The organism is Nonomuraea sp. NPDC003560 (genome assembly GCF_042878785.1).
GTDB lineage: Bacteria > Actinomycetota > Actinomycetes > Streptosporangiales > Streptosporangiaceae > Nonomuraea.
The window spans coordinates 225,590-282,611 of sequence record NZ_JBIAOF010000008.1; the positions used below are offsets into that span (position 1 = coordinate 225,590).

Consider the following 57,022-nt stretch of genomic DNA (forward strand, 5'->3'; position numbering starts at 1 on the left):
TCCCCGCGGCCGACGTACGAGCCCCGCTCACCAGGTCCCGCCACGTCCGCGCGGCGGTGCTCTTCGGCAGCCGCACCGCCGCCACGCCGAGGTCGTCGAGCTTGCGGGTCACGCGGGTGCCGCTCAGCGTCGGGGCCGGCTGCTCCCCCAGGGTCTGGCTGATCAGCGGGATCTCGTCCGTGTCGGCGTCGCCGTACTTCCACGCCAGAAGCCGGGTCACGTCGAAGAGCCGGTCGTCGAGCAGGCCCTCGCTGACCAGCGGGAACGCGTCGGAGGGGATCACGTAGAGGTGTCCGTCGCGAAATTGCGCCGAGAAGCGGACCCGCCGGCCGGGGGCGCTCTCCACCCGGTGGCCCCGGCCGCTGACCGTCACCTTGTCCCCGGTCAGGAGCGTCACGCTACCGGCCACGACCGGGCCGGTTCCTGCCGGGGCCGCGGCAAGGGACGGCTCCTGAGCCGTGACGGCTCCCAAGGAACCGGCCAGTACGGCGGCCACTAATCCTGTTCGCAAAGTTGTGAATGCCACACCCCTACTTGGACGAACCGTCGTGAAGCGTTATGAGCCACGTCGCCAACCGGCCGGCATTGAGGGATCGATCCACCTGTGCGACATTTGCGGCAGGCTCTCAGTGAGCAGCGCGGAGGCGGCGATGGTCCGGTCGTGGCGCGCCGCCGCACTTGTCCTGCGGCCGGACGGGGTGAGGGGCCTATGAGCCACGTTCTCGAAAAGCGGTACCGCCGTCTTCTGCGCGCCTATCGGGAGACGCTGTCTCTGCTGGCGGGCGGGTTCACCGTGCGCGCCCGGGCCAGCCGGGCGGCCGGCGTGCCGGGGTGGGCCGACGGTCTGCATCTCGGCGCGCTGGCCGTGGCGGTCGTCACCGTCGCGCAGCTGCCCGTCCTGCCCCACCTCGTCTTCAAGGTGTGGACCGGGGTCGGGGTCGTCCTGGTGGTGGCGCTCGTGCGGGGATGGACGCGGGTCGCGGCTCCTCTCGCGGCGATCGCCGCGCTCCTGACGAGCTGGCCCATCGTCCTGGGATGGTTGCACGGCCCGGTGGTCGACGTCGGCCCGCTGTACGGCGACCTCGGGCCGGTCGCGCCCTACTGGGTGGTCGCGGCCGCGTCGGCGGCGCTCGCCGTCCGGCGGACCGGGGCGGGCCGCGCGTCGGGGCAGGCCCGGTGGTGGGGCGCGACGATGCCCGTCCGGTCGCCGTGGTGGCTGGTCGTCCCGCCGGTCTGCTGGGCGTTGCAGCTCGCGCAGGCGCCGGCGGACGAGACGGTCTGGGGCGTCGTACGGGCCGGCGTCGAGGTGGTGGCCCTGCTGCTGGTGCTGGCCGCCACTCTGGCCGCCCGGGACGGCCGCTGGGCGCTGGCCGCCGCCGTCTACCTGGTTCCCGGCCTGGTCCACCTGGCCGAGAACCTGCCGGTGACCCGGGTGAGCGGTTTCCTGTACTGGAGCGTGCTCACCGTTCTCGTGGCGGCCTCCTTGGCGGCGGCCCGGCGGGTGCGCGTCAGGGCGTGACCTGGAGGTCAGGAGGTGGTGACGAGGAAGCGGTGGAGGCCGCGGCCCACCCAGCGGTCGCGATGGTCCGGCGGCTCGGCCGCGGACAGCGCCGGGAAACGCCGCAGGAGCAGCGGCAGCGCGATGCGGGCCTCCATGCGCGACAGCGGCGCCCCCAGGCAGAAGTGCGGCCCGGCGCCGAAGCTGAGCGGCTGGACGTCCGGACGGTCCGGGTCGAAGCGGGCCGGATCGGGGAAGCGGCGCGGGTCCCGGTTGCCGGCGGCGAGCATGAGGACGACCTTCGTCCCGCCCGGCACCGGGACGCCGGAGACGTCGGTCGCCGTCTCGGCCCACCGGCTGGTCGCCTGGACGGGCGCCTCGAACCGCAGGACCTCCTCCACGTACGCGGTGGCGAACCCCGGCTCCGCGCGCAGCCGCGCGGCCTGGCCCGGATGCTCGAACGCCAGCCGCAGCCCGTGCCCGAGCAGGAAGCTCGTCGTCTCGAACCCGGCGGTCAGCAGCAGCATGAGGTTGCCCACCAGCTCGTCGTGGCTGAGCCGGGTGCCGTCGTCGTGGGCGCGGACGAGCGCGGTCAGCATGTCGTCGGCGGGGTGGCGGCGGCGGTCGTCGATCAGCTCGCCGAAGTAGCCGGCCAGTTCGTCCATGGCCTTGTCGGCGATGGACAGCCTGGCGACGTTGGTGATGCCCTCCAGGGCGATCGTCAGGTCCGAGGCGACCTGGCGGAACCACTTCTGGTCCTCCTCGGCCACGCCGATGAGCGCGCTGATGACGGCGATCGGCAGCCGTGAGGCGAACTCGGCGACGTAGTCGACGGGCGTGCCGCCGGCGCCGAGGTCGGCCAGCCGGTCCAGCAGCCGGTGGACCATCCGCTCGACCGACTCCTGCATCCCGGCCACCCGGGCGGGCGTGAAGCCGCTGCTGACCAGGCGCCGGGTCTGGGTGTGGCCGGGCGGGTTGCGGTACAGCATGGAGTCGGTGTAGCCGCGCAATGAGGAGTGCGAGCGCCAGGCGGGATAGATGTGGTCGTACCCGGCGGCGTCCTGGACGCGGAGGCGGTTGTCGCGCAGCGCGCGGTTGATCTCGGCGTACCCGACGGCGACGGTGAGACCGGGGCGTACCGGGACGACCGGGCCGTGGGCGCGCAGCAGCTCGTACAGCGGGTAGGGGTCGCGGCGGCCCTCGGGGGCGACCAGGGCGGCGACGATCTCGGCGGGGGTCACGGGCGTGCCACCAGCCGGACGATCCGCAGCGCGCCCGCCGGATGCACCGAGGCGACCTCCAGGCCGCACCGCGCGGCCAGGGCCCGCAGGTCGGCGACGGCGCGCTCGCGGCCGCCGTAGTAGACGAGCATGCGCAGGTCCATCCCGGTACGCGGCGACTCGCCGTCGGGGCCGAAGTCCTCCACCACGAAGACCGAGCCGCCCGGCCCGGCCGCCTCGGCGCAGCGGCCCAGGATGACGGCGGCGTCGTCGTCGCTCCAGTCGTGCAGGATCCACGACAGCAGGTAGCCGTCGGCGCCCGGCGGCAGCGGGTCGAAGAAGCTGCCCGCCACGGCCTCGCCGCGGCCGGACAGCCCGGCGGCCGCCAGCGCCGCGGCGGCGGCCCGCGCGGTGGCGGGCTGGTCGACGACCGTGCCGCGCAGCCCGGGATAGGCGGTGAGCAGCGCGATGAGCAGGGATCCGGCGCCGCCGCCGACGTCGACGATCCGGCCGAGACTCCCCCAGTCGTAGCCGGCCACGATGGCGGGGGCCCGGCCGGGGACCTCGGCGGCCATGCGCGCGTCGAACGCGGCGGCGCGGGCCGGGTCGGCGGCCAGGTCCGCCCAGAACGAGCGGCCGAACTGGCGGGGGAAGGCGGCCTCGCCGGTGCGCACGCTGTGCAGCAGGTGGGCGAAGGCCAGCTCGGCCCGGCCTTCCCAGCTCTCGATGTCCAGCATGGCGCGCATCCCGGCCGGATGGTCGTCGCGCAGCTCCTCGCCGATGGCGGTCAGCGTGTACCTGCCGTCGTCGTCGCGGCCGAGCACTCCCCTGGCGGCCAGGTAGCGCATGAGCCGCTCCAGCACGCCGGGGTCGGCGCCCACGGCGGGGGCGAGTTCGGCGCCGGTGGCCGGCGCCTTGGCGAGCCGGTCGGCGATCCTCAGCGTCGCGGCCACCCGGATCGCCATCGGGGTTCCGAGGTGGGCCAGCGCCCACAGGCGATGCTCCGTCACGCGGTCATCGTCACATCGGGGCGCGCGCACGGGCACCTTCCAGAATGCCGCCCGCGCCCGCGCCGGCGGAACAGCGCACATCGCGAGATGGCCGCCGCGCGCGCGGGTGCCACGCTGAGGATGCACCCGTGCTGCCTGCCCAGGGAGATGTCCGATGCCCGATGCCGCGCCGAAGACCCGCCCGCTCACGGGCAGCGAGTACGTCGAGAGCCTGCGTGACGATCGTGAGATCTACCTCTACGGTGACCGCGTCAAGGACGTCACCGAGCATCCGGCGTTCCACAACCCGGTGCGGATGACCGCCAGGCTCTACGACGCCCTCCACGCCGACGGCACCCGTGAGCTGCTGACCTGCCCCACCGACAGCGGCGGCGAGGGCTACACGCACCGCTTCTTCACCACCCCGCGCACGGTCGAGGACCTGGTCGCCGACCAGCGGGCCATCGCGACGTGGGCCAGGATGAGCTACGGCTGGATGGGCCGCAGCCCCGACTACAAGGCCTCCTTCCTCGGCACGCTGGGCGCCAACGCCGGCTTCTACGCGCCCTTCGACGGCAACGCCCGCCGCTGGTACCGCGAGTCGCAGGAGAAGGTGCTGTTCTGGAACCACGCGATCGTGCACCCGCCGGTCGACCGCAACCGCCCGCCGGACGAGGTCAACGACGTCTACGTGCACGTCGAGCGGGAGACCGACGCGGGGCTCGTGGTGAGCGGCGCCAAGGTGGTGGCGACCGGCTCGGCGCTGACGCACTACAACTTCATCGCCCACTACGGCCTGCCGGTCAAGAAGCGCGAGTTCGCGCTGGTGGCCACCGTGCCGATGGACGCGCAGGGCCTGAAGCTGATCTGCCGCCCGTCCTACGGCATGAACGCGGCGCTGACCGGCGGCCCGTTCGACTACCCGCTCTCCTCCCGGCTGGACGAGAACGACAGCATCCTCGTCCTGGACAAGGTGCTCATCCCCTGGGAGAACGTGTTCATCTACGGCGACCTCGGCAAGGCGCAGCTGTTCACCGGCCAGTCGGGCTTCACCGAGCGGTTCACCTTCCACGGCTGCACCCGGCTGGCGGTGAAGCTGGAGTTCATCGCCGGGCTGCTGGTCAGGGCGCTGGAGATCACCGGCACCAAGGACTTCCGCGGCGTGCAGACCCGGATCGGCGAGGTGCTGGCCTGGCGCAACCTGTTCTGGGCGCTGTCGGACGCCGCCGCCCGCAACCCGGTGGAGTGGCGCAACGGCGCGCTGCTGCCCAACCCGCAGTACGGCCTGGCCTACCGCTGGTTCATGCAGATCGGCTACCCGCGGATCAAGGAGATCGTCCTTCAGGACGTGGCCAGCGGGCTCATCTACGTCAACTCCGGCGCGGCCGACTTCAAGAACCCCGACATCCGCCCATACCTGGACAAATACCTGCGCGGCTCGGACGGCACCGACGCCGAGGGCCGCGTCAAGGTGATGAAGCTGCTGTGGGACGCGATCGGCTCGGAGTTCGGCGGCCGCCACGAGCTCTACGAGCGCAACTACGGCGGCAACCACGAGAACACCCGGGTCGAGCTGCTGTTCTCGCAGATGGCCGGCGGCCAGCTGGACGAGTACGCGGCCTTCGTCGACCGCTGCCTCGGCGAGTACGACCTGGACGGCTGGACGGTGCCCGACCTGTCCTCCTTCGAGGAGCTGCGGCGCACCGGCACCGGCTGACCCGCTCGACCCACCCCTGACAAGAGAAGGGCGAACCCACCCATGCGTCCATTCCGCATCGACATCCCCGAGGCCGACCTGGCCGACCTGCACCGCAGGATCGACGCCACCCGCTGGCCGGACGAGCTGCCCGGCACCGGCTGGGAGCGCGGCGTGCCGCTGGGCTACCTCAGAGAGCTGGCCGACCACTGGCGGCACGGCTTCGACTGGCGGGCGGCCGAGGCCGAGCTGAACCGGCACCCGCAGTTCGTGACCGAGATCGACGGCGCCGACGTGCACTTCCTGCACGTGCGCTCGCCGGAGCCGCAGGCCGTGCCGCTGCTGCTGACGCACGGCTGGCCGGGCTCGGTCGCCGAGTTCCTGGACGTGATCGGGCCGCTCACCGACCCGCGCGCGCACGGCGGCGACCCGGCCGACGCCTTCCACCTGGTCATCCCGTCGATCCCGGGGTTCGGGTTCTCGGGGCACACCAGGGAGGCGGGCTGGCACCCGTACCGGGTGGCGCTGGCGTGGGCCGAGCTGATGCGCCGGCTGGGCTACGACCGCTACCTGGCGCAGGGCGGCGACGCGGGCGCGGTGATCTCGCTGGAGCTGGCCAGGCTGGCCCCCGAGCACGTGATCGGCGCGCACGTCAACATGCTGATGGCCTTCCCCTCGGGCGATCCGGCCGAGCTGGCCGGCCTGACGCCCGCCGAGCAGGGGCGGCTGGCCGGGCTGGCGCGGTTCGACGAGGAGCTGTCGGGCTACATGAAGCTGCAGTCCACCCGCCCGCAGACGCTGGCGTACGCGCTCACCGACTCGCCCGTGGGGCAGCTCGCCTGGATCGTGGAGAAGTTCCACGACTGGACGGACTCCGACAAGTCGCCCGAGGACGCCGTGGACCGGGACCGGATGCTGGCCAACGTGTCGATCTACTGGCTGACCGCGACGGCCGGGTCGTCGGCGCGCTTCTACTACGAGGGCGCGGCGGGCCTGAAGATGGCCGCCGAGGGGCACCGGCCGCCGCCCATCACCGTGCCCGTGGGCGTGGCGGTCTTCCCCAGGGACATCTTCGTGCCGGTGCGCCGGCTGGCCGACCGGGACATCCCGACGATCAGCCACTGGACCGAGTTCGAGCGGGGCGGCCACTTCGCCGCCATGGAGCAGCCGGAGCTGCTGGTGGGCGACGTGCGCGCGTTCGCCCGCTCCCTGAGGTAGCCGTACGGACGAAAGGGACGCCGGCGGGGATCCGCCGGCGTCCCTTTCGTCGTTCGGACGGGGTCAGGACTTGAGCAGCGGCACCTGCGGGCGCTGCTCGGGGGCGGCGGCCGGCGCGGGGCCGCCGCCGCTCTGGCACAGGACCCGCAGCATGAGCGCGGGCCGCATGAGCGTCTGCGGCGGGTCCACGAGCCCGGCCACCCGCATGAACGCGGCCGTGACCGCGCCGTCGCGGGCCGCCGCGGCGTGCAGGCGCGCCATGTAGGCGTTGCCGATGCGCACCTTGGCGGTACGCCGCCCCTCCACCCCGGGGAAGGCGAGGTCGGCGCCGGCGGAGATGTCCCACGGGACGTCGATGACCCGCGAGATGTCCCGGAAGAAGGCCCGCCAGGGCGGCACCGCGCCCGCCTGGAGGTGCTCGCGCAGGATCATCGCCTCCATGGCGGCGACGGTCATGCCCTGGCCGTAGACGGGGTTGAAGCTGCACACGCCGTCGCCCAGCACCAGCAGGCCGTCGGGGAAGGCGGGCAGACGCTCGTAGCGGCGCCGCACGCTGGCCGGGAAGGTGAAGGTGACGCCCTCGTCGAGCGGTTCGGCGTCGCGGACGGCGTCGTAGACGTCGGGCACGGGCAGGGACTTGGCGAAGGCGAGGAAGCCCTCCAGGTCGGCCGGCGGGTGGTCGCCCAGGATGCCGGTGAGGGAGAGCATGCTCATGTCGCCGGGCAGCTTGGGGAAGAACGCGCCGCGCGGGTTCGCCGGCGAGGCGACGGGGTTGATCGACAGGTCCTCGCCGTACGGGTCGCGGCGCAGGCGGAAGTGGCGGGTGGTGTAGGCCAGGCCGATCTTGACGCGGTCCTCGTCCGGCCGGGGGAAGCCGAGCTCCTGGAGCCAGGCGGGGGTGCGCGAGCCGCGGCCCGTCGCGTCCACCAGCAGGTCGCAGGCCAGGTGCTCCTCGACGCCGTCCGTCCCGCGGACGCGGACGCCGGTGACCCGGTCGCGGGCCGGGGTCGCGGTCGGCCCGAGGATGTCGGTGCGCTCCAGGAAGCGCACGTTGGGCAGGGCCGAGACGCGGTTCCTGACCTGCTCCTCCAGGACGGGCCTGGTGGCCGAGACGCTGATCAGGCCGGTGGGGGCCGGGCGCAGCCGGCGGCCGTTGAAGTACCAGCGCAGGCTGGTGGCCAGGTCTCCGGCGGGCACCCCGTCGTCGATCATCTGCTGGGTGAGGCCGGGGAACAGCTCGTCCAGGATCTGCTGGCCGCGGGCCAGCAGGGCGTGGGCGTGGCAGCCGTGCGGCACGCCCCGGCGCGGGCCCGCCGCGCCGGTCAGCGTGTCCCGGTCCACCAGCAGGACCTCGGCGCAGTGCTCGGCGAGCACGCGCGCGGCCAGCAGCCCCGCCATGCCTCCGCCGAGCACCACCGCGCGCTGTGCGACGTGAGCGGCCATCTCAGTCACGCGGGCTGTTCTGGTAGGCGGCCAGCTTCCACTGCCCGTCGCGGCGGACGGCCAGCCAGGAGGCGCGGACCGCGCGCTCGGGGGCGACCTCGCTCTCGCCGGCCGCCAGCACGCCGCCCTCGGTGGTCAGCAGGCAGACGTCCTCCGCCAGGAAACGCAGGTCGATGGGCTGCCCGGTGACCTGGGTGCCCTGGTACGGCCCGGCGAAGGCGTGGGTCATGAAGGCGCGGATCTCGGCCTGGCCCTTGCGGTACACGCCGGGCAGGATCATGGAGCCGTCCTCGGTGAAGACGGCGGCGAACGCCTCGGCGTCGTGGGCGGCCCAGGCGGCGATGATCTGCTGCGGCAGGGCGGCGACGGCGAGGGTCTGGTCGGGGGCGGACACGGTGGTCATGGCGATCTCCTTCAGATGTAGAGGGTGTCGGGTTCGAGGCCGCACAGAATCCGCCCGTACAGCTCGGCGTTGGTGTTGGGGTGCATGAGGGCGTGCTGGTTGACGGCGTGCACGTCGCGGGCGATGCGCTGGATGGGCACGTCGCTGTAGATGGAGGAGCCGCCGCTGGCGGTGGCCAGGATGTCGACGGCCTCCTTGGCCAGGCGGCAGACGGCGCCCATGTCGGCGCGGGCGCGTACGCGCTCCTCGATCGTCCACTGGGCGGAGTCGGCGTCCTTGGCGTCCACGGTGGCGGACAGGCGGTGGGCGTGGAACTCGGCCTGGTCGATCTTGAAGGTGGCCTCGGCGACCTGGAGGTGGGTCAGCGGGGCGGCGCTCTGGCTGGCGTACCCGGTGTAGGTGATCTTGCGGTCGGGCAGCCGCTCGAAGAAGACCTCGCGGGCAGCCTTGGCCAGGCCGAGCACGGTTCCGACCGAGGAGGCGGCGGCCACCGGCAGCAGCGGCGAGCGGTAGATCGGGGAGCCGGCGTTGGCGCCGTCGGCGTGCTGTCCCTGGAGGATCGCGCCCAGCGGCATGACCCGCGCGGCCGGGACGAACAGGTCCTGGGCCACGGTGCTGACGCTGCCGGTGCCGCGCAGGCCGGAGGTGTGCCAGTCGTCGATGACGGTCAGGTCGCTCATCGGCACCAGCGCCATGACCGGCTCGGGCTCGCTGTCCGGGCCGACGACGACGGCCACGATCTCCTGCCAGTGGCTGTGGTGGGCGCCGCTGACGAAGCCCCACTTGCCGTTGACCACGATGCCGCCCTCGGCGCGCACGGCCATCGCCGTGGGGCTGAGCGTGCCGCAGATGCGCACGTCGGGGGTGGCGAACACCTCGTCCTGGACGGCCTCGGGGAAGTGGGCGGCCATCCAGGTCGGGATCCAGTAGACCGAGGCCGTCCACGCCGCGGCGCCGTCGGCGCGGCCCAGCTCGGCGGCGACCTCGACCAGGGTGCGCGTGTCCGCCTCGAAACCGCCGTAGCGGCGCGGCGTCCGCAGCCTGAAGACGCCGGCCTCGGCCAGCGCCTCGATCGTCTCCTCGTGCAGCCTGCGGTTCTCCTCCGCCCAGGCCGCGTTCCTGCGCAGGACAGGGCCTGCCTCCGTCGCGCGGCGGACGAGGTCTTCCCGCGCCGGAGCACCTGTCATCAACACCATGTCCTCCCGGGACGTCAGTCGAGACACTGCTCCCTGAACGTCCCATTCGCCGGTTGACGGGCGCATCTTCCGGCGTGCGGGATTGCCGGGCACGCACGGAGATGCGAAGGTCACCGGCGCCGGGCGAGCCTTGAGGGAAAACCCGAGACGAAGGGTTCGCGCAGCATGACAGCCGTCACCCACGCCCCCATGGCTCCGCCCGAGCCCGGGCTCACCCCCGACGAGATCGTCGCCAGGGCCGAGGCCATGGTGCCCGCCCTGGTCGAGCGCCAGGCCGAGACGGAGCGGCGCACCTACTACGCCCCCGACACCCACGAGGCGTTCGCCAGGGCGGGCTTCTACCGCATCCTGGTCCCCCGCCGCTTCGGCGGCTACGAGTTCGGCGTGGAGACCTTCATGCGGGTGTCGATGACGCTCGCGCGGGGCTGCCCGTCCACCGGCTGGATGTACTCCTTCGGCGCGGCGCACACGCTGGCGGTGGCCACGCTGTTCGGCGAGCGGGCCCAGAGCGAGCTGTTCGCCTGCGGGGACTTCGTCTGCCCGGCCACGGTCGCGCCCGGCGGCTCGGCCCGTCCGGACGGCGAGGGCGGGTGGCTCCTCGACGGCACCTGGAGCTACTGCTCGGGAGCCCCGTACGCCACCCACTTCATGGGCCACGTCGTCGTGGACGGGCAGCCGATGTTGTTCGTCGCGCCGCGCGACCAGTGGCGCCGGCTGGACGACTGGGGCGGCCAGCTCGGCCTGAAGGGCAGCGGCTCGCACAGCATCGCCATGCAGGGCGGCCGCGTCCCCGGCCACCTCACGCTGCCGATCCACCTCAGCCAGGCCGTCGTCACCGGCGGCACCCCCGGCCGGGACCTGCACGGCAACCCCGAGTACGGCGGCGGCCCGCTCAGCGTCATGCTGCTCGGCAGCGCGGCCGTCGTGCTCGGCATGGCCCAGGGCGCCCTGGACGCCTACGAGGAGCTGATGCGGACCAGGACGACCATCTTCCCGCCGTTCACCACCCGCGCCGAGGACCCCGACTACCAGTTCTGGTACGGCGAGGCCGCCGGCATGCTCACCGCCGCCGAGGCGGCCATGACGAACGCCGTCCAGCAGTGGAGCCGGACCTGCGCGGCGGGCCCGGAGGCGTTCACCAGGGAGCGGGACGTGCGCCTGGCCACCGTCAGCCGCGAGGTCGCCCGGCTGGCCTGGCGGGCCGTGGAGGGCTGCCTGTTCCCGACGGCCGGTTCCAGCGCGGTCAGGGACGGCCAGCGCATGGAGCGGATCTGGCGGGACATGTCCACCACGCACAGCCACGCCGGGTTCGCGATCTACCTGGCGGCCCTGGCCAACCGGGAGCTGTCCCGCGCCCGGTTCGGCCTGGACTGACCCTCCGGACGGCGAAGGCGGGCCCGGTGAACCGGGCCCGCCTTCTCGTGCGCTCAGTGTCGTGTGCTCGGTCTCGTGCGCTCGGTCTCGTGCGCTCAGTCCACCAGGGCGGGCTCCTGGTCCGGCTGGTGGTGGCCGTCGTGAACCCCGGCGAAGGGCGCCACGCCGCGCAGCCGGACCAGCGCGAGCACGGCCAGCACGGCGCACAGGGCCGCGCTCGCCCAGGCGACCGCGTGCAGCCCGGCGGTGAACGCCTCGCGGGCCGCGCCGAGCAGCGCCGCGCCCTGGTCGGCGGGCAGCTGACCGGCCACGGTGACCGCGCCGGTGATGCCGTCCTGGGCGAGCGCCGGGGTGCCGGCGGGCGGGGCGAACGTGCCCCGGTAGACCGCGGTGCCGAGGCTGCCCAGAGTCGCGACGCCCAGCGCGACGCCGAACTCGCCGCCGGTGGCCACCAGCGAGGCGGCCGAACCGGCCTGCTCCGGCGGGCTGGTGCTCATCGCCACCTGGTTGATCATGCCGCCGACCGGCCCGACGCCGAAGTAGCACACGCCCAGGAAGACGATCAGCGCGGTCACCGCGCCCACGACGACCTGGGTGAGCAGGAGCTGCCCGACGACCGCGATCACCATGCCGCCGCCCAGCAGGTACGCCGGCCGCACCCGGGTGGCCAGCCGCGGGGTGAGGTTGATCGAGACGATGAGCGCGACGGCCGGGCCCAGCAGCCACAGCCCCGCCTCCAGCGGCGACATGCCCTCGACCGTCTGCAGGAACAGCGCGACCTCCATGCCGGTCCCGGTCTGCAGCGCCCCGCACAGCAATCCGATCAGCACCGCGGCGGTGAACGCGCGGTGGCGGAACAGCCGCACGTCCAGCAGCGGGTGGGCCAGCGCGCGCTGGCGATGCACGAACACCGCCCCCACGAGCAGCCCGGCGGCGACCGCGACGGCCGGACCGGCGCCCCAGCCGTCGCGGGCGACCGCCTTGAGCCCGTAGATCAGCGGCAGGATCGCCGCCAGCGACAGCACGACGCTGACCAGGTCGATCCGGCCGCCGGCGGGATCGCGGAACTCCGGCAGCAGCGGGGCCGCGGCCAGCAGCAGGAGCATGACCGGCACGCCCATCAGGAAGACCGACCCCCACCAGAAGCGCTCCAGCAGCGCGCCGCCGACCACCGGGCCGAGCGCGATGCCCAGCATGAACGCCGTGCCCCAGGCGGCCATGGCCAGGCCGAACTGGCGGGGGTCGCGGAACATGACGCCGATCAGCGACAGCGTCGAGGGCAGCAGCGTGGCCCCGGCGACGCCGAGCAGCGCGCGGGCCACGATCAGCATCTCGGGGCTGGTGGAGAAGGCGGCCAGGAGCGACAGCAGGCCGAAGGCCGCGCCTCCGGCCAGCAGCAGCCGCCGGCGGCCGATCCGGTCGCCGAGCGAGCCCATGGTGACCAGGAACCCGGCGGTCATGAAGCCGTAGATGTCGGTGATCCACAGTTGCTGGGTGGCGTCCGCGCCCAGGTCGGCGCTGAGGTGCGGCAAGGCCAGGAACAGCACGCTGATGTCCAGGGCCACGAGCATCGTGGGCAGGAACAGCGCCACCAGCCCGAGCCACTCTTTCCGCCCCGCGCGCGGGGCGCCGTCGTCGGTCACGTCCTCACTCCTTGTTCCCTGGGTTCATGTGGTCAGCTCGATCCGCGTGTGGTCGCCGACCACGAGACGATGGTCGCTGCGGCCGGGAGCGACGGTGGTGTAGCGCCCGATGAGCGAGCCGCGCAGGCCGCTGGCGGCCACGATGGAGGCGCCGTCGAGCACGATGGAGTCGGACAGGCGGGTGGAGCGCACCACGCAGTCGCGTCCGATGGAGGTGCCGGGCCCGATGTGGCTGTCCACGATCAGGGTGTCCGGGCCGATGATCGCCGGTCCCTCGACGACGGAGGCGACCACCCGCGCGCCGGGGCCGAGCACGACGTCGCCGCGTACCAGGCTGGCGGCGTCCACGTGGCCGGCGATGTCGCGGGAGAGCCGGGCCAGCAGCCGCCGGTTGCACTCCAGGACGTCATCGACGCGGCCGGCGTCGCTCCAGTAGCCGCGGTAGAGGCTCGCCCTGACCTCCTGGCCGGACGTCAGCAGCCACTGGACGGCGTCGGTGATCTCCAGCTCGCCCCGCCGTCCGGGGACGATGCGGTCCACCGCCTCGTGGACGGCCGGGGTGAAGAAGTAGACGCCGGTCATGACCAGGTCGCTGCGCGGCTGCTCCGGCTTCTCCACCACCCGCAGCACCGCGCCGGTCTCGTCGGTCTCGACGACGCCGAACGGCCGCGGGTCGGCCACCCGGTGCACCACGATCTGGGCGGCCGGGCGCAACGCGTGGAACTCCTCGGCGATCGGGCCGATGCCGTCGGCCAGGACGCAGTCGCCGAGGTACATGACGAAGTCGTCGCCGCCGAGGAAGGGTCGCGCCAGTTTGACGCAGTGGGCCAGCCCCAGCGGGCGGAGCTGGCGGATGTAGGTGACGCGCGTCCCGAACCGCGAGCCGTCGCCGACGACCTCGGCGATCTGCGCCTCCCTGTCGCCGACCACGAGGCCGATCTCGGTCACGCCGAGCGCGCGCAGGCTCTCCAGCACGTGCTCCAGGACCGGTTTGTTGGCGATCGGGATGAGCTGCTTCGGCATGGAGTGGCTCAAGGGACGCATGCGGGTGCCCGACCCGCCGGACAGCACCAGAGCCTTCATGCTCGCCAGAATCCCAACGACGGGCCCCGCGGGCATCTCTGACAGTGCGGGATGACGGCGAAGCAGGGCTTGTCAGCCGATGCCCTCCACCAGCCCGGCGGCCGAGGACAGGTTGTCGCGCAGCCGCTGACCGGCCCGTTCGTCGACCGTGTCGGCCAGTTCGTGCACCCGCGACAGCGCCCGCTCGGCCGCGCTGGCGTCGCCGAGGGCGACCAGCACCTCGCTCAGCATCGTGAGCGTCTGCGCCTCGAACAGCGGCGCGCGCATCTGGCGGAACAGCGTGACCGCCTTGCGCAGGCGGCCGATCGCGTCGCCGGGCTCGTTCGCGGTGACGGCCAGCTCGCCCAGCCCGGCCAGGGCGTGCGCCTCGGCCAGGCGGTGGCGGGCGGTCTCGGCCACGGCCAGCGCCCGGCGCAGCAGGTCGCCGGCCTCGCGCAGGCGTCCCCTGCGCAGGTGGGCGATGCCGAGGCCGTGCAGGGCGAAGGACTCGCCGACGGTGTCGCCGATCTCCTCCACCAGCGTGAGCGCCTCCTCGAACGCGCCGGCCGCCAGCGCGAACTCCTCGGCCTGCAGGTGCACCCGGCCCATCCGGTGCAGGATCTGGGAGATGATGCGCCGGCTGCCGCCGCTCTTCCCGCGGACCAGCGCCTCGGCCAGCATGATCTTGGCGTCGTCGATGTCGCCGCACTCCGACCGGATGGCGGCCAGGTTGTCCAGCGTGTGCGCGGCCGAGATCTGGTCGCCGATGTCGGTGAAGATGGCCAGCGCCTGTTCCAGGTGCGTCGCGGCGGCGTCCAGCTGGCCGTTCATGCGCTCCAGGAACGCCAGGTTCCGCCGGGACCGGGCGATCTGGACGACGTTGCCGGTCTTCTCGAACAGCGTCAGGGCCGCCTCGAAGTCGCGTCTGGCCTCGCCGAAGTGCTGCTCGGTCTGGGCCAGCGTGCCGCGCACGCACAACATCTCGGCCTGGCCGCGCTCGTCCCCCGCCCGGCGGGCGGCCTCCAGGGCGATCTCCTGGATCTCGCGCCAGTCGTCGAGGTAGACGTGCAGCTCGAAGAAGGGCTCGGCGTTCATCGCGGTGCGCCAGCACAGCTCCACGAACCCGGCCTGGGCGGCCTGGCGGATGCCGGCCAGCAGCACGTGGCGCTCGCGTTCGAACCAGCCGATCGGGTCGGCGACCAGCCGCTCGACCAGCTCGGCCGGGAGCGGCGAGTCGGGGCCGGGCCGCAGGTGGGGGCCGGCGGGCGGGCCGTACTCGCGGGTCCTGGCGGTCTCGGTGAGGCGGTGCAGCGCGTCGAGCACGCGGGCCAGCGCCGCGCTGCGCTCGGCGGGCGGCTCCTCGGCGGCCAGGCGTTCGTGGGCGTAGACGCGGATGAGGTCGTGGAAGCGGTACTGGACGTTGACGTTCCTGCCGACCCCGGCGACCTCGATGAGCTGGGCGTCGACCAGGTCGTCGAAGAGGTCCTGGGCGTCGGCCAGCGGCCGGTCGAGCAGGGCGGCGCCGGTCCAGGCGGAGAAGATGTGCGAGTGCAGGATCGCCAGCCGGCGGAACAGGCGGCGGGCGTGCTCGGTGAGCGCGTCGTAGGTGAGCGACAGGCTGGCCCTGATGCCCATGTCGCCGTGCTTGAGCTCGTCGAGCCGGCGGGCCTCGTCGCCGAGCCGGTCCACGAGCTGTTCCACGGCCCAGTGGGGGCGCGAGGCCAGGCGGGCGCCGGCGATGCGCAGCGCGAGGGGCAGGAAGCAGCACAGCTCGGCCAGGGCGGCGGCCGACTCCGGCTCGGCCCGTACGCGCTCGGCCCCGGCGATGCGGGACAGCAGCTCGACGGACTGGGCGGCGTCGAAGAGGTCGACGTCCACGTGGGTGGCGCCGGCCAGCCCGCCGAGCCGGGTCCGGCTGGTGGTGATGACGGCCGAGGTCGGGCTGCCGGGTAACAGCGGCAGCACCTGGCTCTCGGCGGCGGCGTCGTCGAGCACGATCAGCATCCTGCGGTCGGCCAGCAGCATGCGGTACAGCTCGGCCCGCTCGCCGAGGGTGTCGGGCAGCGCCGTCCCCTGCACGCCGCAGGCCCGCAGGAACCGGTCGAGCACCTGCATCGGGTGGACCGGGCGGGAGACGCCGCCGTGCAGGTCGGCGAAGAGCTGGCCGTCGGGGAAGTGCGCGGCGACGCTGTGCGCGGCGTGCACGGCGATCGTGGTCTTGCCGATCCCGGCCCGCCCGGCGACCGCGATGACGGGCACGGCGAAGCGGCCGTCCCCGGCCAGGGGGACGGTCACCCGCTGCCTGATGACGTCGAGCTGGGCCTGCCGCCCGATGAAGTCGGCGATGTCGGAGGGGAGCATGCCGGGCACCGCGGGCGGACGGGCGGGCGGCTCGGCCGGGGCCGCCGCGGGCGGCGGCTGCGCCTCCAGGCTCTCGTCGGAGGTGAGGATGGCCGATTCGAGCTGCTGGAGCCGCTCGTTGGGCTCGATGCCCAGCTCCTCGACGATGACCCGCCGGGCGTCGCGGTAGACCTGGAGCGCCTCGGCCTGCCGTCCTGAGCGGTAGAGGGCGACCATGAGCTGGGCGGCCAGTCCCTCCCTGAGCGGGTGTTCCTGGACCAGCGCGGCCAGCTCGCCGACGAGCTCGTGGTGGCGGCCGAGGTCCAGTTCGAGCTGCACGCAGTCCTCGTTGGCGGTGACGCGCTGCTCGGCGACCCCGCTGGCCAGCGCCTGCACGGCCCTGCTGTCGATGCCGTCGAAAGCCGGGCCGCGCCACAACGCCAGCGCCTCGCGGTAGTACTGGATGGCCTCGGGGAAGGAACGTCCGTCCCGAGCCTTGCGGGCCCGGCTCACAAGGCTCTCGAAACGGCGTGCGTCGATCGCGTCGGCGGGGGCGCGCAACATGTAGCCCTGCCGGGTGGTGACGATCATCTCGGGGTGGCCGTGGGCGCTGAACAGGCGCCTGAGCGCGGAGATGCAGATCTGCACCTGTGCGCGCGACGTGGCCGGGGGGTCCTCGTCGTAGATCGCCTCGACGAGGCGGTCCAGTGTGACCGAGTGATTGGCGTTCAGGATCAGGACGGCGAGGACGATCTGCTGCCGCGCCCCGCCAAGATCGAGCTGTCTCTCGCTCGCAGTTACCTCGAGCGCACCCAACACGCGAAACTCCACCCGCATCCCCTCAAACAAATCATCGCCCTCGGTCAAAGATCTTTCCCGAAGCGACCGGAATCCGGGCGTGATTGCCATGATGAGCGGCGTAACTGGTGCTTACCCCTCAAAAGTTTCTGCCATGGTTTGGGTGGATGGTACAACGCCCTTGGGTATGTGGCCAGTTTTGGAGCGTTTCAGGGTGATCCGTGTTGCCTGTCACCGTCAGCGCTGAAAGGCGCCCTCGATCAGGCCCCACGGCCAGTCCATGGTGCCGTTGACGGTGTCGTGCTGGCCGGCGGACGGAACGGCGTGCGCGGGGGCCGGCGCGGCGGCGATGGCGGCGAAGCCGGCCAGCGCGGCGAGCAGCAGCGCGAGGGTGAGGCGGACGCGGGCGGTGACGGTGGTGGTCGCGGTCATTTCGATCTACCTCCGGGTGATTACCGCGGTCTTCGCCGCGGCTTCGGAAATGACGCTCACACGGTGCGCAATTCGCGCTTTATCCATCTTCTTTTCGCCGGGCATCAGCGCACGTTGGACGCTGTGCACACCCGTCTCCGCACCCGCCGGCGATAGCGGCGATAGCGCGAAATAAGGCGGCCGCCTCTTTTCGCGATCGGCGGCGATCGGACGGCGATAGCGCGGCGATAGCGGCCGGAGGTCCGGCGGATAGGCGGCGGCGCGAGCCTTGGGCGCGAGCCCGGGCGGCGCGACCTGTCGTCGTCCGGGTGGCCATGTGCGCGGACGGCCCGCGCGGACCACTCGGAGAGGTTCGATGGGAATAGCGGTGCAAGCCCAGGACGCGGTCTACGGCCGGGGGGCGGCCGACCTGCACGTACGCCTGGACCATGACGCCGACGGGCAATGGGTGCTCGAAGCCGAGACCCGTACGGACCAGGACGGATCGGTCAGCGAGTGGGCCGACCGCCCGCTCGACCGCGGCCTGTACCGCATCGTGTTCGCCACCGACCCGTACTTCGTCGGGCTCGGGCTGCGGCCGGCGTATCCGGAGATCGTCGTCACCTTCCGCATGGTGGACGAGACCGCCGTGAACCACATCGTCGTGCTGATCTCGCCGCATTTCTCGACCGTCTATTTCGGATCGCTCAGCTGAGGGACAGTGAGGCCGGACATGAAGATCAGCCGCTATCGACCCTTCCCCCGGATGCCGCTCGGCGACCGCGCCTGGCCGGACGCCGTGCTCACCGCGCCGCCGCGCTGGTTGTCCACCGACCTGCGGGACGGCAACCAGGCGCTGCCCAGGCCCATGGACCCCGGCCGCAAGCTGGTGCTGTTCGACCTGCTGGTGGGCATGGGCTACAAGGAGATCGAGGTCGGCTTCCCGGCGGCGAGCCAGGACGACTACGACTTCGTCCGGCTCCTGGTCGAGCGCGACCGCATCCCGGACGACGTGTGCGTGACCGTGCTGACCCAGGCGCGCGACGAGCTGATCGAGCGCACGGTGGAGAGCGTGAGCGGGGCGCCCGGGGCGACGATCCACCTCTACAACGCGACCTCGCCGCTGGCGCGGCGGCTGGTGTTCGGGATGAACCGGGACGAGTGCAAGGACCTGGCGGTCCAGGGAACCCGATTGGTCATGAAATATGCCGATAAATTACTCGAAGAGGGTGATGTTCGGTTTCAGTACTCGCCTGAGCATTTCCACGACACCGAGCCGGACTTCGCGCTGGAGGTCTGCGCGGCCGTCATGGACGTCTGGCAGCCCGGCCCCGACCGGCCGATCATCCTGAACTTCCCGACGACGGTCGAGCGCTCGACGCCCAACGTGTTCGCCGACCAGATCGAGTGGCTGCACCGCAACCTGCCGCACCGCGAGCACGTCTGCCTGTCGGTGCACACGCACAACGACCGCGGCACCGGGGTCGCGGCGGCCGAGCTGGCGATGCTGGCCGGCGCCCAGCGCGTCGAGGGCTGCCTGTTCGGCAACGGCGAGCGGGCGGGCAACGTCTGCCTGGTCACGCTGGGCCTGAACCTGGCCACCCAGGGCGTCGACCCCGGCGTCGACTTCTCCGAGCTCGACCGGGTGCGGCGCGTCGTCGAGGAGTGCACCGGGCTCGCGGTGCCGCCGCGCCACCCGTACGGGGGCGACCTGGTGTTCACCGCCTTCTCCGGCGGGCACCAGGACGCGATCAAGAAGGCGTTCGACGCCATGGACCGGGAGGCGGCCCGTACCGGGAACGACCCGGCGGAGCTGCCGTGGGAGGTGCCGTACCTGCCGGTGGACCCGCGGGACCTGGGGCGCACGTACGAGGCGGTGGTCCGGGTCACCAGCCAGTCGGGCAAGGCGGGACCGGCGTACCTGCTGAACGCCCGGTACGGGATCACGCTGCCGCGCGGGCTCCAGATCGAGCTGGGCCGGGCCGTCCAGGCGATGGCGGAGGCCGGGCAGGGCGAGGTCGAGCCGGAGCGGATCAGGCGGCTGTTCGAGCAGGAGTACCTGCCCCCCGGCGACCCCGGCGGCCTGCCCGGCGACCTCGCCGGGACGGTGGCCACGCTGCACGTCGACGGCGGCGCGTACGGGCGGGCCCGATCCGACACGGCGGCGGCGCTGCGCGCGGCGCTGGAGGCCGAAGGCGTCCGGGTCCGGGCCGTGCACCACCTCGACGGCGCGGCCGGCGCCGCCGGCGGCGAGGTGACCGTCTACGCCCGCTGCGGCCTGGACGGCGGCACGGCGTGGGGCGCCGGCGCCGCGCCCGACGCGGTAGCCGCGGCCCTGGCCGCCGTGGGCACGGCCGTGGCCCGCGCCCGCCGCGCGGACCCGCCGGCCGCCGCACCCGCCCCCGCCCCTGCCCCCGACCTGGCCCTTCCCGAGCCCGGACGCCGGCGCGCGGCCAGGAACCGGCGGCTGATGGCGGGACGATAGAGATCGAATACCACCCCGGCCTAGCGTGAGCGCAACACGACATGTGGGGAGACGGCCATGACTCTCATCGAACGGCAGGAGGAGATGTCCTGCCTGGAGTCGCTCGTCGCCAACGCCATCCTCGGCCGTGGACGGGTCGCGCTGGTCAGCGGACCCGCCGGGACGGGCAAGAGCGCGCTGCTGCGCGCGTTGTCCGAACAGGCCATAGAGCTGGGCGCGCTCGCGGTGACGGCGACAGGATCGCGCATGGAGCAGGACCTGCAACTGGGCCTGCTCCGCCAGCTCATCCAGGACGCCCCCTTGGTCGAGGAGGAGCGCGAACGCTCGGAGAAACTGCTGGCGGAGGGCGTGCGGACCGCGACCGCGGCGCACGCCGACGCCGAGCGGCTGCTCGACCCGCAGGTCGTGCACGCCCTCGTCACGGTGCTGCTCGACCTGTCCGAACGCTGCCCGCTGGTGGTCGTCGTGGACGACGTGCACCACGCCGACCGCACCTCCCTGCTCTGCCTGGCCTACCTGGCGCGGCGGGTGCGCAACGCCCGGATCGTGGCGGTGTTCGCGCTCAACGACCGGCAGGGCACGGACGGGCCGCTAGAGACCGACCTGCTGCGGCTGCCGCACTGCCTGCGTCTGCAGCTCGCCCCGCTCTCCCGCAGGGGCGTGGCCGCGCTGGTGGCGGGCCAGGTGGGGCTCAGCGCGACCGAGCGGTTCGCCGACGAGTGGCACACGATCAGCGGCGGCAACCCGCTGCTGGCCGGCGAACTGGCCGCCGACTACCGCCAGCACCTGCGGGCCGTGGAGGAGCCGCCGCGCGAGCTGGTCGTCGGCGACCGGTTCGTCCGGGCGGTCGAGACGTGCCTGCGGCGCAGCCACCCGCGTACCGTCCGGGTGGCGCAGGGCCTGGCCATTCTCGGCGAGGCCGACGGGCTGGCCGAGATGCTCGAACTGCCCGCCGTGGACGTCAGCAGGGAGCTGCTCACGATCGGCGCGACCGGCCTGCTGCGCGGCGGCGGCTACCGGCACGAGGCGGTGCGCTCGGCGGTGCTGGCCGGCATGGACCTGTCCGAGCGCAAGGAGCTGTACCGCCGCGCCGCCGAGCTGGCCTACACGCGCGGCGTGCGGCCCGGCGTGGTCGCCGACCGCCTGCTCCAGGCCGCCAGGGTCGAGGCGCCGTGGGTGGTGCCGACGCTGGAGGAGGCCGCGCTGGCCGCGCTGCGCAAGGGCGAGGTGGAGTCGGCGGTGGCCTACCTGAAGCTGGCCTGGCGCGAGTGCACCGACGAGCTCCAGCGCTCCAAGCTGATGACCATGCTCGTCCGCGCGGAGTGGCGGATCAACCCGGCCACCCCCGCCGGGCACCTGGACCAGCTCACCGAGGCGCTGCAGAAGGGCAGCCTGCACGGCAGCGACGCCGTCGTGCTGGCCCGCGCGCTGCTGTGGCACGGCCGCTTCGAGGACGCCCGCGACGTGCTGGAGCAGCTCAACCAGGAGGCGTCGGCGTCCGACCACGCGACGCTGGCCGAGCTGGTCGTGGCGCAGCTCTGGCTGCGGGTGACCTGCCCGCCGCTGGCCGCGTACGTGGCCAACCCGCCGCGCGAGCACATCCTGGCCGGGATGGTGTCGGTCGCCGTCAACCGGCGGCTGGAGTCCACGCTCGCGCTGGCCGAGGTGCTCACCCACGGCCCGCGCGAGCACAACCTCGACGCCGTCGAGCGCATCCTGGAGGGCGAGCGGCTGGACGAGATGTCCCTGGACGTCGTGGAGAACTCGCTGCTGGCCCTCACCTACGCCGGGCGCTGCGAGCGCGCGGCGCCGCTGTGCGACCTGTTCGGCGACGAGGCGGCGGCAAGGCAGGCGCCGAGCCGCCGGGCCCGGCTGGCGGCCATCCGGGCCGAGATCGCGATCCGCCAGGGCGACATGCCCGCCGCCGAGCGGCACGCCCGCATCGCGCTGGACACGATCCCGATGAGCAGCTGGGGCGTGGCCATCGGCGGCCCGCTGGCCAGCCTGGTCATCGCGCTGACCGCGATGGGCCGGCACGAGGCCGTGCGCGACCCGCTGGACCGGCCGGTCGCCGAGGCCATGTTCCAGACCCGCTACGGCCTGCACTACCTGTACGCCCGCGGCCGCTACAACCTGGCCGGCGAGTCGTTCGTGGCCGCCCTGCACGACTTCCTGCGCTGCGGCGAGCTGGTGACGGCCTGGGGCCTGAACAACCCGGCGCTGATCCCCTGGCAGGCCGACGCGGCCGAGGCGTGCCTGCGGATGGGCCAGACCGAGGAGGCCAGGGAGCTGATCAAGGCCCACCTGGACGGCTGCGGCCCCGGCGCCTACCGGGGACGCGGCATCGGGATGCGGCTCAAGGCGGCCGTCTCCGAGCCGGCCCGCCGTCCGGCGCTGCTGCGCCAGGCGGTGGAGTACCTCCAGCTCGCCGGCGACCGGTACGAGCTGGCCAGGGCCCTGTTCGACCTGGTGGAGGCGTACGAGGCGCTGGGCGAGTTCCGGCGGGCCCGCACGGTGGCCGGACGGGCGCAGGCGGCGGCCCTGGAGTGCGGGGCCGAGCCGATGATCGGCGCGCTCAGCCGGGCGGCGGACGCGGACGGCGCGCCGTCCCCCCTGCCGGGCGACCTGATCGGCGTGCTGAGCGTCGGCGAGCGCCGGGTCGCCGCGCTGGCGGCGGCCGGTTACAGCAACCGCGAGATCGCGGCCAAGCTCTACATCACGATCAGCACCGTCGAGCAGCACCTGACCCGCACCTACCGCAAGCTGAACATCCGCCGCCGGGCCGACCTCCCGCTCGTGGTGGAGTTCGACGACACCGCCCAATCCTGACCGCCCGATCCTGACCGCCCGATCCTGACCGCCCGATCCTGACCCGTGCCGACCCGGTCCGGCGAGCCTTCCGCCGCCGGACCGGGTTCACCCGTGCTCACCTGTGCTCCCGGTGGGCACCGGGCATGCAGGAAGTTGCGGCCGCGCGGGCCCGCGGGCGAGCGTCGAAGGCATGGAACTCACCGTGGTGCGGGGGCAGGCGACCCCCGAGGAACTCGAAGCGGTCGTCGCGGCGGTCTTCCGCCGCCTGGCCGAGGCGGCCGAGCGCGAGGCGTCGGCGTGGTCGGACCCGTCCGTGTTGGTGCGCAGCCCGCTGCCCGGCGGTGGCGGCGACTGGCGGCTGGCGGCCTGGGCGAGCTGACCCGGGTCTTCACGGTACTGGAGGAGGAGCACACCATGTCGTCTCTGCTCGGTTCGCTGCGCCGGCTCGTGCTGGCGCCATCCCTGGCCGACGTGACCTTCGGCGCACGCGGCTTCCCCGTCGTCCCCTCGGCGCTCACCGGCCGTCTGGAGGCCATCCCGCAGGCCGTCGTGTGCGGCTTCGAGTGGGGCATCGACGTCCGCGACCAGTGGGAGATCGAGCGCCGCCTGTCCCTGGTGGACGTCGAGCAGCGCGGCTTCGCCTACGAGGGCGCGACGATGGCCTTCACCGTGCTGGACGCCATGGGCGGCGGGCGCGGGCGGCGTACCCGGGACCTGCTCATGGGCCCGGGGCAGCCGCACATCTTCCTGGCCTACATCGGCATCGGCTTCGCCATGGCCCGGCTGCCGCGGGTGTTGTGGAAGAAGGTGCTGCCCGACCTGGACGGCACCCCGTACCACCCGGTGATGAGCTGGCTGGCCGTGGACGGGTACGGCTTCGACCTGGCCTACTTCCACACCCGCCGGTACGTCGACGGGCAGCAGGTGCCGGCCCCCTACCCCTGGCAGGGCAACGCGGCCTACTTCCCGCGCGCCGTGGACCAGGGCGTCGGCCGGGCGTTGTGGTTCATCCACGGCGGCAGGCCGGGCGACGTGGCCGCGGCGGTGCGCGCGTTCGCCGCGGGGCGGCAGGCGGACCTGTGGAGCGGGGTCGGGCTGGCGGCCACGTTCGCCGGGTGCGCGGCGGGCGCGGCGGCGGTGCTGCGCGAGGAGGCCGGGGAGCACCGGGGCGAGCTGGCCCAGGGCTCGGTGTTCGCGACCAAGGCCCGGCACTACTCGGGGTTCGTCCCGGAGCATTCGGCGGCCACGGGCGCGGTGCTGACCGGGCTCGACGTGGCCGGCGCGGTCGCGCTGGCCGACGAGAGCGAAGTCGCCGCGGGCACCTCGGAACGCGTCCCGGATTACGAGCTGTGGCGCGCCAGGGTGCGCGCGCATTTCGCGGCCGAGGCCGAGCTCCCGGCCCGCTGAGCGTTTCCCGGAATAAGCACGTCATTCGCTTTCGCACGCCCAAAAATGAGCCTCCTAGCTGAGCAAACCCGAAGTTGTCCGGCCACCGGGCGGCATGTGTCAATGAAATTGGATTGTTCGGGCTATAAGCGGCGGAGGCTCAATTGGCAAGCGCATTGCGGTCACTGAGACGCAGAATTCTGGTGCCGGACGTCGGCGAGACGAAAGTCGAAACGCGCGGCTTCTGGGTGAAGAACGCGGCGTCCACCGAATTACTGGAGACGGTCGGCGAATACTTTCTCGCCGGTTACGCCCACGCCGTGGAGTCACGCACCGTCGCCGAGGCCGAGGACCGGCTCGAAGAGGTGCCCGCCCGCTTCCGCGGCTTCGCCTACGAGGGCGCGGGCATGGGCTTCGCCATCCTGGACTGCATGACCTTCGGCGACCTGCGCCGGGTCAACGCCTGCCTCCAGGGACGCGGGCACCACCACAACTACATGATCTACGTGGGGATCGGCTGGGCCATGGCCCGGCTCCCCCGCTTCCTGTGGCCCAAGCCCCGGCTGCTGGACCCGCTGCTGCTGTGGCTGGTCCACGACGGGTACGGCTTCCACCAGGCCTACTTCCACACCGACCGGTACGTGCACCAGCAGGTGCGCGAACCCCGCTTCTCCTGGCCGGCCGGCCAGGAGGACTACGCGGCCCACGCCCTCGACCAGGGCATCGGCCGCGCCCTGTGGTTCGTCGCCGGCACCAGCGCCGAGCGGGCGGTCACGCTGCTCGAACGGTTCCCCGAGTCCCGCCACGCCGACCTCTACGCCGGCCTCGGCCTGGCCGCCACCTACGCGGGCGGCGCCGACGACGCCGAGCTGCGGTGGCTGCGCGAGCGCGCCGGAGCGCACCGGGGGCCGCTGGCCCAGGGCAGCGTGTTCGCCGCCGAGGCCAGGATCCGCGCCGGGCTGCTCTTCCCGCACACCGAGTCGGCCGTGGGCGTTCTCTGCGGCACCACGGCGGAGCAGGCGGCCGAGGTGAGCCGCGTGACCCGCCCCACCGCGACAGCACAGGACTCGCCGCCCGCCTATGAGGCGTGGCGCCGGCGTATCGCCGAGACGTTCGTCTTCCATGGAGGTGTTCCCTCGTGAGCTCGGTAGCCGCGTGGTTGCGCAAGCAGGCGGCCGGAGTCGCCGCACTCGCGCTGATGATCGCCGTCTTCGCGATCGGCCACCCGACCTTCGCCTCCGACGCGACCAAGGCCGAGATGGCCGGCGCGTACGGCTTCAAGTCCCTGGCGATCGCGATGCCGGGCGGCGGCCCGGCCAAGACCGTCCGCAAGGTGAACCAGGCCTACAAGCACATCGACGCCTGGATCTCCTCGGTGGGGGCCGCGATCGCGCTGAACGACCTCGACGGCAACGGCAGGGACGACGACCTGGTGATCGTGGACCCGCGTACCGACCAGGTGGTCCTCACCCCGGCGCCGGTCGAGGGCGGCGGCGAGCGGTACCGGCCGTTCGCGCTGTCGCTCGGCTCGCTGCCGGTCACCGACGCGATGGCGCCCATGGGCGCGGTGCCCGCCGACTACAACGACGACGGCCGCACGGACCTGCTGGTCTACTGGTGGGGCCGCACGCCCACGCTGCACCTGCAGCGGCCGACCGCGGCCCGGTTCGAGGCCGCCGCCTTCGACGCGGCCGAGCTGGTGCCCAACGCGGGCGGCGCGAAGTACACCGGCGAGGTGTGGAACAGCAACGTCGCGACCGTCGCCGACTTCGACGGTGACGGCAGGCAGGACATCTTCGTCGGCAACTACTTCCCCGACGGCAGCCCGGTCCTCGACAGCCGCGTGGACGGCGGCGTGCAGATGAACCACTCGCTGTCCAAGGCCGTCAACGGCGGCCGGGACTACTTCTTCCGCGGCACCGGCAACGGCGGCTTCACCCGCCTGGACGGCGTGCTGCCGCCGGACGTGTCCACCGGCTGGGAGCTCGGCGCGACCAGCGCCGACCTGGACGGCGACGGCCTGCCCGAGCTGCTGCTGAACAACGACTTCGGGCCCGACCACCTGCTCTACAACACCTCCTCCCCCGGCAGGATCACGTTCTCCCCCACCGTCGGGACGCACGAGATCGGCGTGCCGAAGTCGAAGGTGCTCGGCGAGGACTCCTTCAAGGGCATGGGCTCGGACGCCGGCGACCTCAACCACGACGGCGTCCTGGACTTCTTCGTCAGCAACATCACCACCCCGTACGGCATCCAGGAGAGCAACTTCACGTTCCTGTCCACCGTCAAGACCCAGGCCGAGCTGCGCGAGAAGCTGCGGCAGGGCAAGGCGCCGTGGAAGGACCTCAGCGCCGAGCTGCGCACCGCCTGGTCCGGCTGGGGCTGGGACCCGAAGATCGAGGACTTCGACAACGACGGCGAGAACGAGATCGTCCAGGCGACCGGGTTCGTCAAGGGCGACGTCAACCGCTGGCCGCCGCTGCAGGAGCTGGCCGCCGCCAACGACGGCGTGACCAGCAACCCCAAGTCGTGGCCGAACGTCACCGAGGGCGGCGACATCGCCGGCGCGCAGACGCTGGCCTTCTTCGCCAAGGGCCCCGACGGCCGCTACGCCAACCTGTCGGAGCAGCTCGGCCTGGCCGTGCCCGTGCCGACGCGCGGCATCGCGACCGGGGACGTCAACGGCGACGGCCTGATCGACTTCGCGGTGGCCCGCCAGTGGGAGGCCCCCGCCTTCTACCTCAACACCAGCCGGTCGGCCGGCTCGTTCCTCGGGCTGCGCCTGCTGCACGACACCCCCTCCGCGGCCGGCCCGCTGCCCGCCGCCGGATCGCCGGTGATCGGCGCGACGGTGACCGCCACCACGCCCGACGGCCGCTCCTTCATGGGCCGCGTGGACGGCGGCAGCGGCCACTCCGGCAAGCGCGCGCACGCGGTGCACATCGGCCTCGGCGCGAACGTCACCGGCCCCGTGCGGGTCAAGCTGAGCTGGCGCGATCGCGCCGGACAGCGGCACCAGCAGGAGCTCACGCTCACCCCCGGCTGGCACACCCTCCAGCTCGGCTCGCAAGCGAAGGAGAAGTGACGGCATGGCCGACAAGACGATCACCCCGCCACGTCACGATCCCAAAGTGATCACGGCGCTGCGCCGGTTCGCGATCTCGATCACCATCTTCAACATCCTCGGCTACACCGTGCTGGGCTTCGAGCAGCCGTGGTCGTGGCCGTTCGTGGCGCTGGCCACCGGCTACACCGTGGAGATCATCCTTGAGGTGATCGGCGCCCGTCAGGAGGGCCGCGCGCCGCGCTTCCTCGGCAACGGGCCGCGCGGGCTGATGGAGTTCCTCTATCCCGCGCACATCACCTCCATCGCGCTCAACATGCTGATCTACGTCAACGACCAGGTGCTGGTCATGATGTTCGGCGTGACCGTCGCGGTGGGCGCCAAGTGGGTGCTCAAGGCGCCGGTGCGCGGGCGGATGCGGCACTTCATGAACCCGTCCAACTTCGGCATCGCGATCATCCTGCTGCTGCTGCCGTGGGCCAGCATCGCGCCGCCGTACCACTTCACGGAGAACGTCGACAACCCGATCGACTGGATCATCCCGGGGATCATCATCATCGGCGGGACCATGATCAACGGGAAGCTGACCGGCCGCATGTGGCTGATCGGCGGATGGGTGGGCGTCTTCGCCCTCCAGGCCGTGGTGCGCGGGCTGATCATCGACGACATCTCCATCCTCGGCGGGTTGTCGATGATGACCGGGGTGGCGTTCATCCTGTTCACCAACTACATGATCACCGACCCGGGCACGAGCCCGTCCAGGCCGCTGTCCCAGGTCGCCTTCGGCGGCGGCGTGGCCGTGGTGTACGGCCTGCTCATGGGGATGAACATCCCGTACGGGATCTTCTTCGCCACGGCGGCGGTCTGCCTGATCCGCGGCGGCTTCCTGTGGGCGCTGCACATCGTGAACAAGGCGCGCGAGCTCGACGCCGCCAGGGTCAGCGCAGCCGCCGCCCAGGCGCTGCAGCACGCGCGGGAAGAGGTCGCGAAGGCATGACGAGGATCGCGATCGTCGGCATGGCCTGCCGGTACCCGGACGCCGCCTCTCCCCGGGAGCTGTGGGAGAACGCGGTGGCCGGCCGCCGGGCCTTCCGCCGGCTCCCGGACGAGCGCATGCGGCTGGAGGACTACTGGGACCCCGATCCCGCAGCGCCGGACCGCTTCTACGCCAAGACCGCCGCGGTCATCGAGGGCTACGCCTTCGACCGGGTGGCACACAAGATCGCCGGCAGCACGTACCGGTCGACCGACCTGGCCCACTGGCTGGCCCTGGACATGGCCGGCCGGGCCCTGGCCGACGCCGGGTTCGCCGGCGGCGAGGGGCTGCCGCGCGAGCGCACCGGGGTCGTCGTGGGCAACACGCTCACCGGCGAGTTCACCCGCGCGAACGTGCTGCGGCTGCGCTGGCCGTACGTGCGGCGCACCCTGGCCGCGGCCCTGAAGGAGCAGGGCTGGGACGACGAGCGCCTGGCCGCGTTCCTGGCCGACTACGAGGTGGCCTACAAGAGCCCCTTCCCGCCGGTGGACGAGGACACGCTGGCGGGCGGGCTGTCCAACACGATCGCCGGGCGCATCTGCAACCACTTCGACCTCAACGGCGGCGGCTACACCGTGGACGGCGCCTGCTCCTCGTCCCTGCTGTCGGTGGTGACGGCCGGCAAGGCGCTGGCCGACCACGACGTGGACGTGGCCGTCGCGGGCGGCGTGGACCTGTCCATCGACCCGTTCGAGGTGATCGGGTTCGCCAAGACCGGCGCGCTGGCCAAGAGCGACTTCCGCCTCTACGACCGGCACTCCAACGGCTTCTGGCCCGGCGAGGGCTGCGGCATCGTCGTGCTGATGCGCGAGGAGGACGCGCTGGCCGCCGGGCGGCGGATCTACGCCACGATCGCCGGCTGGGGCGTCTCCTCCGACGGCAAGGGCGGGATCACCCGTCCGGAGGTGAGCGGCTACCTGCTCGCGATGCGCCGCGCGTACGACAAGGCCGGGTTCGGCCCCGAGACCGTCGAGCTGTTCGAGGGCCACGGGACGGGCACGGCGCTCGGCGACGCGACCGAGCTCACGGCCCTGTCGCGGGCCAGGGCCACGGCCGCGCGGCCGGCCGCGGTCGGCTCGATCAAGGGCATGATCGGCCACGCCAAGGCGGCGGCGGGCGTGGCGGGCCTGATCAAGGCGGCCATGGCCGTGCACGAGCAGGTGCTGCCGCCGACCATCGGATGCGTCGACCCGCACCAGGTGCTCACCGACGAGGGCGCCACGCTGCGGGTGCTGCGCACGGCCGAGCCGTGGCCGCAGGGCGCGCCGCTGCGCGCGGCGGTGACCGCCATGGGCTTCGGCGGCATCAACACGCACGTGGTGCTGGAGAACACCGGCCCGCGCCGGCGGGTGTCCAGCCGGGTCAAGGCGCTGGCCGCCGCGTCCCAGGACGCGGAGCTGTTCCTGCTGGACGGCGGCACCTGGGACGAGCTGCGCGGCCTGGTGTCGGAGCTGCTCGACTTCGTGCCCAAGGTGTCCTACGGCCAGCTCGCCGACCTGGCCGCCACGCTGCGCGGGCGGCTGCGCGGCCTGCCGTTCCGGGCGGCCGTGGTGGTCTCCTCGCCCGACGACGCCGTACGGCAGCTCACCCGCGTGCTGACGGCGCTGGAGTCCGGCGAGAACGCGCTGTCCACCCCCGACGGCAAGGCGTTCCTCGGCCGAGCCTCGGCACGGCCGCGGATCGGCTTCCTCTTCCCCGGGCAGGGCTCGGGCCGCGGGACCGACGGCGGCGCGCTGGCCAGGCGCTTCGCCGACGTCGCCGAGGTGTACGCCACGGCGGCGCTGCCCGCCGACGGCGACATGGCGGCCACCGAGGTCGCCCAGCCGCGCATCGTCACCGGCTCGATGGCGGGCCTGCGCGCGCTGTCGCTGCTCGGCATCGAGGCGGACGCGGCCGTCGGGCACAGCCTGGGCGAGCTGTCGGCCCTGCACTGGGCGGGCGCGATGGACGAGGACGCGCTGCTGCGCGTGGCGACCAAGCGCGGCCGGGCGATGCGGGAGCGCAGCGAGCCGGGCACGATGGCCGGCGTGCGGGCCGCGCCGGAGACCGTGCCGGCGCTGGTGGGCGACCTGCCGGTGGTGATCGCCGGGTACAACGGGCCGCTCCAGACCGTCGTCGCCGGGCCGGTGGCGGCGGTGGAGGAGGCCGGCCGCCGGGCCGAGCGCGCCGGGCTCACCTGGACCAGGCTGAACGTCTCGCACGCCTTCCACTCGCCGCTGGTCGCCCCGGCGGCCGAGGCGCTGGCCGGATACCTGGCGGAGGAGCGGTTCGGGCCGGTCGCCCGGCGGGTCGTCTCCACCGTCACCGGGGACGACCTGGCCGCCGGGACTGACGTCCCGGCGCTGCTGCACCGGCAGATCACCGCGCCCGTGCTGTTCGCCCAGGCGCTGGCCGCCGTGGCCGCGGACGCGGACCTGCTGGTCGAGGTGGGCCCCGGCCGGGTGCTCAGCAGGCTGGCGGCCGAGCTGACCGACGTGCCGGCCGTCGCGCTGGACACCGACAGCGAGTCGCTGGCCGGGCTGCTCGGCGTGGCCGGCGCCGCGCACGTGGCGGGCGTGCCCGTCGCCTGCGAGGAGCTGTTCCACGGGCGGCTGGTCAAGCCGCTGGAGATCGGCGCGGCGTTCTCGTTCTTCACCAGCCCGGCCGAGCAGGCGCCGCAGGTGCGCGTCAAGGCCGCCGCCCCGCAGCCGGCGGAGCGGGCGGCCGAGCCGGACGGCGGCGCGAACGGCGGGACGGCGGCGAAGCCCGGCGAGTCGACGGTCGAGCTGCTGCGGCGGCTGGCCGCCGAACGCGCCGAGCTGCCGCTGGAGATGGTGACCGAGGACAGCAAGCCGCTGGACGAGCTGCACCTCAGCTCGGTCACCGTCATGCACATCATCGACCAGGCCACCCAGCATCTGGGCGTGCCCGCGGGCATGGCGCCGGCCAACGTCGCCACCGCGACGCTCCAGGAGCTGGGCGAGGCCCTGGACCGGCTGGCCGCGCAGCCGCGCGCGCAGTCGGCCCGGGGCGTGGCGGGCGCGGCGCCGTGGGTGCGCCCGTTCGCCGTGGACCTGGACGAGCAGCCGCTGCCCCGGCGGACGGCCGAGGAGCGCGCGGGGTCGTGGCAGGTGTTCGCGCCCGCCGGTGCGCCCCTGGCGGGGCCGCTGCGCGAGGCACTCGAAGGGGAGAAGATCGGTTCCGGTGTCCTGGTGTGCCTACCCGCGCGGTGCGCGGCCGACGACCTGGAGCAGGCGCTGCTCGGCGCCAAGGCGGCGCTGGCCGGCGGGCCGGGCACCCGGCTCGTCCTGGTCCAGCACGGCCGGGGCGCGGCGGGCCTGGCCAAGACGTTCCACCTGGAGAGCGGCCTGCCCACCACGGTCGTGCACCTGCCGCAGGACGCGCCGCAGGCCGCCGCCTGGGTAGCGGCGGAGGCGGCGGCCACGACGGCCTTCTGCGAGGTGCACTACGACGCCGCCGGCGTGCGGCGGGTGCCGACGCTGCGGGCGCTGCCGTACCGGCAGGAGCGGGCGGAGGAGCCGCTGACCGGCTCCGACGTGCTGCTGGTGACCGGCGGCGGCAAGGGCATCACAGCCGAGTGCGCCATGGCCATGGCGGGTGGGGCGAAGGTGGCCGTGCTCGGCCGCTCCGACCCCGCCCAGGACGAGGAGCTGGCCGCGAACCTGCGGCGCATGGCCGCGACCGGGCTCACCGTCCACTACGCCAGGGCCGACGTCACCGACGCCGCCCAGGTGCGGGCGGCCGTGGCCGCGGCCGAGCAGGCGCTCGGGCCGGTGACCGCCGTCCTGCACGGCGCCGGGCGCAACGAGCCCGAGGGCATCGCCGGGCTGGACATGGACGCCTTCCGCCGCACGTTCGCCCCCAAGGTGGACGGCCTGCGCAACGTGCTGGAGGCGGTGGAGCCCGGACGGCTGCGGCTGCTGGTGACGTTCGGCAGCATCATCGGCCGGGCGGGCCTGCACGGCGAGGGCCACTACGCGACCGCCAACGAGTGGCTGGCCGACCTGACCCGCGAGGCGGGCGAGCGGCACCCCGGCTGCCGGGCGATCTGCATGGAGTGGTCGGTCTGGTCCGAGGTCGGCATGGGCGAGCGGCTGTCGGTCGTGGACCGGCTGGTCGAGCAGGGCATCACGCCGATCCCGGTGGACCGGGGCGTGGAGATCATGCGCCGCCTGGTGAGCGACCCCGACGCGCCCGGCGTCGTGGTGATCAGCGGGCGCACCGAGGGCATCCACACCGTGCGCCGGGAGGAGCCGGAGCTGCCGCTGCTGCGCTTCGTCGGCGCGCCGCTGGTCCGCTACCACGGCGTGGAGCTGGTCAGCGAGGTCGAGGTGAACGCCGGGACCGACCTGTACCTGGCCGATCACCTGCTGGACGGCAACCTGCTGTTCCCGGCGGTGTTCGGGCTGGAGGCCATGGCTCAGGTGGCGTACGCGGCCACCGGCCGTCCCGGGGCGCCCGTCGTGGAGCAGGCGGAGTTCGTCCGGCCGATCATCGTGCCGCCCGACGGGAGCACCACGCTCCGGGTGGCGGCGACGGTCACCGGGCACGACACGGTCGCGGTCGCCATCCGCAGCCAGGAGACCGGCTTCGACGTCGACCATTTCACGGCCGTGCTGCGCCTGGACGCCGGCGCCCCGCCCGCCGGCCCGCCCGAGCAGTCCGGCGACGAGTTGCCGCCGGTCGCGCTGGACCCCGACACCCAGCTCTACGGCGAGGTGCTCTTCCAGGGCAGGCGTTTCCAGCGGCTGCGCCGCTACCACCGGGCCGCGGCCCGCGAGGTGGACGCCGACCTGCAGGTGGCGCAGGAGTGCGACTGGTTCGCCGGGTTCCTCCCGCCGGACCTGCTCCTGGGCGACCCCGGCATGCGGGACGCGCTGATGCACGGCAACCAGGTGTGCGTGCCCGACGCCACCCTGCTGCCGACCGGCATCGAACGCGTGCACCCGGCCGGGGCCGCGCTGTCCGGCGCGGACGAGGTGCGCTACTGCGCCTCCGAGCGGTCCAGGGACGGCGACGCCTACGTCTACGACGTCGCGGTCCGGACGAAGGACGGCGAGGTCGTCGAACGCTGGGAGGGGCTGCGGTTGCAGGCCGTGCGGAAGAAGGGCGGGGCCGGTCCGTGGGCGGCGCCGCTGCTCGGCCCGTACCTGGAGCGCACGCTGGAGGACCTGACGGGCGCGCGGGTCGCGGTCGTCGTGGAGCCGGGCGAGGGCACCGGCGACCTGGCCGTGGCCCGGCTCGGCGCGGCTGAGGGCACGGCGGAGGGTGTGCGGACGGTGTCGGCGCACGTGCCGGGACTGACGGTGTGCGTGGCCGCCCCCGGGCCGCTGTCCTGCGCCGTCGAGCCCGTCACCCCCGCCGGGCCCGGCGACCCGGGCGACCGGGACGACGGGGACGACGGACGGCACGCGCTCGCCGGCGAGATCGCCGCGGCCTCCGGGGAGGACGCGGACACCGCCCGCGCCCGCGCCCGCGCCGCACTCGCCTGCCTGCGCACCACAGGCACGGAAGGGGGCACGGCGGCGGGCACGGACGCGCCGCTCGCGGTCACCCGGGCCGCGGCCGACGGATGGGTGGTCCTGACCGGCGGCGGCGCGGCCGTGGCCACGCTCGCCACCCGGGTGCACGGCCTGCCCGCCCCCGTCGTCGTCGCGATCCGCACCGAAGGGCGGTCCTAGCCCATGGGCACCTACTACGAGTACCTGCACACGGTCGGCTTCGAGGAGACCAACCTCGTCGGCAACGTCTACTACGTCAACTACCTGCGCTGGCAGGGACGCTGCCGGGAGATGTTCCTCATGGAACGGGCCCGCGACGTGCTCGCCGACCTGCAGGACGACCTCAAGCTGTTCACCCTCAAGGTCGACTGCGAGTTCTTCGCGGAGATCACGGCCTTCGACCAGCTGTCCATCCGGATGCGCCTGATCGAGCTGGCGCAGACGCAGATCGAGTTCGGCTTCGACTACGTCCGGGTCACCCCGGGCGCCCCCGAGGTCCTCGTCGCCCGCGGCAGGCAGCGAGTGGCCTGCATGCGGGGGCCGAACACCAAGACCGCGCCGGCGAGGGTCCCCGAGCCCCTGGTCAGGGCGCTCGAACCGTACCTGGCCTAGAACCCGGACCCAGGAGGTCACCGTGCAACTCCACTCATCGGCCCCGGCGCCGCAGGTCGCGGACGCCAAGGCGCTGCGCGACGCGTTCGGGGCGTTCGCCACCGGCGTCACCGTGATCACCACCGGCGGCGAGGTCCCGCACGCCATGACGGCCAACTCCTTCACCTCGGTCTCGCTCGACCCGCCGCTGCTGCTGGTGTGCGTCGGCAAGGGCGCGGTGATGCACCAGTGCATCACCGCGGCCACGTCGTTCGGGGTGTCGGTGCTGGCCGGGCACCAGGAGGCCGAGGCGCGGCACTTCGCCGACCGCTACCGGCCGCTCGGCCTGGCCCAGTTCGCCGACGTCGAGGTGACGCCGGGCGAGGTCACCGGGGTGCCGCTCATCGCGGGCGCGGCGGCCCGTTTCGAGTGCCGGGTCTGGCGCGCCTACGACGGCGGCGATCACACGATCTTCGTCGGCGAGGTGCTGTCCCTGAGCCGGCGGGACGACTGCGACGGCCTGCTGGTCTACCGGGGCCGTTTCGGCGAGACCTCCCCCGCCCTTCAGGGGGTGTCGGCGTGACCACACTGGGCACCCGCCCGGTGGCGCTGGGCGGCCGCGTGCCGCCCGGCCCGCCGCCCTGGGCGGCGCCCGTCCTGTACCGGCGGCTGGTCGGCGACCGGCTCGCGCTGCTGTCGAAGGCGACCGCCCGGTACGGCGACGCGGTGCGCATGACGATCGGCCCGAAGAGCATCTACCTGTTCAACCATCCCGACCACGCCAAGCACGTCCTGGCCGACAACAGCGGCAACTACCTCAAGGGCATCGGCCTGGCCGAGGCCCGGCGGGTGATCGGCGACGGGCTGCTGACCAGCGACGGCGAGCGGTGGCGGCAGCAGCGCAGGACCATCCAGCCGCTGTTCCAGAACAAGCGGCTGGCCCAGCAGGACACCGTGCTGGCCGAGGAGGCCGGCCGCCTGGTCGAGCGGCTGCGGGCCCGGGTGGGCGGCGGGCCCGTGGACGTGGCCGGGGAGATGACCGGCCTGGCGCTCGGGGTGCTCGGCCGCACCCTGCTCGACGCCGACCTCGGCGCGCACGGCTCGATCGGGCACGCCTTCGAGGGCGTCCAGGACCAGGCCATGTTCGAGATGGTGACGCTGGCCATGGTGCCGTTGTGGCTGCCGCTGCCGCTGCACCTGCGGTTCCGCCGGTCCCGGCGGGAGTTGTACCGGGTCGTGGACCTGCTGGTGGCCGAGCGGCTGGCGAACCCGACCGGCGGCGGCGACCTGCTGTCCCTGCTGATCGAGTCCACCGGGCTGCGGAAGGACCCGCGGGCCGCCCGGCAGCGCCTGCGCGAGGAGCTGGTCACGGTGCTGCTGGCCGGGCACGAGACCACCGCCAGCACCCTGTCGTGGGCCTTCCACCTGCTGGACCGGCATCCGGAGGTGCGCGAGCGGGTGCGGGCGGAGGCCGTCTCGGTGCTGGGCGACCGGCCGCCGGTGTACGAGGACCTGCGCAGGCTGACCTACACGGCGGCGGTGCTGGAGGAGGTCATGCGGCTGTACCCGCCGGTGTGGGCGCTGACCCGGGTGGCGCGGGAGGACGACGAGGTGGGCGGGTACCGGGTCCCGGCGGGGGCGGACGTGCTCATCAGCCCGTACACGCTGCACCGGCATCCGGCGTACTGGCGGGAGCCGGACGCGTTCCGTCCCGAGCGGTTCGAGCCGGGCGCGCCCGCCGACCGGCCGCGGTACGCCTACATCCCCTTCGGCGCGGGCCCGCGCTTCTGCGTGGGCAACCACCTGGGGATGATGGAGGCCACGTTCGTGCTGGCGATGGTCACCCGGGAGCTGCGGCTGACCGGGCTGCCCGGCCGGCGGGCGGTCCCGGAGGCCATGTTGTCGCTGCGGGTGCGCGGCGGCTTGCCGATGACGGTGAGCCCGGCCTAGGGACCGGAGGTCACGCAAGGGCCCGCGGACGTCGTCCGCGGGCCCTTCCGCACGTGCCGCCCCCTCCTGTCAGGTGTGGGTGTCGGTCCAGGCGAGCAGGTCGCGCAGGGCGAGCAGGACGGGCGGGTCGAGCGCGTTCATGGGACGCAGCCGCAGGTCGGCGCGCTCGCTGCCGCCGCCGCCCACCTCGATCGGCCCGATCCGCGCGATGCACGTCGCGGCGTCACCCTGGGGCGGGTGGTGCACGGCGTCCTCGCGGGACTCGGCCACGGACTGGGCGATCAGGTACCAGCTGCCCTTGGGCACGTTCTCCAGCACGTACGGGCCGGGCCGGTCGATCAGGGTGAAGCTCGCCGGTCTGCCCTCCAGGATCTGGCCGGGGAACACGCCGGCGAACACCGGCCGGTCGGCCAGCGGCGAGGTCACGACGCCGTGCAGGGTCGCCGCCGGGCCGCCGAACGCGCGCTCCCCGCCGGCCAGGTCCGCCGCCGTGACGCTCAGGAACTGCCGGTACCTGCTCGGCGACAGGCCCACGCTGTGGGTGAAGCGCGAGCTGAAGGTGCCCACGCTGGAGTAGCCGACCTGGTGGCTGATGTGCGTGATGCTGAGCGAGGTGGACACGAGCAGGCGTTTGGCCTCGCGCAGCCGCACCGCGGACAGGAACCGTCCAGGGGACAGCCCGGTCACGCGCTGGAAGACGCGCGAGAAGTGGAACTTGCTGAACATCGCGGTCCGCGCCATGTCGTCAATGGTGAGCTGCTCGCCGTGGTTCTCCTGCATGCTCTCGATGACCCGCAGGACCGCTCGTTCGATGACGTCGTCCATATGGTCTCCCGGAACCCGGAAGCCCTCGGGCGCGCGTCCCCCGTCGATTCTCCGGCCGGAGAATTCCCGGGGGGCGCGACGATTCCTCGGCGCTCCGGATGCATTGCCTTTCGGTTGCCACCTGGTACACGCTCTCGGGCGCGCAGTACGCTGCATGACAAATCGCCCTTTTTTGGGAAATCTTCGGAAACCTCGGCAATTTCTCTGAGAATGCGATTTTTATCGGGCCCATTCGCGGCGGGGGGCCGGCAGCAGTTGCCTGAGCGCCCGGCCGTCGCGGTGGTGCGGACGCCGCTCGTGCGGGTAGCCGAGCGAGACCTCCTCGAAGCGCACCCCGTCGTGCCAGCTCGTGCCCGGGATGTGCAGGTGGCCGTAGACGACCGCGGCGGCGCGGAAGCGCAGGTGCCAGTCGGCCGTCTGCTCGGTGCCGCACCACTGCGCCAGCGCCTGGTGCCGCAGCACCCGGGTGGGGGCGCGCAGCAGCGGGAAGTGGTTGACCAGGACCGTGGGCAGGGCCGGGTCGAGCGCGTCCAGCCGCAGCTCGCTCTCGCGCACCCGGGCCCGGCACCACGCCTGCCTGCTGGGATAGGGCTCGGGATGCAGCAGGAACTCGTCCCTGCACACCACCCCCTGTTCGCGGGCCAGGCCGAGCGCCTGCTCCCGGGTGGTGCCGGGCGGGCGGAAGCTGTAGTCGTACAGCAGGAACAGCGGGACGACGGCCACCGGGCCGCCCTCCCCCGTCCAGACCGCGTACGGGTCCTCGGGCGTGAGCACGCCGAGACGCCGGCAGATCTGCACCAGGCGCCGGTAGCGCTCCTCGCCGCGCAGGCCGGGGTCGCCGGGCGTGGTCCACAGCTCGTGGTTGCCCGGGGCCCACACCACCTTGGCGAAGCGCTCGGCGAGCAGGCCGAGCGTGCGCTCGAAGGCGTCCAGCCGCTCGGCGACGTCCCCCGCCACCAGCAGCCAGTCGTCCTCGGTGCGCGGGCGCAGCTTCTCGACGGCCGCCCAGTTCTCGGGAAATCCGACGTGGAGGTCGCTGATCGCCAGTAATGCCGCACCGGAGGCGCTCACGCCGCGAGCGTATGCGCGCGAGAACGACCGGGAAGCGCACGGCGAGAAAAACAGGGGTCCCACAGGAGCGAATAGGGGGTGGCGGCGGAGCCTTTGTGGATAAGGGCGTGGGGGCGTCCGTTAGGGGTTGTTGCGGCGCACCGCGCATTCAATTCTGAGCATGCCGAAGAAAGCGGAAATTGCACGGCCGTGTTCCGGGGGTGAGGGTGATGGCCGATGTACGGGGGCAGGAATTCGCTGATTTCGCGCGGGAGGCCAGGCCCATGCTGCGCCGGGTGGCCTTCCGGCTCTCCGACGACTGGCACGAGGCCGACGACCTCGTCCAGCGCACCCTGCTGGCGCTGCACCGGCACTGGGACGGCCTCGACCGGCGCGACCGCGCCGAGGCGTACGCGCGGCAGATCATGCGGCGGCTGCTCATCAGCGACCGCAGGTCGCTGCGCTGGTCGCGGGAGGTGCTCAGCGGCGCGCCGCCCGACGCGGCCGCGGCGCTGGACCCCTACGACCTGGTGGGCGAGCGCATCGTGCTGATGGGCGCGCTGGCCAGGCTCGGGCCGCGGCAGCGGGCGACGATCTTCTTCCGGTTCTGGGAGGGGCGCAGCGCCGAGGACACGGCCCGGGTCATGGGCAACGAGTCCTCCACGGTCCGCAGCCAGACCGTCAGGGCGCTGAGCACCCTGCGGGCCGCGCTGGCGCGCACCGACCCCGCCGACCGTACCGACCGAAAGCCGACCTGAACGAGGGAGTACCCATGGGTCCACTGCTCTACGAGACGAGGGTGGAGACGCTGGAGGCGCTCGCGGACACCATCGTGCCCGGCCCCAAGCGCGGTCCGGACGACCGGGCGGTGGCGGGCATGAGCCCGACGGGCGGCGCGGTCGCGGCCGGCGCCGTCGAGCTGCTGGAATGGGACGCCACCGGCGTCACCGAGGGCCTGGACGACTACGCCCGCTCGCTGAACGAGCACGCCCGCGCCCACGCCGACCAGCACGGCATCGTGCTGGAGGAGGGCGTGCCGGCGTTCGTGGCCCTGCCGTTCGAGGAGCGCGGCGCGCTGGTGCGCACGCTGACCGCGCCCGGCCACCCGGAGAAGGCGCTGTGGGTGCTGCTGGTGCTGTTCTGCTACATGGCCTACGACTCCGCCGCCCACCTGCACACCGCCGACGCCATCAGGGCCGGGCATCCCGGCCTGACCGCCATGGGCATCGCCCCGCCGGACGCGGACGGGCTCTGGCGCTTCCCCGCCTACTCCTACGGCCGTCCCCTCGCCGACCTCCACCCGGACACGACAGCTTCAGGGAGCCCCGCATGAACGGCGTCGAACGCACCGACGTGCTGGTGATCGGCAGCGGCTTCGGCGGCGCGATCCCCGCCTACCACCTGGCCGCTGGCGGCGCCGACGTGGTCATGCTGGAGCGCGGCCCGTGGCTGGAGTCGGCCGACTACGAGCACGACTTCAAGCTGGGCTCGTCCTACACCCGCATCTTCGACTTCACCGTCGGCGACGGCATGAGCGTGCTGGGCGGCAACTGCGTGGGCGGCGGCAGCGTGGTCTACTTCGCGGCCATGCCACGCGCGCCGCGCTTCGTCTTCGAGCGCCGCGGCAGCATCAGGCGCCGCATGTGGCCGGCCGCGATCAGCCGCGACACCCTCGACCCCTGGTACGACCGGGTCGCCGAGTCGATCTCCATCACCCAGCAGGGCTGGGAGGACGTCTCCTACTCCGGCGGCCTGTGGGCGGCGGCCTGCCGGCACGCGGGCCGCACCGCCAACCCCGTGCCCGCGGCCGTGGACACCGGGGCCTGCGTCAACTGCAACTGGATGATGGCCGGCTGCCGGTTCGACGCCAAGCAGTCGCTGCTGGTCAACTACCTGCCGGCGGCGCTCGCCCACGGCGCGCGGATCCGGCCGCTGCACGAGGTGCAGAGCATCGAGCGCACGCCCGACGGCTCCTACCGGGTGCACTACAAGATCGTCCATGGCGAGGACTACCGTCTGACCGAGGGCGAGGGGACGATCGAGGCCAAGGTGGTGGTCCTCGCCGCCGGCGCCGCCGCCACGCCGGTCATCCTGCAGCGCAGCGAGGCCGCGCTCGGCGCGATGCCGCACGCCGTGGGCCGCTACTTCTCCGGCAACGGCGAACGGCTCAACACCGCCGTGCTGAACGAGGACCGCGTACGCGAGGTGCTGGGCCTGGAGCGCGGCGACGGCCTGGCGTACGCGGCCAACCAGATCGGCAAGGGCCCGACGGTGGCCAACTGGGACCGGCTGGACGGCTCGCTGCCCGAGTACACCCGCTACTCGCTGGAGCAGCTCTACTTCCCGCCCGGCCTGGGCACCATCCTCGCGCTGGCCGGCGGCACCGACCCGGCGTGGTTCGGGCTGCGCAAGAAGGAGATGCTGGAACGCTGGCGGTCCTGGCTGATCATCTTCCAAATGATCGAGGACGACAACGAGGGCGTCTTCGGGCCGCCGCCCGTGCGCGGCAACGCCGACCGGGTGTCCCAGCAGATGCTGGGCGTCGGCCGGCTGTCGTACAAGCCGACCGCGAACACCTCGGCCGCCTGGGCGATGGCCGACGCCGAGTGCAAGGAGATCCTGGAGCGCGACGGGCTGGCCACGGTGACGCCGTGGACGAACGACCTGGTCGGCGCGTACACGGTGCATCCGCTGGCCTCGTGCCGGATCGGCGACGACCCGTACACCTCGGCGCTGGACGACGGGCACGAGCTGCGCGGGCACCCGGGGATCTTCGTCACGGACGGCTCGGCCGTGCCGGGCGCGCTGACCGTCAACCCGGCGATGACCATCTCCGCGCTGGCCGAGCGGGCCGTGCCGGGGATCGTCAGGGCCGCGCGGGAGCGGGGCGTGCAGGTCTCCTACGGCGCGCCCGCCCCGGACGGCTCCACCGCCGGCCGCCGGGCCACCGCGTCGCTGGCCGCCGCCGCGCTGCGCGGTTAGGGCGCCGGCGATGGGACGGCTGCTCAGCCGGATGACGGCGCCCGGCGCGCTCGCCCAGGTGCGGCACGTCCGCCCGGTGCGGCCGGGCGCCGCCCGCGGCCTGGTGGCCCGGGTGTACGAGCAGGTCGAGCGGGACTTCGGCATGCTCGCGCCGCCGGTGGCCCTGCACTCCCCCGCGCCGCGCGCGCTGGCCGCGTGCTGGCTGGTCCTGCGCGAGTCGCTGCTGGCCGCCGGGGCGGCCGGGCGGGTGGCCGGGGAGCTGGTGGCGAGGGAGGTCTCGGCCGGCAACGCCTGCCCGTACTGCGTGGACGTGCACGGCGCGACCCTGCGCGCGCTGACCCCCGCCGATCCCGGGCTGCGGCCGCTGGCCACCTGGGCCAGGGCGAGCGCCGCCCCCGGGGCCGGCGGGCCGCCGGTGACGGGGGCGGCGGCCGTGGAGCTCGTGGCGGTCGCGGTGACCTTCCAGTACCTCAACCGCATGGTCAACGTGTTCCTCGGCGACTCGCCGCTGCCGCCGGAGCTGCCGGGCGCGGCGCGCGGGCCCGCGCTGCGGGTGTTCGGCGCGCTCATGCGGCCCGCCGCGCGGCGGCCCGCGACCCCCGGCGGCTCGCTGGGCCTGCTGCCCGGCGCGCCGCTGCCGGACGACCTGGCCTGGGCGGGCGGCGTCCCGCGGCTCGGGAAGGCGTTCGCCAGGGCCGCGGCGGCGATCGAGGAGGGCGGCGCGCGGCGGCTGCCCGTCCAGGTCCGCGAGCTGGTCGCCGAGCGGGTGTCCGGCTGGGACGGCGTCCCGCCCGGCCCCGGCAGCGGCTGGGCCGGGCAGGCCGCCGCCGCGCTGCCGCCCGCGCAACGTCCGGCCGCCCGGCTGGCGCTGCTGACCGCGCTGGCCTCCCACCAGGTGGACGCGCGCACGGTCGGCGAGTTCCGGGCCGCGACGACCGGCTCGGCCGCGCTCGCCGACGCCGCGCTCACCGACGCCGCGCTCGTCGAGGCGGCCTCCTGGGCTGCCATGACCGCCGCCCGCCGGACCGGCGTCTGGTCCGGGCTGCCCGCCACCCCGCTTCCGACCGCATCGACAGCCGACTGAAAGGAACGAGGACGTGACCGAGCTAGAGGTAGTGCTCGACGACCTGGCGGCCGACGGCGACCAGCTCGACGCGCTGGTGTCGGGCCTGGACGCCCAGCAGTGGAAGCTGCCCACCCCCGCGCCGGGCTGGACGATCGCCGACCAGATCGCCCACCTGGCCTTCATCTTCCGCCTGGCCACCGCCGCCGCCACCGACGCGGAGGCGTTCGCGGCCATGACGGCCGGCGCGGAGAAGAACTTCGACGGCGCGGTGAACGCCGCGCTCAAGGCGTTCGAGAACGACTCGCCGGACACGCTGCTGGCCAAGTGGCGGGCCGGGCGGTCGGAGGTGCACGCCGGTCTGGCCGCCGTGCCCGCGGGCGAGGTCGTGCCGTGGCTGGTCAACCCGCTGCCGCCGATCGTGCTGGCATGCGCGGGCATCATGGAGACCTTCGCCCACGGGCAGGACGTCGCCGACGCGCTGGGCGTGCGGCTGGAGCGCACGGACCGGCTGCGGCACCTGGTCGTCTTCGCGGTGCTCACCCGGGACTTCGGCTACCTGTCGCGCGGGCTGACCCCGCCGGCCGAGGAGTTCCGCTTCGAGATCACCGGCCCCTCCGGCGAGGTGTGGGCCTACGGCCCCGAGGACGCGACCCAGCGGGTCTCGGGCCCGGCCGAGGACTTCTGTCTGCTGGTGACCAGGCGGCGGCACCGCGCCGACGTGGCGGTCACGGCGACCGGCGCCGAGGCCGACCGCTGGCTGGACATCGCGCAGGCCTACCGCGGACCGGCGGGCGCCGGCCGGCGTCCCGGCCAGTTCGCCCGCGCCGGCGTCTGACCACCGGCGTCCGACAGGCGGCGTCCGAGAAGCGGCGTCTGACAGGCCGCCTCTGAGAAGCGGCGTCTGAGACGCCTTCCCGAACCGCGGGCGCGCCCGTCCGGAACTCCCCCAGTCCCGGGCGCGCCCGCTTCTCACGTCCCGACCTCCAGCGCGCGGCGGTCCACCTTGCCCGAGGCCGTCTGCGGCAGGCGCTCCACGAACGTGATGCGCCGGGGGAACTTCTGGGCCGCCAGCCGGGCCCGGACGAACGCCTTCAGCTCGGCCGCCTCGACCGCCGCCGAGGTCACCACGTACGCGTGCGGCCGGGTGAGGCCGCGCAACTGATACCCGACCACCGCGCACTCGACCACGGCCGGGTGCTCGCGCAGGCAGTTCTCGATCTCGGCCGGCGCCACCCAGGACCCGCCCACCTTCAGCAGGTCGTCGGCCCGTCCCCGGTAGCGGAAGTAGCCGTCGGCGTCCCTGGTGACCAGGTCGCCCGAGCGCACGGTCCGCCCGCCCACGAACGTGCTCGCGGTCCGCTCCGGGTCCTGCCAGTACTCCAGCGCGACGGCGTCGCCGGTGACCTCCAGCCGTCCGGTCTCGCCGTCGGGGACCTCCTGTCCCTCGGGGTCCACGACGCGGGCGCGGTAGCCGGGGACGACCTGGCCGAGCGTGCCGGGCCGGACCCGTCCCGGGCGGTTGGACAGGAAGATGTGGTACGCCTCGGAGGAGCCGAGCCCGTCCACCACCTCCACGCCGAAGGTGTCGCTCCAGCGGCGGTGCAGCTCCGGCGGCAGCGCCTCGCCCGCCGACGTGCACAGCCGCAGGCAGCTCAGGTCCTGCCGGCCGGCGTCGGGGTGGGCGAGCATGGCGCTCATCATCGTGGGCACGTTCACCAGGACCGTGGGCCGGTGCTCGGCGATCAGCTCGAAGATCGTCTCGGCCCGGCTGCGCTCGGGGAAGATCACGCCGGCCGCGCCGACGCCGAAGGGGAACAGGGCGGTCAGGTCGCGGGCGTAGCCGAAGAACAGTTTGGGCACGGGCAGCACCACGTCGTCCGGGCGCAGGGCCAGCACGCCGCGGGCGTAGGAGTCGAAGCTGACGTGCGGGCTCCTGGCGGGCAGCACGCAGGCGCGCGGCGCGCCGGTGCTGCCGGTGGTGAACTTCCACAGCGCCACGTCCCCGGCGGCGACCGGCACCGGGTCCAGGCGCGCCTCCTGCGCGCCGACCAGGGTGTCGAAGTGGTGCTCGCCGGGGCGCAGCAGGTGGCGCGGCACGCCGGTGACGAGCAGGCCGGTCAGCCCCGCCGCGCGCAGGCTCTCCAGCGCCGACGGCCCCGCCACCACCAGGCGCGGACGGGCGTAGCCGGCGAAGTAGCGGTAGTCCTTGGGCCGCAGGAACGTGTAGACCTCGGCGGTGACCGCGCCGATCTTCTGGGCGCCGTACCAGGTGGCGACCGACTCCACGCTGTCGTCGGCGGCGATGAGCACCCGGTCGCCGCGGCGTACGCCGAGCTCGCGCAGCGCGTTGCCGGCGCGGTCGGCCAGGGCGCGCAGCGTCGCGTAGTCGACGCGGCCCTGCCGGGTGACGAGCGCGGTCCTGGCGCCGTCGGCGCGGTCGAGGAATCGTGCGGCGATGTTGAAAGAGTCCATGACATGCCTTCTCGCTGCTCTGCTCGCGGGCTTGGTTCCGCCTTCCACGGTGCCGGGCGCGGGCCGTCCGCAGGGGGTCGGGAGGCGTCAGCAAGCTGGCGGTCGTGGCAGCTTGCTGACGGGTTTCTCCCGGATTGCGGGATGGCCGCCGCGGCGTTGACGGGCCCGCCGGGCCGCGCGTGTACTGGGGATGCGGCGGCCGCGACGGCCGTCGCGCTGCGGAGGAGAAGCGATGGCATCCACGCCCGCGGGCTCGTGGCCGGTGACGGAGACGACCGGTGAGGCGCCCGGTGACACGACCGGTGACATGACCGGTGACACGACCGGTGACATGACCGGTGAGACGGCGATCGGGACGGCCGCGCCGATGGCCGCGCCGATGGCCGACTGCCTCGGCGGCGCCGTCCATCTGGCCTGTGCCGAATCCCCGCAGGACGAGCTCGCCGTCATCGTCGCCGGGTTCGCCGGCTACGAGGCCCAGAGCCGGGCGCGCGCCCTGGCACGGCTCGCCGCCCTGCGCCGCCTGCGCCGCCTGCCCGGCGACGGCCCCCGGCCCGCGTGGACGGGTACGGAGCTTCGCCTGTCGGACTTCGTCGCCGACCCGCCCGCGAGCCTGCGGCGGCACGTGCCCGGCACCGGCCTGCTCAGCGGGCGGCGCTACCGGCTGCCCGTCGAGGTGGTGTGGACAGGCGGGCACGAATGCCTGGTCGAGCCGGTCACGAGCGGCGTGGTGGACAGCGGCGTGCCGGAGGCGATCGCCGAGGTGGTCGCCCACGACGTGGTGGCGCGCTGGTGGGCCGAGCCGCGCGAACCGCTGCTGCGGGTCTCCGGCTCGCTGGACCGCCTGCTGCCGCCCGGCGTGACGGCCGCGGCCTCGGGGCTGGGGCTGCGGATGTCGGCGTTCGTGTTGTCGGTGCCCGATCTCCGGGTCGCCCTGGTGACCGTCGGCGGCGAGGGCGCGACGCTGGCCGCGGCGGCCGGCCGTACCGTGAAGTCGGCCGTGTGCGAGGCGTTCCTGCGCGCGATGGCGGCCAGGGCGCAGCCGTGGAGCACGCTGGAGCTGCCCGACTGCCTGCGCCGGTTCGCGGTGTGGCAGCGGGAGGGCGACTACGCCGCCCATCTGGAGCGCCTGGCCGTCGACGCCGATCCGCGGCTGGTGGACGAGGTGAGCGGGCTGCGTCCGTCCGGCTGGCCGGAGATCGCCGCGCGCCGGTTCGGGCACGAGCCGGTCGCCGTGCGGGCCGGCGGCGAGGTCGTCAAGGTGTTGTGCCCGGGGGCCGCGTGCTACCGGGCCGCGTCCGGGGCCACCGTGCTGCCCTGTCCCGTGCCCTGACCTGAGCGGACACCGCAACCTGCGAGGAGCGCCGGCCGTCCGGATTCCGATAATGGAAGTGCAAGCTCCGGCCGCCGAACCCCCGGGAGGTGGGGCGTGGATCTGTCCGTCATTGGAGTCACCCCCGAAGCGGAGGCGGTCTACCGCTATTTCCTGCGCCATCGGGGCGAGAGCGTCGGCTCGGTGCCCGAGGCCCTGGACCTTGATCCCGAGACGGTGGAGTCGGCGGTGGAGACGCTCGAGCGGCTCGCCATGCTCGACCTGAACGACCGCCACCGGGTCACCGCGACCGAGCCGCGGATCGCCATCGAGCGCCTGGTCGAGCAGCGCCTGGAGGAGCTGAACGCGGAGATCCGCCGGGTGTTCGGCGCCCGCGACGCCATCTCCAGCTTCCTGGAGGACAAGCGGGAGGGCGACCGCTCCAACGCGGTGCTGGACATCGAGCGGGTGGAGAGCGGCGCGCGGGTCCGCCAGCGCCTGGACGACCTGGCCTTCTTCTCCTACAAGGAGACGCTCTGCCTGCACCCGGGCGGGCCGTTCAACGAGGTGATGATCGAGTCGGCGCTGCCGCTCGACACGCGCTCGCTGCGGCGCGGCCTGGCCCTGCGCGAGATCTTCCACCCCAAGGCGCTGGAGGACCAGCGCATGGTGTCGTACCTGCGCGAGCTGGCGCACCTGGGCGCCGAGATCCGCGTCACCGACCAGCCGATGGACCGCATGCTCATGTACGACCGCAGCGTGGCCGTCGTCCCGATCGATCCCAAGGCGCACTCCACGGGCGCGCTGCTGGTCCGCGAGCCGGGCCTGATCTCCCAGCTCGTCATCTACTTCGAGGGCCTGTGGAAGGCGGCCGTGCCGCTGGCCGACCACCTCGACCCGCCCGGCGAGGAGCCGACGCTGTCGAAGATGGAGCAGCGGGTGCTGGCGGTCATGGCCACGGCCGACAAGGACGAGATCGCCGCCAGGGAGCTGGACATCTCGGTGCGCACCTACCGCCGTTACGTCGCCGACCTGATGGCCAGGCTCGGCGCGGTCAACCGTTTCCAGGCCGCGCTGCGCGCCAAGGAGGAGAACTGGATCTGACGCGTTTCTTCCGTCGTTTCTCGCCGGACGGCATGACGAACCCCCGCGACCCGGTCGCGGGGGTTCTCTCGTGTTCGGACTTTGTCTATGGGCAGACCTCCTCGGGGAAATTCACGGTCAATTCCTTTCCGGTGTCGGGGCTTTTTACGGCCAGGTGTTGCCCTGCGGGGAGGGCAGCGGGGTGGGCAGCGGCCAGGTGTTGCCGTCAGTGCCGGCCGGCGCGGGCCAGGTGTTGCCGTCCGCCTGCAGCACCACCGTGTCGGCGGCAGCGGCGGCCTGCGCGGCGGTGGCGCCGACGGCCCAGAGGAGCATTCCGGAGACAATCGCGATAATCCACTGGGAAATCCTCTTGGCAACAATGCTGTTCGTCATTTCACTGCCTCTTTCTCGGCGGTTCGTGTCGCTGTTCCCTTGCACTTCCAACTTTGCGCCGCGGCGGGGGCGCGAACCAGGCTTCGGCGAGGCAGCAAGCTGCATCAGCGTTTCCGCTTCCTGCCACGTCCGGCGGGGTCAAGCACTGCAGGAGGTGACAGGAAACGGCCATCGCTCCTTAACTGGACGTACCGGAAGAGTCCGAGGAGGAAACGATGACCATCTCCCCCGAGGTCCTCCAGGAAGCCCCGCCGTCGGCCATGGACCGTCTGCGCGAGGAGCTCGCCGGCGCGCGCGAGGACATCGCGCGCGGCCGCCCGCAGGCCGTGGAGCGGCAGCACGCGCTGGGCAAGCGCACCGCGCGCGAACGGCTCGACCTGCTGCTGGACGAGGGCTCGTTCCTGGAGATCGAGATGTTCCGGCGGCACCGGGCCCAGGGGCTCGGCATGGAGGCCCAGCGGCCGCACACCGACGGGGTCGTGGCCGGATCGGGAACCATCGACGGCCGCCGCGTCTTCGTCTACGCGCAGGACTTCACCGTCTTCGGCGGCTCGCTCGGCGAGGCGCACGCCCAGAAGATCCACAAGGTGATGGACCTGGCGCTGTCCAGCGGGTCGCCGTTCATCGGGCTCAACGACAGCGGCGGGGCCCGGATCCAGGAGGGCGTGCTGTCGCTCAACGGCTACGGCGGCATCTTCCAGCGCAACGTGCAGGCGTCGGGGGTGATCCCGCAGATCGCCGTCGTGCTCGGCCCGTGCGCGGGCGGGGCGGCGTACTCGACGGCGCTGGCCGACTTCACGTTCATGGTGCGCGACACCGCCCAGCTCTACCTGACCGGCCCGGACGTGGTCGAGGCGGTCACCGGCGAGCGCATCACGCACGCCGAGCTGGGCGGCGCGCAGGTGCACGCCAGCCGGTCCGGGCTGGCCACGTTCGTGCACGACGACGAGGAGAGCTGCCTGGCCGCCGTGCGCGACCTGGTCTCGATGTTGCCGAGCAACAACATGAGCCGCCCGCCGGCGCTGCCCGCGCGGGCCGCGGCCGGCGACGCCCGGCCCCGGCTGGCCGAGATCGTGCCGGTGGAGCCGAACAAGCCGTACGACATGCGGCTGGTGATCGCCGAGGTGGTGGACGACGGCGACTTCCTCGAACTGCACCAGAGCTGGGCGCCCAACGTGATCTGCGCGCTGGCCCGGATCGACGGCCAGGTGGTCGGCGTGGTGGGCAACCAGCCGACCGTGCTGGCCGGCGTGCTGGACGTGTCGGCCGCGGAGAAGGCGGCCAGGTTCGTCAGGTTCTGCGACGCCTTCTCCATCCCCCTGGTCACGCTCGTGGACGTGCCCGGCTTCCTGCCCGGCAAGGAGCAGGAGCACGCGGGCGTCATCCGGCACGGCGCCAAGCTGCTGTACGCCTACTGCGAGGCGACCGTGCCGCGCGTCCAGGTCATCGTCAGGAAGGCCTACGGCGGGGCGTACATCGTGATGGACTCCCGGTCGATCGGCACCGACCTGTCACTGGCCTGGCCGACCAACGAGATCGCGGTGATGGGCGCCGAGGGGGCGGTCAACATCATCCACCGCAAGGAGCTGGCCGCGGCGGCCGACCCCGCCGCCCGGCGGGCTGAGCTGCTGGAGCAGTACACCCGCGAGCTGGTCCATCCGGCGTACACGGCCGAGCGCGGCCTGGTCGACGCCGTGATCGACCCGGTGGAGACGAGGTCGGCGGTGGCGCGCGGGCTGGCCATGCTGCGCGACAAGCGCAAGCACGTGGCGCCACGCAAACACGGCAACCTTCCCCTGTAGGGCTTCCCGTCAGTTCCCCTGGTCGGCGCAGGGGACGGCCGCGGCCGTCCGGGCGCGCTGCCCGGGGAGCCTGAGCGCGGCCAGGACGCCCGTCAGCATGACGGCGCCCAGGACGAGGACCGCCGCGCGCATCCCCTGGGCGGAGGCGTCGCGCAGGGCCTGCCCGGCCAGCCCTTCGATGCCCTGGTTGGCGACGGCCACCAGGACCGCCAGGCCCGCCGCGGTGCCCACCTGCAGCGCGGTCGAGGCCACCCCGGAGGCCAGGCCCTGTTCGTCCGCCGGGACGCCGGTGCCGGCCGCGATCCACATGGCCTCGTACGTGATGCCCATGCCGAGGCCGATGACGACGACCCCCGGCAGGACGGTGAGGAGGGACCCGTCCCCCTGCAAGCCGGGGGCCAGGAGCACGGCGCCTGCGGCGTTGACGAGGATGCCGGCGATCAGCGTGCCGCGGGTGCCGAGCCGGTGGACCAGCCGCTCGCTGAGGAAGTTGCCGGCCGTGATCGACAGGGTGGGGGCGAGGAACGCCAGGCCGGTCTCCAGGGCGTCGAAGCCGAGGACGTCCTGGAGGTACAGGGTCAGGAAGTACGGCACGGCCTGCATCGTCAGGCCGAACAGGAGGATGACCACGACCGCGCCGCTGAGCGCGCGGTTGCCGAACAGCCGCAGCGGCATCAGCGGCGTCCGGCCGCGGGCCTGGAGGCGCAGGAACACCGCCACCAGCACCACCGCGAGCACGGCCGCCGCGACCACCTCGGCCCGCGCCCAGCCCGCCTCCGAGCCGTGCGCGACCGCGAAGATCAGCAGCGTGATGCCGGCGGTGCCGGTCAGCGTCCCGGGCACGTCCACGCTGCCCCGGGTGGCGCGGCCGTCGGGGGGCAGCAGGGCGAAGGCGGCGGCGACGCCCACGGCGGTCAGCGGCACGTTGACGTAGAACACGGCCTGCCAGCCCAGGGCCTGGGTGAGCACCCCGCCGGCCAGCGCGCCCGCCGTGAGCCCGCCGGCGCCCGCCATGGCCCAGACGGTCAGCGCGCGGTTGCGCTCCCTGCCCTCGGCGAAGGCGGTGTTGACCAGGGCCAGCACCGCGGGGAACAACACCGCGCCGGCCAGGCCCTGGACGGCGCGCGCGGCGAGCAGCACCCCCGGCGCCGTGGCCAGGCCGCCCAGCACGGAGGCCACGCCGTACAGCGCCATGCCGAGCACGAACATCCGCCGGCGTCCGGCCAGGTCGGACAGGCGCCCGCCGAACAGCAGGAAGCCTCCGTACAGAACGGCGTACGCGGTGACCACCCATTGCAGGGTGTGCGCGGTGAAGCCGACGTCGGACGCGATGTCCGGCAGTGCCACGTAGATGATGGTGAAGTCGAGACTGATGATCAGATGCCCCAGCGCGAGCAGCGCGAGGGTCCATCCCGGCCGCCGGATGCGGTCCGGGGAGCGGGTGATGGACATGGATGTGCCTTTCGTCCGTACGGGGTCCGGTGGCCTGTCATGGCTGCACCCGAACCGGCGGACATTTGTTGGCACACCCCCTGAGGGCACTCGGGTGGGCGGCGCCCGGGCTCGGGCCGTCCGGTCCGGTCATCGCCCCTCCCCAGGTGCTCCGCGCCGTCTCCGGGACGACTATGCCGTCCGCCGCGGCCCGCGGGATCGGCCGTCCGGTCACCGTGAGCCGGGACCTTCGACCTAGGACCAGGGACCAGGGGCCGGGCGGGCCCGGTGACAGCATGCGGCGGCGGCCTGCAGCTTCCTGACGTCCCCATCCCTGGATCGCACCCTTCCCGGATCCCACAGTGGAGGTACGAGAGACAGACCTCCGGCAGACGAGATGGAGATGAGACCCCATGTTCGCCCCTTCACGCCGCACGGCGACGAGGAAGCCATGCTGATCCAGGTGACGATGCGCCAGGTGCGCGGGATGCCGATCCTCGGCTCCCCGATCGACGGGATCCGCATCATGGCGCTCCTGCCGGGCCACTGGCACAAGGACCTCACCCAGGCCGGCGGGGACATCGTCATCCGGATGCGCGTGGACGAGCCCCTGACCAGCGCGCAGGTGCGCGCCGAGGTGACGCAGACCCTCGCCAACCCCGAGGTGGACCGGTGGGAGCTGGTGGCCTGCCGCGTCCTGTCCCACAGCAGCACAGCCGCAAGGGAGGAAGACCAGTGATCGCATCCGTGGTGGCGCCAGGAGAGTGCCAGGTCTGGTGGGCCGGCCCGCGCGACCATCCGGAGGGGACCCTGCTGTCGGTGCTCAGCGAGCCCGAGCTCGAACGGGCCGCGCGGTTCCGCCGCGAGCCCGACCGCAGGCGCTTCCTGACCGGCTCCTGGCTGCTGCGCACCGCGAGCGCCGTGCAGCTCGGCGTCCGTCCCGAGGACGTCGTGGTGGAGCGGTCGTGCCCCGACTGCACCCGGTACCACGGCAAGCCGCAGGTCCGGGCGCCCGGCTTCCCGCTGCACGTGTCGGTCTCGCACTCCGAGGACCGGGTCGCGGTGGCCGTGACGACCGAGGGGCCGCTCGGGGTGGACGTGGAGGCCGTGCCCGCCGACCCGGTGGACGACCTGGCCCGCTGCGCGCTCACCGAGGCCGAGCTGGCCGTCCTGGAGGCGTTCCCCCAGGAGGACAGGTACGAGGCGTTCGCGAAGGTCTGGGTGCGCAAGGAGGCGGCGCTCAAGGCCACCGGGCACGGCCTGCGGGTGCCTCCGACGGAGGTGGCGGTCAGCGGGCCGGCCGACGACCCGGCCCTGCTGAGCTGGCCGCTGGACATCCCGCCGGAGAGCCTGCGGTTCCGCGTCCTGTCGCCGGGCCGCGGCTACGTCGCCGCGGTCGCGGTGATCACCGGCCGCCCGATCGAGGCGGTGGAGTTCCACCTGTCCGCCGCGCGGGCAGACTTCGCACGGGGCCCCCTGCCGGGGCCGCTGGCCGGCGTCGCGTGAGAAGGAGGACGATCCAGATGCGAAGGACCTTCCTCCTCCTGCCGGGCTCCTGGTCGGGCGCGTGGATCTGGGAGCCCGTCGTCCGGCGGCTGCGCCTGCTCGGGCACGACGCCCGCGCCGTCACCCTGCGCGGCCTGTCCGGGCCGCGCGACGACGTCGCCGGCGTCGGTCTCCAGACGCACGTGGACGAGGTGCTGACCCTGCTGAAGAACGAGGGGCTGCGCGACGTCGTGCTCGTCGGGCACAGCTACTCGGGGCTGGTGGCCGGTCAGGTCGCCGACCGGGCGCCGGGCCGCGTCGCCCACACCGTCTACGTCGAGGCGTTCCTGCCGCACGACGGCCGTTCGATGCTGCACGCCTTCCCCGACCGGCAGCGGGAGCAGGAGCTGCGCCTGATCGAGTCGGGCGGGGGCCGCTGGCCCGCCCCCGACCACACCCTGGTGGCCGAGGGACAGGGCCTCACGGCGGCGCAGGCGCGCTGGCTGGCCGCCCGGTTCGTCGGCCACCCCGGCCGCGCCGTGGCCGAGGCCGCCGTGCTCAGCACGCCGCTGGAGCGGCAGCGGGCCAGCTACGTGGTGTGCGACCTGGACCACTTCCAGGGCAGCCTGTCGCCCGACGTGTCCGCGCTGCGCGCGGCGCCGTCCTGGGACTTCCACACCCTGGACACCGGCTGCTGGCCGATGGTCTCAGCGCCCGGCCCGCTCAGCGCTCTGCTGTCCGACGCCGTCGCCGGCCGCCACTGAGCGGCCGGCGGCCTCCGGGCCCGGTGCCGGCCCGGGCCGCGAGGACGCGGGAAGCAGCCGCCGCAGCGAACCGGCGTGCAGGAACCACAGCAGGCCCAGCGCCACGGCCAGGAGCAGGGCGCTGAAGACCCACTCGTTCGACCCGCCCGGCCCGTAGACGCGGCCGCCGGAGCCGATGTCCACCGCGCGGACCGGCTGCCCGGCCCGGTGGGTGTAGCGGTCGCTGCCGTACATCTCGACGCCCGTCCGGCCGGTGGCGCCGTCGTCGGAGCGGAAGTCGCCCGTCCAGACGCAGGACTCGTGCCCCGGATGCGTGATGCACGCCAGCGTGCGCGGCACGAACACCCCGGGCACGCCGTCGGCGCGGGCGGCGCGGACGACCGTGCCGAGGTTCGGCACGGTCAGGAACAGCAGGAAACCCGCCACCAGGCTGAGCGCGAAGGAGAAGGCCGGGGAGACCCCGCGGCGCCCGGAGCGCGCCATCACGCGGGCGACACCGCGCAGGCGCAGCGCATGTCGGCCCGCTCGGCCGGACGGGGGCTGCGGTGCAGGAGCATGGCCACCACCATGGGCACGAAGACCAGCCCGTTGTAGAACAGGTGCAGCTCCATGCGCGGGACGAGGAGCTGGATGATGCTCGTCGGCACCGGACGGCCCGCCAGGTTGTTGCCGGTGAGCGCCTGCAGGAGCAGCAGCAGGTGCTCCAGGTGGTGCCAGACCTGGATGCCCAGGGAGATGTTCCACCACGTACGGGACCTGCCGGTGAAGCCGGAGCGCAGCATCAGCAGGCCGATGAGCATCAGCAGCGCGTAGCCGTAGTGCATCCACTCGGAGCTGACCAGCCAGGGAAAGGGCATGCCGAGGACGCCGCGCGCCTCCTTCAGCGGCCAGCCCAGCACGTAGACCTGGATGGCCTGGGCGACGTGCTCGGCCCAGTGGGCGAGCACGACGACGAGGTAGAGGGTGAGGGCGGGCTTGTGGTAGCGGGTGTTGAGCGCGCTCAACAGGCCGCCGGACGTCGACACCGTGTGGGTGGCCATGCGGGGAACCTCGGCTTCCGGGATCGTCGGTCACGCGTCGTCCCGGCACGGCGAGGTCGCCGGCGAACGGTCTTCGGTCCCCTTCGGTTACGCCTGCTCCGGGAGATCGCGAGTTCAGTGTCCGCTGCGATCCCGCGCCTGACAACTCACAAATTGCGCGGCAGTCCGGCGAGCAGTTGCTTGGTCGTCAGGGTGACGCCGCAGCGGCCGGCGACGTAGCCGAGCGCCTGCCGGTGGTCGGCTGCGGTGAGATCGGCGACGGCGTCGGCCACCACGTACGGCTGGATGTCGTGGGTGAAGGCGTCGAGCGCGGTGGTCAGGACGCCGATGTGGGCGTAGACGCCGGCGATGAGGAGCTGGTCGCGTCCCGACTCGCGCAGCCACCACAGCAGGGTGGTCTCGTGGAAGGCGCTGTAGCGCCGCCGGGTGAAGACCCAGTCGCCCGGTCCCGGCGCCATCGGCTCGGGAAAGCCGCGCCGGGCGGGCTCCAGCCGGTCGCTGCGCCGCCAGAAGTCCTTGGCCAGCCCCTGCTGCTCGCCGGTCAGCAGGCCCGGCTGGGCCGCGTAGGCGACGGGCACGCCGAGGCGCGCGCACAGCTCGCGCAGCGCCGTCACGTTGCGCACCAGGTCGGTGAGCGGCGCCTCGCCGGGCGGGAAGAGGTCGAGGCAGGCGTGCTGCAGGTCGACCAGCAGCAGGACGGCCCGGCGCGGGTCGGGCGTCCAGGTGACCGCGGCGGGCGGCAGCTCGGCGGCGTCCGGCATCGGGTAGGGCTCGATCTCTGAAACGACCGGCACGGCGACCTCCGAATTTCTCGCAGCTTTTTGAGGCTGTTTCCATGATGTGCCGCCACGGCGTCCCTCGAAATGCGGAACGGCGGCAGGAAGCTGACTTCCCGCCGCCGTTTCCAGCCATTTTCTTTTTTCCGGAGTGTGTACCGGGCCCATGGTCAGAGCCCGGCCGCCGCCCGCAGTTCCTCCGTCCGGTTCACCCGCTCCCAGGTGAACTCGTCGCGGCCGAAATGCCCGTAGGCGGAGGTGCCCGCGTAGATGGGACGCAGCAGGTCCAGGTCCCGGATGATCGCGGCCGGGCGCAGGTCGAACACCTCGCGCACGGCGTCGTGGACGCGCTCCCTGGGCACCCGTTCGGTGCCGAAGCACTCCACGAACAGGCCCACCGGCCGCGCCTTGCCGATCGCGTACGCCACCTGGACCTCGCACCGCCCGGCCAGCCCCGCGGCCACCACGTTCTTGGCCACCCAGCGCATGGCGTAGGCGCCCGACCGGTCCACCTTGGAGGGGTCCTTGCCGGAGAACGCGCCGCCGCCGTGCCGGGCCATGCCGCCGTACGTGTCTATGATGATCTTGCGTCCGGTCAGGCCCGCGTCGCCCATCGGGCCGCCGACCTCGAACCGGCCCGTCGGGTTGACCAGCAGCCGGTGGCCCGTGGTGTCGATCCCCGCCTCGGCCAGCACCGGCTCGACGACCTCGCGCGTGACGTCGGGGGTCAGCATGTCGGCCAGGTCGACGTGGGCGGCGTGCTGGGTGGACAGCACGACGGTGTCCAGGCGGACCGGCCGGTCGCCCTCGTACTCGACGGTGACCTGCGTCTTGCCGTCCGGCCGCAGGTACGGCACCGTCCCGGACCTGCGAACCTCCGCCAGCCGCCGGGCCAGCCGGTGGGCCAGCATGATCGGCAACGGCATCAGCTCGGGCGTCTCCTCGCACGCGTAGCCGAACATGAGGCCCTGGTCGCCGGCGCCCTGCCGGTCCAGCTCGTCGGCGGCGGCCGCGCCGCGGTGCTCGTAGGCGTCGTCCACGCCGCGGGCGATGTCGGGCGACTGGGTGCCGATCGACACCGACACGCCGCAGGAGGCGCCGTCGAAGCCCTTCTGGGAGGCGTCGTAGCCGATCTGCAGGATCGTCTCCCTGACCAGGCCGGGGATGTCCACGTACGTCTGCGTGGTGACCTCGCCCGCGACGTGCACCATGCCCGTGGTGATCAGCGTCTCGACCGCGACCCGGCTGCCGGGGTCCTTGGCCAGCAGGGCGTCCAGGATGCCGTCGCTGATCCGGTCGGCGATCTTGTCGGGGTGGCCTTCGGTGACCGATTCTGAGGTGAACAAACGACGTGACACCGGGGCCTCCTAGTAGGGCAGCCGGCGCCCGGCGGGCGTGCGCAGGTCGAGTGCGGTCACGGGGGTACGCGGTTTCTTCGGCCTCGGCACGCGAATCACTTTGGGCATGGAATTGCTCCACATCTCGGCGGCGGGAAAACTCGAATTTCCCGGACACAGATCATCCAAGATTTCGCGTCGAGCATTCTTCTCCGATGACCTGCGCGACGGAGGTTCGCTTCCGAGAATAACCACGGCCCGGCGTGGCGGGTTCTTTCCCTGTGCGGCGTCGGGACCGGTCGGGCAATCCAGGAGATGCCCCGGACGCGGCGGGAGGCCACGATGCTCCTGATGCCCGGACGGCTCTTCCCGCCGGGCGGATCACCTACGCCGGGTCCCGGCCGCACCGGCGACGAAAGGCTGATCATGAACGGAATCGGCGCGGAGATCGGGATCATCGGCGGGAGCGGGTTCTCCTCGGTCGCCGACGGAGCCCGGGAGGTCGCGCTCACCACCCCGTACGGCGAGCCGTCGGCGCCGCTCTCGCTGATCCGGGTGCGCGGCCGCACGGTCGCCTTCCTGCCCCGGCACGGGCGCGACCACCGCCGGCCGCCGCACCGGATCAACTACCGGGCCAACCTGTGGGCGCTGCACTCGGTGGGCGTGCGCCAGATCATCGCGCCGTGCGCGGTCGGCTCGCTCCGGCCCGAGCTGGGGCCGGGCGTGGTGGTGGTGCCCGACCAGCTCGTGGACCGGACCTGCGGACGCGTCCGGACGTACTTCGACGACGCGGCGGTGCACGTGCCGTTCGCCGACCCGTTCTGCCCGGTGGGCCGCGAGACGGTGCTCGACGCCGCGGCGGCGACCGGCCAGGACTGCGTGGACGGCGGGACGACGGTGGTGGTCGAGGGCCCGCGCCTGGCCAGCCGCGCCGAGGCGCAGTGGTACGCCGCGCAGGGGTGGTCGCTGCTCGACATGACGGCCTGCCCGGAGGCGGCGCTCGCCCGCGAGCTGGCCCTGTGCTACGTGCCCGTCGCGCTGGTGACGGACCTGGACGCCGGGCTCGGCGTGGGCTCCGGCGCGCGGCGC

General features: G+C 73.4%; 47 protein-coding genes (2 of these 47 cut by a window edge). 28 read left to right on the top strand and 19 right to left on the bottom strand.

Annotated elements, in window-relative coordinates; all coding sequences use genetic code 11:
* On the bottom strand, nucleotides 1-409 hold the start of the coding sequence (locus ACFYUV_RS29840) for a S8 family serine peptidase (RefSeq protein ID WP_387673740.1). It extends 2,666 nt beyond the left edge of the window; 409 of the gene's 3,075 nt are visible here — the first part of the coding sequence; it begins with the start codon at nucleotides 407-409; the stop codon falls past the left edge of the window.
* 300 nt (nucleotides 410-709) lie between these two features.
* Here ACFYUV_RS29840 and ACFYUV_RS29845 point away from each other — a divergent pair, with 300 nt between their 5' ends.
* Nucleotides 710-1,519, top strand: a complete 810-nt coding sequence (locus ACFYUV_RS29845) for a hypothetical protein (RefSeq protein WP_387673742.1) — start codon at nucleotides 710-712, stop codon at nucleotides 1,517-1,519.
* An 8-nt stretch (nucleotides 1,520-1,527) separates the two neighbouring features.
* Here the strand turns inward: ACFYUV_RS29845 and ACFYUV_RS29850 are convergent, their stop codons facing one another.
* Together ACFYUV_RS29850 and ACFYUV_RS29855 are read right to left on the bottom strand one after the other, a co-directional pair.
* Nucleotides 1,528-2,739 (bottom strand): cytochrome P450, encoded by a 1,212-nt coding sequence (locus ACFYUV_RS29850; RefSeq protein WP_364335433.1) that lies wholly within the window; start codon nucleotides 2,737-2,739, stop codon nucleotides 1,528-1,530.
* Entirely contained in the window at nucleotides 2,736-3,728 is a 993-nt protein-coding gene (locus ACFYUV_RS29855) for a methyltransferase (protein ID WP_387673745.1), read from the bottom strand. The genes ACFYUV_RS29850 and ACFYUV_RS29855 overlap by 4 nt, the downstream gene beginning before the upstream one ends.
* 154 nt (nucleotides 3,729-3,882) lie before the next feature.
* On the opposite strand from ACFYUV_RS29855, the gene ACFYUV_RS29860 reads away from it, so the two are divergent.
* Entirely contained in the window at nucleotides 3,883-5,424 is a 1,542-nt protein-coding gene (locus ACFYUV_RS29860) for a 4-hydroxyphenylacetate 3-hydroxylase N-terminal domain-containing protein (RefSeq protein WP_352359656.1), read from the top strand.
* 42 nt (nucleotides 5,425-5,466) lie between these two features.
* Entirely contained in the window at nucleotides 5,467-6,621 is a 1,155-nt protein-coding gene (locus ACFYUV_RS29865; protein ID WP_387673748.1) for an epoxide hydrolase family protein, read from the top strand.
* 63 nt (nucleotides 6,622-6,684) lie between these two features.
* Here the strand turns inward: ACFYUV_RS29865 and ACFYUV_RS29870 are convergent, their stop codons facing one another.
* The 3 genes from ACFYUV_RS29870 to ACFYUV_RS29880 are packed head-to-tail and all read right to left on the bottom strand — an operon-like array spanning nucleotide 6,685 to nucleotide 9,654.
* On the bottom strand, nucleotides 6,685-8,064 hold the full coding sequence (locus ACFYUV_RS29870) for an FAD-dependent oxidoreductase (RefSeq protein WP_358295642.1): 1,380 nt from the start codon (nucleotides 8,062-8,064) through the stop codon (nucleotides 6,685-6,687).
* 1 nt (nucleotide 8,065) lies between these two features.
* Nucleotides 8,066-8,467 (bottom strand): SgcJ/EcaC family oxidoreductase, encoded by a 402-nt coding sequence (locus ACFYUV_RS29875; RefSeq protein WP_358295174.1) that lies wholly within the window; start codon nucleotides 8,465-8,467, stop codon nucleotides 8,066-8,068.
* 11 nt (nucleotides 8,468-8,478) lie between these two features.
* Entirely contained in the window at nucleotides 8,479-9,654 is a 1,176-nt protein-coding gene (locus ACFYUV_RS29880; protein ID WP_358295171.1) for an acyl-CoA dehydrogenase family protein, read from the bottom strand.
* Nucleotides 9,655-9,828: 174 nt separating this feature from the next.
* On the opposite strand from ACFYUV_RS29880, the gene ACFYUV_RS29885 reads away from it, so the two are divergent.
* Nucleotides 9,829-11,037, top strand: coding sequence for an acyl-CoA dehydrogenase family protein (locus ACFYUV_RS29885; RefSeq protein WP_387673753.1), 1,209 nt, complete (start codon nucleotides 9,829-9,831; stop codon nucleotides 11,035-11,037).
* 95 nt (nucleotides 11,038-11,132) lie between these two features.
* Here the strand turns inward: ACFYUV_RS29885 and ACFYUV_RS29890 are convergent, their stop codons facing one another.
* The 4 genes from ACFYUV_RS29890 to ACFYUV_RS29905 form a co-directional block, all read right to left on the bottom strand.
* On the bottom strand, nucleotides 11,133-12,608 hold the full coding sequence (locus tag ACFYUV_RS29890; protein ID WP_387674353.1) for an MFS transporter: 1,476 nt from the start codon (nucleotides 12,606-12,608) through the stop codon (nucleotides 11,133-11,135).
* A gap of 96 nt (nucleotides 12,609-12,704) precedes the next feature.
* Entirely contained in the window at nucleotides 12,705-13,763 is a 1,059-nt protein-coding gene (locus ACFYUV_RS29895) for a glucose-1-phosphate thymidylyltransferase (protein ID WP_387673756.1), read from the bottom strand.
* Between the two features lie 72 nt (nucleotides 13,764-13,835).
* The gene (locus ACFYUV_RS29900; protein WP_387673760.1) at nucleotides 13,836-16,901 is read right to left on the bottom strand and encodes a BTAD domain-containing putative transcriptional regulator; all 3,066 of its coding nucleotides are present in this window, start codon (nucleotides 16,899-16,901) and stop codon (nucleotides 13,836-13,838) included.
* Between the two features lie 216 nt (nucleotides 16,902-17,117).
* Nucleotides 17,118-17,312 carry a hypothetical protein gene (locus ACFYUV_RS29905; RefSeq protein ID WP_387673763.1) on the bottom strand — a complete coding sequence of 65 codons (195 nt, stop codon included), beginning with the start codon at nucleotides 17,310-17,312 and terminating at the stop codon, nucleotides 17,118-17,120.
* A gap of 367 nt (nucleotides 17,313-17,679) precedes the next feature.
* On the opposite strand from ACFYUV_RS29905, the gene ACFYUV_RS29910 reads away from it, so the two are divergent.
* From ACFYUV_RS29910 to ACFYUV_RS29965, 12 genes are all read left to right on the top strand, one after another.
* Nucleotides 17,680-18,006 carry a hydroxyisourate hydrolase gene (locus ACFYUV_RS29910; protein WP_357982008.1) on the top strand — a complete coding sequence of 109 codons (327 nt, stop codon included), beginning with the start codon at nucleotides 17,680-17,682 and terminating at the stop codon, nucleotides 18,004-18,006.
* Between the two features lie 18 nt (nucleotides 18,007-18,024).
* A complete protein-coding gene (locus ACFYUV_RS29915; protein ID WP_387673767.1) occupies nucleotides 18,025-19,776 on the top strand; it encodes a 2-isopropylmalate synthase in 1,752 nt (583 codons plus the stop codon).
* A 57-nt stretch (nucleotides 19,777-19,833) separates the two neighbouring features.
* Nucleotides 19,834-22,605, top strand: coding sequence for an AAA family ATPase (locus tag ACFYUV_RS29920; protein ID WP_387673770.1), 2,772 nt, complete (start codon nucleotides 19,834-19,836; stop codon nucleotides 22,603-22,605).
* Nucleotides 22,606-22,777: 172 nt separating this feature from the next.
* A complete protein-coding gene (locus ACFYUV_RS29925; RefSeq protein WP_352366329.1) occupies nucleotides 22,778-22,966 on the top strand; it encodes an acyl-CoA carboxylase epsilon subunit in 189 nt (62 codons plus the stop codon).
* Nucleotides 22,967-23,001: 35 nt separating this feature from the next.
* Nucleotides 23,002-23,994, top strand: coding sequence for a DUF1702 family protein (locus tag ACFYUV_RS29930; RefSeq protein ID WP_387673773.1), 993 nt, complete (start codon nucleotides 23,002-23,004; stop codon nucleotides 23,992-23,994).
* Nucleotides 23,995-24,149: 155 nt separating this feature from the next.
* Nucleotides 24,150-25,115, top strand: coding sequence for a DUF1702 family protein (locus ACFYUV_RS29935; protein ID WP_387674355.1), 966 nt, complete (start codon nucleotides 24,150-24,152; stop codon nucleotides 25,113-25,115).
* Nucleotides 25,112-27,058, top strand: a complete 1,947-nt coding sequence (locus tag ACFYUV_RS29940; RefSeq protein WP_387673776.1) for a CRTAC1 family protein — start codon at nucleotides 25,112-25,114, stop codon at nucleotides 27,056-27,058. Before ACFYUV_RS29935 ends, ACFYUV_RS29940 begins: the two co-directional genes overlap by 4 nt.
* 4 nt (nucleotides 27,059-27,062) lie before the next feature.
* Nucleotides 27,063-28,034: an enediyne biosynthesis protein gene (locus ACFYUV_RS29945; protein ID WP_358295137.1), complete on the top strand. Its 972-nt coding sequence runs from the start codon at nucleotides 27,063-27,065 to the stop codon at nucleotides 28,032-28,034.
* Complete coding sequence (locus ACFYUV_RS29950; RefSeq protein ID WP_387673780.1) at nucleotides 28,031-33,754, top strand: SDR family NAD(P)-dependent oxidoreductase; 5,724 nt, start codon at nucleotides 28,031-28,033, stop codon at nucleotides 33,752-33,754. Before ACFYUV_RS29945 ends, ACFYUV_RS29950 begins: the two co-directional genes overlap by 4 nt.
* 3 nt (nucleotides 33,755-33,757) lie before the next feature.
* Nucleotides 33,758-34,186: an acyl-CoA thioesterase gene (locus ACFYUV_RS29955; RefSeq protein WP_352329445.1), complete on the top strand. Its 429-nt coding sequence runs from the start codon at nucleotides 33,758-33,760 to the stop codon at nucleotides 34,184-34,186.
* Between the two features lie 22 nt (nucleotides 34,187-34,208).
* Nucleotides 34,209-34,748 carry a flavin reductase family protein gene (locus ACFYUV_RS29960; protein WP_352329447.1) on the top strand — a complete coding sequence of 180 codons (540 nt, stop codon included), beginning with the start codon at nucleotides 34,209-34,211 and terminating at the stop codon, nucleotides 34,746-34,748.
* Nucleotides 34,745-36,115: a cytochrome P450 gene (locus ACFYUV_RS29965; RefSeq protein ID WP_387673783.1), complete on the top strand. Its 1,371-nt coding sequence runs from the start codon at nucleotides 34,745-34,747 to the stop codon at nucleotides 36,113-36,115. Before ACFYUV_RS29960 ends, ACFYUV_RS29965 begins: the two co-directional genes overlap by 4 nt.
* 69 nt (nucleotides 36,116-36,184) lie before the next feature.
* On the opposite strand, the gene ACFYUV_RS29970 is transcribed toward ACFYUV_RS29965, so the two are convergent.
* Both ACFYUV_RS29970 and ACFYUV_RS29975 read right to left on the bottom strand, forming a co-directional pair.
* Entirely contained in the window at nucleotides 36,185-36,940 is a 756-nt protein-coding gene (locus tag ACFYUV_RS29970; protein ID WP_352366315.1) for an AraC family transcriptional regulator, read from the bottom strand.
* Nucleotides 36,941-37,159: 219 nt separating this feature from the next.
* Entirely contained in the window at nucleotides 37,160-38,011 is an 852-nt protein-coding gene (locus ACFYUV_RS29975) for a metallophosphoesterase family protein (protein ID WP_387673787.1), read from the bottom strand.
* A gap of 209 nt (nucleotides 38,012-38,220) precedes the next feature.
* Here ACFYUV_RS29975 and ACFYUV_RS29980 point away from each other — a divergent pair, with 209 nt between their 5' ends.
* The 5 genes from ACFYUV_RS29980 to ACFYUV_RS30000 are packed head-to-tail and all read left to right on the top strand — an operon-like array spanning nucleotide 38,221 to nucleotide 42,873.
* Complete coding sequence (locus tag ACFYUV_RS29980; protein WP_357982041.1) at nucleotides 38,221-38,748, top strand: sigma-70 family RNA polymerase sigma factor; 528 nt, start codon at nucleotides 38,221-38,223, stop codon at nucleotides 38,746-38,748.
* A gap of 14 nt (nucleotides 38,749-38,762) precedes the next feature.
* Nucleotides 38,763-39,323 (top strand): DUF5987 family protein, encoded by a 561-nt coding sequence (locus tag ACFYUV_RS29985; RefSeq protein ID WP_352330936.1) that lies wholly within the window; start codon nucleotides 38,763-38,765, stop codon nucleotides 39,321-39,323.
* Complete coding sequence (locus ACFYUV_RS29990) at nucleotides 39,320-40,972, top strand: GMC family oxidoreductase N-terminal domain-containing protein (protein ID WP_387673790.1); 1,653 nt, start codon at nucleotides 39,320-39,322, stop codon at nucleotides 40,970-40,972. Before ACFYUV_RS29985 ends, ACFYUV_RS29990 begins: the two co-directional genes overlap by 4 nt.
* A gap of 10 nt (nucleotides 40,973-40,982) precedes the next feature.
* Entirely contained in the window at nucleotides 40,983-42,056 is a 1,074-nt protein-coding gene (locus ACFYUV_RS29995; RefSeq protein WP_387673793.1) for a carboxymuconolactone decarboxylase family protein, read from the top strand.
* A gap of 13 nt (nucleotides 42,057-42,069) precedes the next feature.
* Nucleotides 42,070-42,873, top strand: a complete 804-nt coding sequence (locus ACFYUV_RS30000; RefSeq protein WP_352354815.1) for a TIGR03084 family metal-binding protein — start codon at nucleotides 42,070-42,072, stop codon at nucleotides 42,871-42,873.
* Between the two features lie 134 nt (nucleotides 42,874-43,007).
* Here the strand turns inward: ACFYUV_RS30000 and ACFYUV_RS30005 are convergent, their stop codons facing one another.
* Nucleotides 43,008-44,510, bottom strand: coding sequence for a benzoate-CoA ligase family protein (locus ACFYUV_RS30005; protein WP_387673796.1), 1,503 nt, complete (start codon nucleotides 44,508-44,510; stop codon nucleotides 43,008-43,010).
* Nucleotides 44,511-44,742: 232 nt separating this feature from the next.
* Here ACFYUV_RS30005 and ACFYUV_RS30010 point away from each other — a divergent pair, with 232 nt between their 5' ends.
* Nucleotides 44,743-45,843: a hypothetical protein gene (locus ACFYUV_RS30010; RefSeq protein WP_387673799.1), complete on the top strand. Its 1,101-nt coding sequence runs from the start codon at nucleotides 44,743-44,745 to the stop codon at nucleotides 45,841-45,843.
* Between the two features lie 96 nt (nucleotides 45,844-45,939).
* A complete protein-coding gene (locus ACFYUV_RS30015) occupies nucleotides 45,940-46,926 on the top strand; it encodes a LuxR C-terminal-related transcriptional regulator (protein WP_387673801.1) in 987 nt (328 codons plus the stop codon).
* Between the two features lie 144 nt (nucleotides 46,927-47,070).
* On the opposite strand, the gene ACFYUV_RS30020 is transcribed toward ACFYUV_RS30015, so the two are convergent.
* Nucleotides 47,071-47,238: a hypothetical protein gene (locus ACFYUV_RS30020; protein WP_387673803.1), complete on the bottom strand. Its 168-nt coding sequence runs from the start codon at nucleotides 47,236-47,238 to the stop codon at nucleotides 47,071-47,073.
* A gap of 275 nt (nucleotides 47,239-47,513) precedes the next feature.
* On the opposite strand from ACFYUV_RS30020, the gene ACFYUV_RS30025 reads away from it, so the two are divergent.
* On the top strand, nucleotides 47,514-49,100 hold the full coding sequence (locus ACFYUV_RS30025; RefSeq protein WP_387673805.1) for an acyl-CoA carboxylase subunit beta: 1,587 nt from the start codon (nucleotides 47,514-47,516) through the stop codon (nucleotides 49,098-49,100).
* 9 nt (nucleotides 49,101-49,109) lie between these two features.
* Here ACFYUV_RS30025 and ACFYUV_RS30030 read toward each other — a convergent pair whose 3' ends face one another.
* Nucleotides 49,110-50,552, bottom strand: coding sequence for an MFS transporter (locus tag ACFYUV_RS30030; RefSeq protein WP_387673807.1), 1,443 nt, complete (start codon nucleotides 50,550-50,552; stop codon nucleotides 49,110-49,112).
* A 382-nt stretch (nucleotides 50,553-50,934) separates the two neighbouring features.
* Here ACFYUV_RS30030 and ACFYUV_RS30035 point away from each other — a divergent pair, with 382 nt between their 5' ends.
* Genes ACFYUV_RS30035 through ACFYUV_RS30045 form a run of 3 tightly spaced genes read left to right on the top strand, consistent with a single transcriptional unit; the run spans nucleotide 50,935 to nucleotide 52,780 of the window.
* Nucleotides 50,935-51,270, top strand: coding sequence for a hypothetical protein (locus ACFYUV_RS30035; RefSeq protein WP_357982071.1), 336 nt, complete (start codon nucleotides 50,935-50,937; stop codon nucleotides 51,268-51,270).
* Nucleotides 51,267-52,037, top strand: coding sequence for a 4'-phosphopantetheinyl transferase family protein (locus ACFYUV_RS30040; RefSeq protein ID WP_387673809.1), 771 nt, complete (start codon nucleotides 51,267-51,269; stop codon nucleotides 52,035-52,037). The genes ACFYUV_RS30035 and ACFYUV_RS30040 overlap by 4 nt, the downstream gene beginning before the upstream one ends.
* 17 nt (nucleotides 52,038-52,054) lie before the next feature.
* Nucleotides 52,055-52,780 (top strand): alpha/beta hydrolase, encoded by a 726-nt coding sequence (locus ACFYUV_RS30045; RefSeq protein WP_358295100.1) that lies wholly within the window; start codon nucleotides 52,055-52,057, stop codon nucleotides 52,778-52,780.
* On the opposite strand, the gene ACFYUV_RS30050 is transcribed toward ACFYUV_RS30045, so the two are convergent.
* The 4 genes from ACFYUV_RS30050 to metK form a co-directional block, all read right to left on the bottom strand.
* Nucleotides 52,724-53,266, bottom strand: coding sequence for a hypothetical protein (locus ACFYUV_RS30050; RefSeq protein WP_387673812.1), 543 nt, complete (start codon nucleotides 53,264-53,266; stop codon nucleotides 52,724-52,726). The genes ACFYUV_RS30045 and ACFYUV_RS30050 overlap by 57 nt on opposite strands.
* Nucleotides 53,263-53,820: a hypothetical protein gene (locus tag ACFYUV_RS30055; RefSeq protein ID WP_364338561.1), complete on the bottom strand. Its 558-nt coding sequence runs from the start codon at nucleotides 53,818-53,820 to the stop codon at nucleotides 53,263-53,265. Before ACFYUV_RS30055 ends, ACFYUV_RS30050 begins: the two co-directional genes overlap by 4 nt.
* A gap of 146 nt (nucleotides 53,821-53,966) precedes the next feature.
* Nucleotides 53,967-54,614 (bottom strand): isochorismatase family protein, encoded by a 648-nt coding sequence (locus tag ACFYUV_RS30060; protein WP_387673815.1) that lies wholly within the window; start codon nucleotides 54,612-54,614, stop codon nucleotides 53,967-53,969.
* A 152-nt stretch (nucleotides 54,615-54,766) separates the two neighbouring features.
* On the bottom strand, nucleotides 54,767-55,954 hold the full coding sequence (metK, locus tag ACFYUV_RS30065) for a methionine adenosyltransferase (protein ID WP_387673818.1): 1,188 nt from the start codon (nucleotides 55,952-55,954) through the stop codon (nucleotides 54,767-54,769).
* Between the two features lie 330 nt (nucleotides 55,955-56,284).
* Between metK and ACFYUV_RS30070 the strand changes: the two genes are divergently transcribed.
* Nucleotides 56,285-57,022: the 5' portion of an S-methyl-5'-thioadenosine phosphorylase gene (locus ACFYUV_RS30070; protein ID WP_387673821.1), read on the top strand. The gene runs 165 nt beyond the window's last position; only the first 738 of its 903 coding nucleotides appear in the window; the start codon lies at nucleotides 56,285-56,287; the stop codon falls past the right edge of the window.

What these genes read in the sequence shown, in the direction of transcription:
- ACFYUV_RS29845 (WP_387673742.1), top strand. Translation starts at nt 710, where the DNA reads ATGAGCCACGTTCTCGAAAAGCGGTACCGCCGTCTTCTGCGCGCCTAT.
- ACFYUV_RS29860 (WP_352359656.1), top strand. Translation starts at nt 3,883, where the DNA reads ATGCCCGATGCCGCGCCGAAGACCCGCCCGCTCACGGGCAGCGAGTAC.
- ACFYUV_RS29865 (WP_387673748.1), top strand. Translation starts at nt 5,467, where the DNA reads ATGCGTCCATTCCGCATCGACATCCCCGAGGCCGACCTGGCCGACCTG.
- ACFYUV_RS29870 (WP_358295642.1), bottom strand. Translation starts at nt 8,064, where the DNA reads ATGGCCGCTCACGTCGCACAGCGCGCGGTGGTGCTCGGCGGAGGCATG.
- ACFYUV_RS29875 (WP_358295174.1), bottom strand. Translation starts at nt 8,467, where the DNA reads ATGACCACCGTGTCCGCCCCCGACCAGACCCTCGCCGTCGCCGCCCTG.
- ACFYUV_RS29880 (WP_358295171.1), bottom strand. Translation starts at nt 9,654, where the DNA reads ATGACAGGTGCTCCGGCGCGGGAAGACCTCGTCCGCCGCGCGACGGAG.
- ACFYUV_RS29885 (WP_387673753.1), top strand. Translation starts at nt 9,829, where the DNA reads ATGACAGCCGTCACCCACGCCCCCATGGCTCCGCCCGAGCCCGGGCTC.
- ACFYUV_RS29890 (WP_387674353.1), bottom strand. Translation starts at nt 12,608, where the DNA reads ATGCTCGTGGCCCTGGACATCAGCGTGCTGTTCCTGGCCTTGCCGCAC.
- ACFYUV_RS29895 (WP_387673756.1), bottom strand. Translation starts at nt 13,763, where the DNA reads ATGAAGGCTCTGGTGCTGTCCGGCGGGTCGGGCACCCGCATGCGTCCC.
- ACFYUV_RS29905 (WP_387673763.1), bottom strand. Translation starts at nt 17,312, where the DNA reads ATGACCGCGACCACCACCGTCACCGCCCGCGTCCGCCTCACCCTCGCG.
- ACFYUV_RS29915 (WP_387673767.1), top strand. Translation starts at nt 18,025, where the DNA reads ATGAAGATCAGCCGCTATCGACCCTTCCCCCGGATGCCGCTCGGCGAC.
- ACFYUV_RS29920 (WP_387673770.1), top strand. Translation starts at nt 19,834, where the DNA reads ATGACTCTCATCGAACGGCAGGAGGAGATGTCCTGCCTGGAGTCGCTC.
- ACFYUV_RS29925 (WP_352366329.1), top strand. Translation starts at nt 22,778, where the DNA reads ATGGAACTCACCGTGGTGCGGGGGCAGGCGACCCCCGAGGAACTCGAA.
- ACFYUV_RS29930 (WP_387673773.1), top strand. Translation starts at nt 23,002, where the DNA reads ATGTCGTCTCTGCTCGGTTCGCTGCGCCGGCTCGTGCTGGCGCCATCC.
- ACFYUV_RS29945 (WP_358295137.1), top strand. Translation starts at nt 27,063, where the DNA reads ATGGCCGACAAGACGATCACCCCGCCACGTCACGATCCCAAAGTGATC.
- ACFYUV_RS29950 (WP_387673780.1), top strand. Translation starts at nt 28,031, where the DNA reads ATGACGAGGATCGCGATCGTCGGCATGGCCTGCCGGTACCCGGACGCC.
- ACFYUV_RS29955 (WP_352329445.1), top strand. Translation starts at nt 33,758, where the DNA reads ATGGGCACCTACTACGAGTACCTGCACACGGTCGGCTTCGAGGAGACC.
- ACFYUV_RS29970 (WP_352366315.1), bottom strand. Translation starts at nt 36,940, where the DNA reads ATGGACGACGTCATCGAACGAGCGGTCCTGCGGGTCATCGAGAGCATG.
- ACFYUV_RS29980 (WP_357982041.1), top strand. Translation starts at nt 38,221, where the DNA reads ATGGCCGATGTACGGGGGCAGGAATTCGCTGATTTCGCGCGGGAGGCC.
- ACFYUV_RS29985 (WP_352330936.1), top strand. Translation starts at nt 38,763, where the DNA reads ATGGGTCCACTGCTCTACGAGACGAGGGTGGAGACGCTGGAGGCGCTC.
- ACFYUV_RS29990 (WP_387673790.1), top strand. Translation starts at nt 39,320, where the DNA reads ATGAACGGCGTCGAACGCACCGACGTGCTGGTGATCGGCAGCGGCTTC.
- ACFYUV_RS29995 (WP_387673793.1), top strand. Translation starts at nt 40,983, where the DNA reads ATGGGACGGCTGCTCAGCCGGATGACGGCGCCCGGCGCGCTCGCCCAG.
- ACFYUV_RS30005 (WP_387673796.1), bottom strand. Translation starts at nt 44,510, where the DNA reads ATGGACTCTTTCAACATCGCCGCACGATTCCTCGACCGCGCCGACGGC.
- ACFYUV_RS30010 (WP_387673799.1), top strand. Translation starts at nt 44,743, where the DNA reads ATGGCATCCACGCCCGCGGGCTCGTGGCCGGTGACGGAGACGACCGGT.
- ACFYUV_RS30020 (WP_387673803.1), bottom strand. Translation starts at nt 47,238, where the DNA reads ATGCTCCTCTGGGCCGTCGGCGCCACCGCCGCGCAGGCCGCCGCTGCC.
- ACFYUV_RS30025 (WP_387673805.1), top strand. Translation starts at nt 47,514, where the DNA reads ATGACCATCTCCCCCGAGGTCCTCCAGGAAGCCCCGCCGTCGGCCATG.
- ACFYUV_RS30030 (WP_387673807.1), bottom strand. Translation starts at nt 50,552, where the DNA reads ATGTCCATCACCCGCTCCCCGGACCGCATCCGGCGGCCGGGATGGACC.
- ACFYUV_RS30035 (WP_357982071.1), top strand. Translation starts at nt 50,935, where the DNA reads ATGAGACCCCATGTTCGCCCCTTCACGCCGCACGGCGACGAGGAAGCC.
- ACFYUV_RS30045 (WP_358295100.1), top strand. Translation starts at nt 52,055, where the DNA reads ATGCGAAGGACCTTCCTCCTCCTGCCGGGCTCCTGGTCGGGCGCGTGG.
- ACFYUV_RS30055 (WP_364338561.1), bottom strand. Translation starts at nt 53,820, where the DNA reads ATGGCCACCCACACGGTGTCGACGTCCGGCGGCCTGTTGAGCGCGCTC.